Origin of the sequence: Sphingopyxis macrogoltabida (genome assembly GCF_001314325.1) — a bacterium.
GTDB classification, from domain to species: domain Bacteria; phylum Pseudomonadota; class Alphaproteobacteria; order Sphingomonadales; family Sphingomonadaceae; genus Sphingopyxis; species Sphingopyxis macrogoltabida.
Genome location: NZ_CP009431.1, coordinates 57672 through 115139, shown reverse-complemented (window position 1 = coordinate 115139; position 57468 = coordinate 57672). Strand labels below are relative to the sequence as shown.

Sequence of the window (57468 nt, the reverse complement as noted above, 5' to 3'; positions counted from 1 at the left end):
TGCCATGCGCGACAGCGAAGAGCGCGGCGCGCAGGCTAAGATCGAAGGGCCAAAGGGGCGAGCGCAGAATAGCAGGGCAGACGCGCAGGAAAGCGAGCTTTCCAAAGAGAACATGCGCGGCATCGGAAACGAAAGGCAGAGCCGTCAGGACCCTTCCATTGACGATGATCAGGAGCTTGGGCGATGAGCGCGGCAGGACAGACCTGCCATGTGTGCCCCCTATTCTGCGCGCAATGTGCCGGGCCGATGCTCCGGCGCGAACAGGCAAGGGTAGCCTGAGATGCTGTCGGTCGCATCAGTCGCGTCAGCCGGCGGCGCGGCAAACTACTTCGCCAAGGACGACTACTATGTCGGCGATGGCCCTGCTGAGCTCAGCGAATGGGGCGGGAAGGGCGCCGAAGCACTCGGGCTTGCTGGTCCCGTTGCAAAGGACGACTTCGAAAAAGTCCTCGATGGCAAACTGCCCGATGACACCGTCGTAAATGGCAATGCAAACCGCCGCTCGGGAATAGACCTCACATTCTCTATGCCGAAGTCAGCCAGCCTGCTGGCGCAGTTGGGCGGCGACAAGCGGATCCTCGATGCACAGCTGTCCGCCGTCAAGGCGACCATGGCCTATCTCGAGAAACACTATGCGCAGGCCCGCGATCGATCACGCAATGCCAATGGCGAGGGCGTGGTCACAGGCAAGCTCCTCTACGCCCTGTTCCAGCACGACACGAGCCGGGCGCTGGACCCGCAGAACCATACCCATGCTGTCATTGCTGCGATGACCCAAGACAAGGATGGCAACTGGAAGGCGCTGTGGAACGGAGAGATCTGGAAGAACAACACAGTCCTTGGCTCCATCTACAACGCCGCGCTGCGGACGAACCTCGAGAAGCTTGGCTACGAAACGCAGATCACGGGCAAGCACGGCCAGTTCGAAATCAAGGGCGTGGCGCGCGATGTGATCGAAGCCTTCAGCCAGCGTCGCCTGACCATTCTGGCGACGGCCGAGAAACTCGGGAAGAGCGCAAATGACACAGAAGCCTTGCGTGAAATCACCAAGCGCACCCGCGATCCCAAGCTGAATCCGGATGACAAGCTGGCGCTCCGGCAAAAATGGGCCAAGCGCGCTGCCGGGCTGGGGTTCGATGCCAAGGCGCTGGTCGAACAGGCGCGCGAACGCGGCTCCGAGGGGCGCGAGAGCCCATTGGGATCGCCTCAGCGGGTGCAGGAGACACTGAGCGCGCTCCGCGACAGCGTGAAGCTCTACACTCGGCCAGCGGACACGCTGACAACCAATGGCCTGCAACGGATCACCCTGACGCCCACGCAGCTGCGCACTGAGATGGCAACCGCTTCTGCGATCAGGATCATCGGCGAACGTGAAACCTCCTGGACCCGAGGCGACTTGGTCAAGACCGCGCTCGACCTCGGCGTAAAGGGCGTGACCGCTGACGGGGTGGAAGCACGGATCGGCGTCTTGGTGGCCGACGGGAGGGTGCTGGAGGGCAAGAGCGACAGGCTCGATAGCCGGCCCGAGAAATACACCACACCTGAACATGTCGAGATCGAGCGGGCAACGCTGGCCAATGTCGCCGCGGGAAAGGGTGCGGGCCAGGCCATCATCGAAGCCGCCGAGGCCCCCGGGCGCTTGCGGCAAGTCGCGGGCACTCATGACCTTAACGCCGAGCAGATTGCCGCCGGAACACTGGCGATCGCCAGCAAGGACCGCACGGTCGTGATCCAGGGTGTCGCAGGTGCCGGAAAGACGACGATCATCTCGGCAATTGCGAGCGTGGCGCATCAGGAGGGAAGGGAGGTGATCGGCCTCGCCTTTGCCAACAAGATGGTGAGCGATCTTCGGACCGGGACGGAGATCCGCGGGCCAGACGGGGAGATCGTCAGGCGGGAAATCGCAGCAAGAACCGTCTCATCCTTTGTGAATGAGCATCTGCGGCCCGCGCTTGCGGGCTCGGGTCCGAAGTTCGAGGCATCGCGCGAAGCCTTGCGCGGCAAAGTGCTGGTGTTGGACGAGGCGTCGCTAGTTGCGAACAAGCCGATGAATGACCTGCTTACGATTGCCAACCGGCTTGGTGTTGAAAAGCTGGTCATGATTGGAGACCGCGCCCAGTTACAGCCGATCGAGGCGGGCAAGAGCTTTTCGCTGATCCAGTCCGACAACCCCGCAATGGCACGCATCGACACCAGTCTGCGGCAACGCACCGAGCACATGAAGGAAGCAGCGGGCTTGGTGCGCGCCGGCATGTTCAAGGAAAGCTTTGCCTCGCTTGGCGAGCGCGTCGTGGAAGCAGGCGCAGACCACCTCAAGGTCACCGCTCAAAAATGGCTGGAGCTGTCGCCGGACGATCGCGAGCGAACCGCGATTTATTCGTCAGGACGTGCGGCGCGCGGCGAACTCAACCGAATGGTCCAGCAGGGCCTAAAGGCAGAAGGGGCGATCCAGGGGGAAGGGCTGAGGATAACCACTCTCCTCCCGGCCCATGCGACGCGCGAGGAGCTGCGCTACGCCTCGACCTACAGCAAGGGCCAGCTGCTCGAAGTGACGCGCCAGAACGCCCCCGGAGGGCTTGTTCGGGGCCGGTACGATGTCGAAGGCGTCGATGCGAAGGGCCGGGTCATGCTACGCGATGAAAGCGGCAAGCTCATCAAATTCGATCCGGCGGCAATCGACCCTTCGGACAAACGCGATGCCTTGAGGCTCTCCGAAAAGCACAAGGAGACAATCTACGAGGGCGACAAGATCCGCTGGACCGAAAAGGATGATGCCAGGGGGCTGATGAAGTCAGAGGAGGCGAGGATCCTCGGGATCAGGGATGGGATCGTTACGCTCGAGAACAAGGCAGGCGAGACCGTAAAACTCAAGCAGAATGACCGCATGCTCGAGCGAATTGGGTTGGCCTATGCGATCAACATGCATCAGGCACAGGGCGACACCCGCGACATGGCGATCGGTGAGATGCACTCATCAGCCCGGCACTTGTCGAACCAGCGTCTGGCGCTCGTCATGATGACCCGGGTGCGTGATGACATCACAATCGTCACCAACGACCGCGATCGGCTCCTAGCGCAGATCGACCGCAATCCGGGCGACAAGACCAGCGCGCTCGAAACCCTTGGCGAAAAGCAGGTCGAGGCGAAGCGCAGCGCCCGCGAGGCTGGCGAGTTTCGGCCCACCATTCCCGATCATTTGAGGGCACCCGAGGACAGGCAAGCATCTGCCTCGCGGATCGATCCGGCGAGCCTTCGGGCAACGCCGCAATTGGACGTGCCCGAACGCAACATCGAACGCAGCCGATAGGAGGAAGATCGTGACACAGATGGGCCATGCCACAGCGGGCGAACCGCCTTCAGACACTTTCGAGATTCACCTTACGCAGCAGCTGACCCTGACCAATCTGGTGAACGAGGCAGGACTCTCGGAGATTGCGCGTGCCGCTGGCGGGGACAGCTTTGTGGTCTGCGACCTCAATACGCACGGGGTTCAGGGATGCGCTGATCTGCGAGCCGCCCTCGATAACCAGAAAATGGCCGCCGAGTTGGTGGCGATAGGTCTGATGATCCTTGTCGCAGTTCTGGTGGGCACGATCGCGGCCACCTTTGTGAGGCTGCTCGCGAAGCGGGTGGCTCTTCTCAGGGAACAGTGCGCCGATGCCTTTCTCCCGCTGCACAAGGGTCGCGAAACGCCCCTGAAACGGGCCGCCAACATCATCATCAGGAAGGAGAAAAGACATGGCATTTGACTACGAAGACGCAGGGACCTTCGGGAGCGAGCGCGAGGCAAAGGACTGGGCGCAGCGCAACAAGGTCGATCTGCGCGATCTGCACATCCGCAACGTCGGTGGCCAGCGGGTCGAGGTGGGAATCCGGAAGAGCGCCTACGGCCAGCGCGAGGATTACGACAACCGGCACGGCCAAAGGCGCGACGGCTTCTGGCGGTGAAGTTCTCTACGATGTGGCCGGCTGAGGCCCGATGAGCCATCGGATCAATTGTGGAGGGCGTATGAGCCCCGAACAGATCAAAAATCCGATCTTTTGGCTCAATGCGTGATCCATCGGCGCGCAGACTGAGGGTAGGCGGCCTTGCTTGCGGCGAAAATGAGGCGTAAATGATTGTTGTTATGGCGTCGAAATGGCTCATTATTGGGGCAGGAGGACGTTATGAGCACTATCAACCCGGAAAAATTGATCTTTCTTCGTAAGGAAGCTGGACTGACGGCCGAAGCGTTGGCCGATGCGGCTCACGTTGGCCGCGCGACCATCACCCGAATTGAAAACGGGAAAGCAGGCGCCACGCGAACAGAAACAGTCAAGAGGCTGGCGAGCACCCTGAAATGCCAGCCTGCGGACCTTTTCAAACCTCCCGAGCCTGATCAGGCTCGCAGCCTGTTCAACGATCGCGCGCCCCTAGACCTCAGCATCTCAACCGCTGCGCAGAATGCGCTGGAGCTCGTGGCCATGCGCTACAATGAGACCCGCGAAACCATCCTCGAACTGGCACCACTGCTCTTTGATCTCGTTGCGCGCGAAAGCCTTTTCGAGCGCAACGAACGGCTGACTGAACTCAGCGCCCGGCGCGATGCGGTAGCCGGAATGGATCGTCACTTTTCGCACTTGGGCGGCAGGTTTCTGCATGACTGGCAGGCGGAAGAGGTCGAGGTCCTTGAGGAAACCTCGATCAGAAATCGGGATCTTCGCGCCTCCCATGTGCTCGAGAGTGATAGCATCGAGGATGCCTTCGTCCCGCTGGATTACGACGAAGAATGTGACAACCCCTTCGTCGGCCATCTCAAGCGGCGCATTCAAGCGGTGCAGCGCGATGGCGACGAAGCACCCTCAATCGATGTTTGGCCGATTTGGCGAAGCCCCACCTACGACATAGGGGGTCAGGAAGCGTTGGTCGTCGCGCAAGGCGACGAGGAACTGGCCAGAGCGATCCTGACAGGTGCCATTCCTCTCGCGAGGCTTCCGAAAAGCCTGCGGGTCCCAGGTGCAGAAGAGGCGCGACTGGCCTGGATGCGTCAGCAAAAAGCACAGCACGACGAGAAGCTCCAAGAGCTCCTTGGCGATCTCCTTATCGATGTAACCGGGTAGGGGCCGCATCATGAACAAGAACCCATTTGGCGTCGGCACCTTGTCCGGTCGCGGCGCAGCTCAGCCGACCCGGCACGGCCAACGACGACAGGCTGATCGCTGTGTTCCGCAGTTCATCATCGATGCTCTAATCGACTTTGGCGAGGAGCGGTTTCTCGGAGGTGAATGCAGATCATACAGCTTCACCAAAGCCACGTGGAAGAGGTACGCCCACTACATGGGGCCCGCGATCGCGGGGCATGAGCGGTTCCGGAATGTCTATCTCGTCGTTGCGGGCGAGAATTTGATCGTCACGGTGGCTTGGCGGCATTGACGGACAATTGGCGCACCTCAAGCACAATATCGAATTCATCAGATTCCGCGTCTGCAGAAGGACAAGGGCCAATGGTCGCACGAGCATCGAAAGTGAGGGCCTTCTCAGGCCGTGCGGTTGCTAGCCATATGCCAATGATCGCTCTGAGAAAGAGCGCGGTGGAGCCTTGAAAAACATTCTTGGAATTTTTTGTGCCAGCATATTCCGGGGTTACTTGTGATTATCCGGTGTGGCCTCTGCATATGGGCTTAGCCAACAAGGCAAAGTGTGGTGCTAGTAGTCGAGGGGAAGGTGTGCACAATGAGTTTACTGACGCTGGTCGCGAGTGCCGCGTTCATCTGCACGCCGGTTGCGGTCTGGGATGGAGATGGCCCGATCTGGTGCGCGGAAGGGCCGAAGATCCGACTGGGCAGCATTGCTGCGCGCGAATTGGACGGCAGTTGCCGGGCAGGCCACCCTTGCCCGCGGTCTTCAGGGGTCGAGGCTCGTGATGCGCTGGTAGCTCTTCTGGGCGGAGCCAAGGGGAGGCTTTCTACTGGGCACGTAAAGGTTTCTGCACCGCCAATGCGCTGCCGGGCTTCGCATCAAAGTTACGGTCGGGTCGTTGCGTCTTGCAGGTTGAGCGATGGCCGCGATCTCGGCGCTGCAATGTTGCGCACCGGCACAGTTGTGCGCTGGCGCTGAGCCAGCGTCCGTCACGAAGTGGGGGCAAGCTGCTTCGTGCTTTTACCCCCTAGTTCAAATAAAGCCCTGCCAGCTCAGATCCGGTTTCGAAGGCATGGAGATAGGCACGTTGGTCGTTGAGGGATCGCTAGAGCCGCTCAATGAATACCTCATCCATTCAGCGACCATAGCGGTCACCGCCTGCGCTCGAAAATAAAGCTGCGCCATCGATAAGGCTCCCGCCCCAAGGCATCCCCAGCTTCGGCACGGTCGAGGCAGACCAACCCGGCAGTAGCAACGGCCGTAAGAATTTCGTCGTCCGAATGTGCAAAGAAAATGTCGGCGGGCTCACCCGACATTGGCTGGCGGACATTAATCGCGATGCGCCCGCTCGGCGCCAGTAACGCCGCCATGGTCATGAAGCTCTTAGTCAAGTCAGTCGGCGGGACCAACATCAGCACAGCCGAACAGAGGATAAGATCGAAGCGGCCAAAATCGGTGATCCGCGCCAAGTCGGGCAGCCGGTCATCGATCCAGCGAATGCCAGAGGCGCTCGCCACTCCGATCGAACGAAGGCCGACTGATGGCTCTACCGCGGTGACGTCGAGGCCATGGGCCGCCAGCGCGCGCGCGTCTCGGCCGCTGCCCGCGCCAATATCGAGCGCCGCCCCACCCACTGGCAAGTAGCGGGCCAGCAACGGATGGACCGCCTCGAAACTCACACTGTCATAGCGTGCGGCAAAACCTGCTGCGTCGCGATTATAGTAATCAACGGCTTCGCTCCGTTCGGATACAGCCATCATTTTCCCACCTCGGTCGTGAGTGCCTTGGTGAAATATGCGGCGGGATTGCACGCGGCGATGCCAGAGCCGATCGCCGTGAAGAACAGCATCGCGGAAAAAATCCTCACAATGGTGTAATCGCCCTTCGTGCGGCGCTTCCCATCATAGTCCCGAATATCCTCGAGAACCTGCTGCATGACCCATCGCAAACGCACCAACGCCCCTATCATCAGCAAGTTAGCGAGGCACGCGAAAACCAGCAGCATAGATCGCGCTGATGTGCTGAGGGCAAAGCTAGCGACCGCAAACCACAATCCGCCGGTCAGCGACATGATGATAAGCGGTGATTGCCACAGAAATCCATTGAGCGAACGAAAGTCCTGGCAGCGCTGCTCATAAATCACCTTCTGATCGCGCGTCTCAGCGGCTACATCGTCACTCATGAATCGTACACTCCTCTCCCAACTATTTAGCATAGCACGTCGCGCTATGCGCAAGTGTGCGTGAACATGGGGGCGCCAATTTATCTCGATGGCTTTGCCACCTTGCCGCTCTCCCCGGAAGCTCGCAGTGCCATCCTTTCGGTCTGGGACCATCCTGGCAATGCCGGTTCCCCCAACGCGGCCGGTGAACGCGCCGCGGGCATCATCGCCGATGGTCGTGCGGAAGTGGCAGCCCTCATCGGCGCGGCGCCTGGGGAGATCATTTTCACCTCCGGAGCGACCGAAGCCAATAATCTTGCGCTGCTGGGTGTGGCACAAAGTGCTGTGAAGGGTGAATTTGATCGGAAACGGATTGTCGTTTCAGCGGTGGAACATAAGGCCGTGCTGGAGCCGGCGCGCATGCTCGAGAAACAAGGATTTTCGGTCAGCATCGCTCCGGTCGACAGAGAAGGCCGCCTCGATCTCGCAGCTTTCGAAGACTTGCTCGGTGATGATGTGCTGATCGCGTCAGTGATGCTGGTCAACAATGAGACCGGGGTCATCCAACCGGTCGCCGAAGCTGCTGCATTGGTACATGCAGTGGGCGGGTTGATGCACAGTGACGCCGCGCAGGCGGCGGGGAAGATAGCAATCGACGTGCTTGACCTCGATGTCGATTATCTAAGCCTGTCGGCGCACAAATGCTATGGCCCGATGGGCGTCGGTGCGCTCTATGTCGGGGCCCATGCACCTAAGCCCATGCCGTTGGTGCATGGCGGTGGTCAGCAATATGCGGTTCGTCCCGGTACTGAGCCGGTGGCGTTGATCGCGGGCTTCGGGGCCGCCGCTAAGGTTGCGCGTTCACGCCTTGAGGGTGATGATTGCCATGGGCGGCTGCTTATATGCAAGCTGCTTGAGAGGCTCGCATCGCGGCAATTGCGTTTCAGCCGGATAACCGGAGATGCCGCAGTAGTTCCGGGTAGCGCTGCACTCCAGCTTGCCGACGTCGATGCCGATCAATTGTGTGTCACGGTTGCCCGTGATGTTTCGCTTTCCACCGGATCGGCGTGTACATCCGGTCAAATCAAACAGTCGCATGTCCTTGAAGCTATTGGAATTTCCGAAGATGACGCACGCCACGTCATCCGCATTTTCTGCCATCGCTATCAAGATGTCGATGAGGTAGAGGCCGCTGCTGACCGAATTGTAGCCGCTGCTGACCAATCTCGGCTTGCTGCTGGAGAGGTTCGCCAGTAGCGTTCACATATGAGACGAGGAACGGTAACATTTGATTCGAAAGGGCAGTTTGCGGGCCATGAGACTTTCCCGCTCCGCCTTCTTTGGCTGAAAAAGGCATTCGACGCAGTGGGCGATCAGGCCGATGCGAGAACATTCCAAGAACAAGAAGCCATCGCACGCTTCGGCGTCGGCCGCAATATGGCAGCCTCAATGCGATACTGGGCACTGGCAACTGGCTTCTTCAATGAGGTGGATCGGGTTATCACCCCCACCCCGCTCGGCCGCGCCATCCTCGCCGATGATGGCCTCGACCCGTATCTCGAACAAGCCGCAACGATTTGGCTAGCGCATTGGCGTGTAGCCTCAACGCCCGACATGACAACGACGGCTTATTATGCCTTTAATCACCTCAGTGCGATTGAGTTCGATCCCGCCATGCTCGTCGAAGAATTGTTCGCGCTTGTCGAGGACAATGGTTGGCGCGCGACGCGCGGAACCCTTAAACGTGACATCGAAGTTTTCCTGCGTAGCTATGTCCGGCGCGGCGACAGCCTCAATGAAGATGCGGCTGAACCGCTGCTGGCTGAACTCGCGATCATTCGCGAAGCGCGTCTCGGCGGTTGGTATGAGTTTGTGCGTGGCCCTAAACCTAGCCTGCACGACGCAATCTTCGCCTATGCGCTTGGCGATTATTGGGAGCGGTCAGGGGGATCGACCACGCTGACCGCAGAACAGATTTGCTATGCGGCTGGCTCGCCGGGTCGTGTGTTCAAGCTCGACGAAGACAGCGTGGTTACGCGCCTGATGCGCCTCGATGACCTGACCGAGGGCGCATGGAAATGGGTAGACACGGCAGGCCTGCGCCAAATCCAGCGGACGGGCACGTTTGATGCGATGACCACGCTTAGCCTCGCTTATCCCCGTTCAAGCCTGAGGGCGGCAGCATGACCAAGCTCGCTTCGATGGTGACAATCGACCGCCGGTTCGCGCGTTCGGCACGTCTCGATGCTGACCTCAATGGCACGCCCCCGCTGGTTGGCTATGTCCTGCAAGCAAGCATAGCCAAGGCTCTGACAACACTTGCTGAAAGCCAATGCGACAGCCACCAAGGCGCTTACACTTGGACCGGACCATATGGCGGCGGTAAGTCCAGCGCCGCACTGCTTGTCGCCAATCTGGTCGCTGGGACCAAAGGCAATCGCAAGATAGCGCGCGATATTGCCGGCGAAACCCTTACACGCCTCTATGTTGAAGCATTTCCCGAACCCAAAGGGCGCTGGAAGGTGGTCGCGGTTACTGGCAGTCGGGCCCGCTTGCGCGACGCCATTGTCGAAGCTGCGACCCTCGCTCTCGACTGGAGTTCGGCGCAAGCCGCTGACTATGGCGCAAGCGACGACGCCCTGATTGCTGCGCTGATTGCCGGTGGCGAAGCTGCGTCGAGCGGCACGCTGCTGATCCTAGACGAACTCGGCAAGCTGCTCGAGCATGAAGCGCTTGAAGGCGGCGATGTGCATTTGCTGCAAGATCTCGCCGAGCGCGCGACACGCAGTAAAGGCCGACTCGTCGTCATCGGCATTCTGCACCAGTCGTTTGAGCAATATGCCGCGCGCGCGGCGCGCGATGCCCGTCAGGAATGGGCCAAAGTTCAAGGCCGTTTCCAAGACATCGCCTTCCTCTCCGGGGCCGATGAGACAGTGGCGCTTTTGGGTCGGGCAATCACGGCCGAACCTCCAGCCAATGCTGTCGAGCGCGCTGAGCTAGTAGCCGAGGCAGTCGCTAAGCGCAGGCCGACGGAAGTTGGAGTGCTCACCAAGGCGCTAACCGATACGTGGCCGCTCAATCCTGTCAGCGCCTTGTTGCTCGGACCGATCTCTCGTGCGCGCTTTGCGCAGAATGAACGAAGCGTATTCGGGTTTTTGAGCTCGGCGGAACCGTCGGGCTTCCAAGAGTTTCTCGAGCATGCCGAGGAGGTCAGTGGCACCTACGATCCTGCGATGCTATGGGATTATATGGCTGCCAATTTCGGCATGTCGCTTGCTGCCGGAAATGACGGCAGTCGCTTCAGCCTTGCCTATGAGGCGATCGAGCGAGCCAGCGCAAAGGGCCAAGGCCTGCATGTTGCGCTGACCAAGTCGGCGGCTATCATCGAATTCTTTCGTAACGGCTCTGGCCTTGCCCTCGCAGATGATTTTCTTGAAGCAGCTGTGCCGGGCGCAACGCCCAAGGCGATCAAAACGGCAATCAGGGATCTGCTAGATTGGGCGATCCTAATCCGTCAGCCCCGGCTTGGCGGCTATGCGCTGTTTGCTGGCAGCGATTTTGATCTCGATGAAGCGATAGGCCGCGCAGTGGCGCCGGTCGATTCACTCCAGCTCGAGGGCATTCCGCAGCGGGTGGGTTTCGGCTTTGCCGCCGCCAAGCGGCATTATTTCATGACGGGCGCCCTGCGGACCTTCGAGATCGCGCTGCAGGTGGTGACGCCCGAGGACAACGTCGACGGCCTCGTCGAACGCATCCTGGCACGCCCGCAACGAGGAAGCGGTCTAATGCTGTTGTTGCTGAGCGATGGCACGTTGCCGCGCCAGGCGACCGACGCGCTCACCAAAGCGACTGCGAAGGCGCTTAATGGGAGTGGGCGCGTCATTGCGCTCGGCAGTGCCAGCGAGAGCTTCGCGCTGCGCAACGCAGCGGCCGAGCTTATGGCAGTCGAACGGGTCTTTCGCGAACATCCGCAACTCGAAGGCGATCGCATCGCCCGTCGCGAGATCGCCGCGCGGCAGTCGCGTTGCATCGACGAATTGCATCGCAAGCTCGAAGCGGCACTGGAAGGCGCCAAATGGTATCTCTCGCCGTCCCCGGGTAAGTCGCATTGCGAACCGCTTGCAGTCATTGCCAGCATGCTGGCCGATGTTGGCTTTGCCAAAGCGCCGATCCTCAAGAGCGAATTGCTCCAGCGCGACAAACCTTCGTCCAGTGCCATGGCGGCGCTGCGTGACTTGGCTCATGCGATGGTCAGCGGACTTGAACTCAAGCAGCTCGGCATGAAGCAATATCCCGCCGAGCTGGGTCTCTATCTCACTGTACTCAAGCCGTTCGGGCTGCACCGGGAAATCGAGCCGGGCCGCTTCGATTTTTCCAGCCCGGATGACAGCCTAGAAGGCCAGTCACTGCAGCCGGCCTGGGAGGTGCTGGACCAAGCTGGCGACGAACCGCTCGACATAATCTACGCACGTTGGTCCGCGCCTCCATTTGGCATAAAGAGCGGAGTCATGCCGGCGCTTGCGTTGGCATATATGCTCGCCAACCGGGATACGGTGGCAGTCTATATCGACGGGGTCTATCAGACGACGATCGACGATGTTGTTGTCGACCGGCTGCTGCAAAAGCCCGGCAGCTTCCGTTTGCGACGCATTGATCGCTCGATACGCGAAATGGCGTTTCTTAGCGGGCTCGCCAAATTACTGAAGGTCACGGAGAGCAGCGCATCGCTCCCAATCGCTGCTGCCATTTTCCAGCGTTTCGAAGCGCTACCCAATTTCGCCAAGCGCACCTTGCGTATTGATGCAGACGCTAAAAGCATTCGCAGCGTTGTGATGAAGGCCGACGATCCCGAGCGGCTGTTGTTCGATGATCTCCCCGCTGCGCTCGGCGATCGGCTATCGCCGGATGTGATCCACAATGCCATCATTGCGGCCGAGGCAAGCTATCCGGCGCTGCTCGATGAACTGCGCGTGGCGCTTGGGCGCGCACTCGGCATCGATCATCGGGATTTTGGCGGCATCGCCGAACGCACAAAGCTGATCCGCGGCATGACCAACGACTATAATTTTGACGCCTTCGCCGATCGCGCGGCGGCAATCGAACAGGGCACCGGGGATATCGAGAGCTTGGTCAGTGTGCTGCTGCACCGCCCTGCGCGAAACTGGTCGGACCGTGACCGCGAAGAGGCGCTGACCGAAATTGCACGCTATGGCCGACGCTTTCGCGAACTCGAGGCGCTAGCGGTAGTTCGTGACCGGCGCACCCATAGCGAGGCGTTGGCGCTGGTGGTCGGACTCGATCCCCTTGCTCCTCCGCTGATGCGCAGCTTCATTCTCACCGATCAGGAAAAGACGGCGGCTGCGGGCATGGCGGACAAGCTCGTTGCGGCGCTCCGCGCGGACAAAAGAGGCAGTCGCTTGCAGCTGGCTGCGCTGGCACGCGCTGTGGCTACACTTGCCGCCGAAACTGAGGATGAGGCTGAAGCGGCATGACGAACGAACGCCATATTCTCGGGATTTCGGGCGGTCGCGACAGTGCCTCGCTCGCTGTCTACATGCGGCAATACCATCCGCACTTGCCGCTTGAATATTTCTTCACCGACACGGGCAAGGAGCTACCGGAGGTTTATAGTTTTCTGGACAAGCTCGAGGGCTTTCTAGGCAAGCCGATACAGCGGCTTAATCCCGACCGCGATTTCGATTTCTGGCTCGACGAATATGGCAATTTCCTGCCTTCGCCACGCACACGCTGGTGCACCAGGCAGCTCAAATTGCGCCCACTCGAACATTGGCTAAAAAAGGATCTCGAAGCCGGCACCACGATCCATAGCTATGTCGCGATCCGTGCCGACGAGCCGAGCCGAGAAGGCTATCAGGCGACCCACCCCAATATGCGCGTGCATTTTCCATTGCGTGATGCTGGAATAGACCGCGCAGGCGTACTCGAGATCCTTGACCAGTCGGATGTCGGCGAGCCAGAATATTATAAGTGGCGATCGCGGTCGGGTTGCACCTTCTGCTTCTATCAGCAGAAAATCGAATGGGTGCGGCTCGCCGAGAACCACCCCGACCGCTTCGCCGAAGCGATCGATTATGAGAAGACTGCGCTCAAAGACGGCTCGCCCTTTACCTGGAGCCAAGGTGAAAGCCTGACCGAACTGATCGCACCCGACCGCGTCGACCAGATCAAAGCGGATTATGAAAAGCGCCGTGAGCGCCTCCGCCGCAATCGCCGGACCAATCCGCTTTCGGCCAACACCGCCGAGACGATCGACGATGTCTATGGAATTGACGAAGGGTCGAGCAGCTGCGTGATTTGTCACAAGTAATCACGCATCAATTGCAGCTTCGATTGCAGCAGCAAAGGCGACGCCATCGGCCGGCCTTCGAGACTTTTGGTGTTGAAGAGCGCGCTGGATTGGCTCGAACAGCCGGGCGGGTCCTCTCCAGTCATCGACCGTCAGGAGGCCACATGGGTGGCGACCCGTGGCAACGTACCAAAACACCGAGGCCAGCTGGAAAACGTCTGACGCCTGACAGATAGCATCACCCTGCCCCAGTCGTCGATTATGAGCCTCAGGTGACAGCCAGTATTTAGGTCCAATCGCCTGGTCGCTCGGTGTAATATCAAGTTCGGGTCTGTCGGAGAAGCGGCAGAGGCCATAGTCACTCAAAAGCCATCGATCTCCGGATACGAGAATGTTCTCGGGCTTAATATCACGGTGGATCGCTTTCGCATGTAGGTTGGCCAGGCCCCGCGCGAGTCCACGAAACTGGCCGACATATATCTCTGGGGGAATGCGGGACTTCGAGGCGATGTCCGACAAACTGCTGTCTGCAAGCTCCATGATCAGGAACGGGCAACGTAAGCCACGTGTTCCGCCCGAATGGCGGGTCCTGCCAGTCCCGCGATATCGCACGATGTGCTCATGCTGCAGCTCCTTGAGGAGCCTCACCTCGCGATAAAACCGCTTAAGAATCCGGCCACGCGGCTGCATGAGAAACTTGATCGCATATTCAGTACCAGAACTGCGCTCGACGCATCGAAACACCGACCCATTGCCGCCGCGTGCGATCCAGTCTCCGAGCGAATACGAACGGCCATCTTCTGCGACCAGAGTATCGTCAATCTCGAAATAGCGGCCTTTTCCGAGCTCGTCAGGATCAAAATAGATCAGGCTGGTCATCGTCGGCCACGGAAGGTCGTTGGATGATCCGCCAGTCAGCAAGTTCGGCAGCGCAGCTACTATGGATCCAGCAGACGTTGTCGGTCTGAAAGGGGGCGTTTGCGGGAGGGGGCGGAATCCTACGCTAAGGATTTGGGCCAGCGATATTCCCCGGTTAGATTGATGTGTTCCCATCCCAACGGCGAGACGTGGGCGAGTAGATCAGGCGCGATATGGGTACCGCTGGCGGCCCGGGTATTGACGACCTCGCCGAGCTTCATGGTGTTCCAGAATATGATGATGGCGGCGAGCAGGTTCATTCCGGCGATGCGATAGTGCTGGCCTTCGCCGGATCGATCCCGGATTTCACCTCGGCGGTGGAAGCTGATGGCGCGCTTTAGGGCGTGGTGGGCCTCACCCTTGTTGAGGCCGATCTGAGCCTGGCGCTGGAGGCCGGCATCAAGAATCCAGTCGATCATGAACAGGGTTCGCTCGATGCGGCCCACCTCTCGCAATGCGAGGGCCAGCTCATTCTGGCGCGGGTAAGAGGCGAGCTTGCGAAGAATCTGGCTGGGGGCGACGATCCCCGCTGCGATCGTCGCCATGATGCGCAGGATGTCGGGCCAGTTGCGCTCGATGAGCGGTTCATTGATCTTACCTCCGACCAGCGCTCGCACATTGGCCGGCGTCGCGTTGGGCGTGAAGGCATAGAGTCTTTTCTGAGGGAGATCGCGGATACGGGGGGCGAACCTGTAGCCGAGCAAGGCGCAGGCGGCGAACACATGATCGGTGAAGCCGCCCGTGTCGGCAAAATGCTGGCGAACGCGGCGGCCCGCGTCATTCATGAGCAGCCCGTCCAGGATATAGGGAGCCTCGCTGACCGTTGCCGGGATCACCTGGGTTGCGAACGGCGCATATTGATCGGACACATGGCTGTATCCCTTGAGGCCCGGGACGTTGCCATATTTCGCGTTGATCAGATTCATCGCCTCGCCCTGCTCGGTAGCAAGGAAGAACTGCCCGTCGCTGGATGCCGATTGCCCTTGTCCCCAGAAGGCGGCCATGGGCAGGGCGGCGTGGGCCTCCACGATCATGGCGAGCGCCCGATCATAGGCGCTGCCTTCGACATGCCAGCGCGCGATCCGCAGCAATTCCCAGAAGCTGTGCGTGTTGGTCGCCGCCGCCATCTTGCGCAAACCGAGATTGACGCCTTCCGCCAGCAACACGTTCATCAGGCCGATCCGGTCGCTGCAGGGCGCGCCGGTGCGCAGATGCGTGAACGCCTCGGAAAATCCGGTTCGCTCATCGACTTCCAGCAACAGATCGGTGATCCTCGCGGGCGGGAGCTGTTGATAGAGATCGAGCACGAGATCCTCGGCCCCTTCGGGCGTGTCGGCCCTCAGCTTGTCGATGTGCAGCTTGCCGTTCTCGATGATGCCGCCTGGGATCGTGCCGGTTCGCGCCGCGCGGCCAAACTCCTTCAGCCGTGTATCCAGTCGAGCCCTGCGCTCGGCCAGCCATTCGCCGGGTCGCAGCGGCACGGCGAGCCGCGCGGTCTGCTCTATCGCCTGTGGCGGGACCAGAAGCTGCTTGAGGTCGCCATAGCGGCGCGATCCCGCCAACCATATGTCACCGGACCGGAAGGCGTCGCGGATGTGGAACAGCACCGCGATTTCCCAAAGCCGGTGGTCGCCGCTGGGCTCAGCGCGAAGATGACGATGCCATTTCGAGTTGGGACGTAGAAAATCCACCGGCGGATCGACCTTGATCCCGTTACGCAGCATCGCAACGGCCGCCAGAAGAGGCGTGGCGATCGGCGCCGCCTGCATGTCGAGCAGGCGCAGCATCCTGGGCGCGTAGAGGCGGAAACGGTGATAGCCGTCCAGCACACGGCTGAGCGGGTCGGCCGCGAGCACGTTGGTCAGCGCGGAGGCCGTGGCGACAAGGGTTCTGAACCGTTCCCAGCCAGGCCCGGTGGCGATTATCCCGTCCAGGGCCGTGCCATCGTCCTGCGCTCCAAGCAAAGCACCACCGATTTCGGCAAAGGACTTCAGCGTGTCCCGAACGGCCGCCTTTGCGTCGGCGATCCTGGTGTTGCAAAGGCGTTCGGAGGCCCGATAGAGACGGCCTACGATGCGATCGTGGGTCTCCACGATGACATCGGCCAGCGATGACCGCCATTCCAGGGTGCAGACAGCGAGGATCGCAAGCCGCCTGTCTTCGGGCAGATCACGCATGCCGTCGGCGTAATAGCGCTCGCCCTGCCGGCGAAGCCGGGTCACACGATGCGCCGGCACGCCGTCCAGCAAATCCGCCGGAAGATCGAACCTTTGAAGATATTCCAGTCGATCCATCAGCCGGTTAGCGGCTGCTGAATTTGCGCCAACCTCGAACTGTCGCAGCCATACGAAGCGCGTGACGCGACCATCCACCGTATCCTCCAACAGGTGAGCCAAATTCTCGCTCAGGGTTGGCGTGATGCGATGGGCGATAAGATCCTCGATCCGGCGCTCGGCCTCAACCAGCGCATCGGCGCAAAGGCGCTCGATCGTCGAGGAGCCGGGAAGGATCGTGCGGGTGCGGCGACACTCCGCAACGAAGCGACGGGCAAGATCCTCATTCGATGTCGCCGCCTCGGCTTCCCGAGCGATCCATTCGCGCAAATCCCGTGCGCCCCGCCCCGAAAAGGAGCGATAGCCGTAGATTCGGCGAAGGTCCGCCAGATGCTCGTGCCGGGTCTCCTCGCGCGCGGCATAGAGGAGTAGATCGTCGCTGGTCAGGCCGAGCTGGGCCGCGATGAAATCCGATACCTGCGCCGGGATCAACTCGCCAGGAGCGAGCACCCGGCCCGGGTAGCGCAGGACGCACAGTTGCAGCGCGAAGCCAAAACGATTGTGGGCGCGCCGGCGCTGGCGGATATGCCCGAGATCCTCATCGCTGAGGGTATAGTGCCGCAGCAGCTCACCTTGATCGACCGGCAAGTGAAGCAGCGCCTCGCGCTGTCGATCGGTCAGGGTCACGCGACGCGGCATACATGCTCCTTATTCTTTCCGAGCTACGGTTTGAGATAGCTTGATTGAGATGCTGGTTAAGATACACAATAGCCCAATCTTATGTGCTCATGTTCGTCACCGCCTCAAACCTTCGTTTGTGATCCATGCTGATGCCGCACAGCGTGGTCGTGGCGTCGGACGCTCAATTTACTCGACGGTCGAAAGCTGGGCCGCTGCGAGAGGTGCCACAGAGATTCGGTTGGCCGTGCTGGAAGCGAATGAAGCGGCAGAGCGATTTTGGCGTTCTCTCGGCTTCATTGAGTATCGGCGCGTTGGGCCAGACACCTTCAAAATGCGTAGCCATCGCCGGATAGAACTGAGCCGTCGCCTTTCTGGCGCGACCGTAGAAGGCAGCAACAAGTAAGATCTCGCGCCGGCTATCTGGGCGAGCTTGGCGTAGGATTCCGCCCCCTCCCGCAAACGCCCCCTTGATCTCGCAAAGCACATACGCGCTATCGCTGGTGGCTTCACCAGGGCGAAACAGGAAGTCGGCGTCCCAAAGAAGCGGAAGATCGTGGTCGGCGATCGACAATAAACTTTGCATCTCCGGAATCCAGCGATCCTCTATTGCTTTGCGTAGGTCTGCGAAGCGAGTCACTTCCGGTCCGAACATGACGCGGCCCACCGGCTGTGGGGTTGACGACATTTTATCAATGGACGTTGGCGTCATCAGCGCAGTGATTAAGTTGTGCCCAAAGCCCACTACACGGTGCCCGCACACGTAGCAGCGGACCATGCCCTCGGACGACTGCGGCTGATAAGCCTGATCGATCAGCACGCCGCCGTCGTTCAGAAACGGCACCCACCTATTCAGGAACTCAGCCAGGCTGATCCGCTCCGGCTCGCTTCCTTGGCGAGCCTCTTGAACTTCCACCGACGTTTCCAAAGCAGGATCGTCTCCCGCTGCGGCCAGTTGGACACGCCATACATTTCTGCCGCCGTTGCCGTAGTTCGGCTTCAGCACGCGCGGGCCAGCGGCAAGATGTTCGGGAAAACGAGCGTGAAGGCCTTCAGCGTCTACGTATCGATCGACATCGCTGCCCCATTCCATCGACCGCGTTGTGTAGAGCACTTCCTTGACGCCGATTTTGGCGATCACGTCGGGATGCGCGCTAACGACAACGCCGCACGCCGCGACTTCGCGCAGCATCGGATCGAGCAGCGAACGGTCGCCTGAGATATCCAAGGGATTCACCCAGACCAGCACCGCGTCGAACGACAGCAACTCGTCACGAATAGCGCGAACCGCCTCGTCCCTGTACAGTACAGGCCTCGCGGTCGCACCGAGCGAGCGCAACGCTTCAACTATCGGCCACTGTCGAGCTTCATGAAAGCGATGCGTCCACTCGGCTGCTTGCCCGCGCCAAAGAAGAGCGATGTTCGGGCCGGATGTCACTGTTGCATCTCCCATCGGACTTGCCCCCTTTGTGGTCGCCAACTCAGGTGTCGCACAGAAGTGGGTATTAACCCTCGGCGGACGGGTTCAGCCGCCGCCGCGCAAGGCCGCGGCATAGCGCCGGTCGGCCACTTCCCAGTCGATGTTGCGGAAGAAGGCGTCGACGTATTTGGCGGCGGCGGTTCCGTAATCCATGTGGAAACTGTGCTCGTACATATCGAGCGCGAGCAGCGGCACGCCGGCAATCGCGCCGTGCATATGATCCCACGCCCAATGGTTATGCAGCGAGCGGGTGTGGAGATTGTAGACGAGTACGCACCAACCCGATCCGCCGGCAAGGCTCATGCCGGTGCGGCGAAAGTCGGCCTCCCAGCGGTCGAACGAGCCGAACGCCGCGCCCAGCGCGTCGCGGACCGAGCCGGCTGCTTGACCGTTGCCGCCCAGCCCGTCGAAATAGACCTCATGGAGCACGACCGAGCCGGTGCGGTGCAGCTCCTCGCGCTTGAGGCCGCCATAGACCACCGGCGGCAGGTCCGGGTCGGCGAGCGCGGCGGCAAGCCGTGTCTCGATCATGTTCAGAGCCTTGACCGAGCCGGCATAATTGTTCTCGTGGTGCGATGTGATCAGCCTTTCGGAGAGGCCGTCGAGCCGGGCGGGATCGAACCTGAGCGGCTTGACCTGATGGTTGCCGGCAAAGGCGGGGACAGCCGTCCGCACTGCGGTCGGCGTCTGCGCGGAGGCTTCGTTCATAGTCATGGCGGCGGCTCCAATGCCAAGAGTTGCGATTGCACTGCGTCGGGAAATATGGTCGATCGTCACGTGTCACTCCTTCAGATGATCATTACATATGCGGCCCCGAGGACCGAGCAGACGCCGAGCACCGGCAGCATGCCGGCCTTGAACCGGAACATGGCGAGTATCGCACTCACCGCCAGCGCCAGCGCCGGCCAGTCGACGGATGTCCGGACTGGGAGATCGATGGCGCCGGCTGCGAACGGCACTTTGCGGACTTGCTCGAACAGAGTGTGGATACCAAACCAGACTGCCAGATTGAGGATCACGCCGACCACTGCGGCGGTGATCGCCGAAAGCGCGGCCGACAATGCGCGGTTGCCGCGCAGGCGTTCGATGAACGGCGCGCCGGCGAAGATCCACAGGAAGCAGGGCAGGAAAGTGACCCAGGTGGTGAGAATCGCGCCCAACGTCGCGGCGAGGAGCGGCGGCAGCCCGGTCGCCTCGCGGAAGGCTGCCAGAAAGCCGACGAACTGCGTCACCATGATCAGCGGACCCGGCGTAGTCTCGGCCATGCCGAGCCCGTCAAGCATTTCGCCGGGCTGGAGCCAGCCATAGGTCTCAACAGCCTCCTGTGCGACATAGGCGAGCACGGCATAGGCGCCGCCGAAGGTCACCACTGCCATCTGGCTGAAGAAGGTGGCGATGCGGCTGAATACGTCGTCCGCACCGAGTGCGAGCAGCAGCGCCGCGACCGGCGCCAGCCAAAGCACCAGCAGAATGCCGGAGATGCGCAGGGACCAGGACAGGTTCGGCCGCGCATGGTCGGGGAGGCCCTCGCCAAGCGCGGCGTCGCGGTCGTGCACTATTGCGGCACCGGCGGATGGATCACAAGGAGCGACGCCGCCACTGCACCGGCCAGGCCGGCGCCGATGGCGATGCCAACTGCGGCTGGCGAAAATCCGACCTTGGCGAGTTAGATGCCGGTCAGGATCCCGATCATGCTTGTCACCACGGCGCGCAGGAACGCCGTGACATAGAGGATGCGGCGGTCGGTCATAGACGTGCGCCTGAAGTGAGGGATGGATCATGGCGCGGTCGACGCAACGTCCCCGGCCGGGCTGTCCAACAGCTCGCGGACAATCGGCGATTCCAGACTTCTCAGCTCGGAGAGCATTCCCGTCGCGACAAGGCGGCCGTGTTCCATCACGGCGACGCGATCGCCCAGCAAGGCCGCCTCGCGGATGTCGTGCGTGATGTAGAGGACCGAGGCCTGCAGCTCGGCAAACAACCTGCGGAAGAGCTCGATCAGCTCGCGCCGCAGAACGAGATCGAGGTTCGATAGCGGTTCGTCGAGCAGCACGAGCCTGGGCCGAACGACCAGCGCCCGCGCTATCGCCAGCCGCTGGCGTTCGCCGCCGGACAGCTCGGCGGGATAGCAGCGCCGGCGGTCGAGCAGCTCAACCGCGGCCAATGTCCTCTCGATGGCTCCCTCACGCTCGCTCCTGGCGATCCGGCGCGAGGCCAACACGAAGCGGAGATGCGCTTCCACCGAAAGATGAGGCCACAAGCCGAGGTCCTGAAAGACAACCGACAGGCCGCGTTGCTCCGGGGGCACGATGATCCGGCCGTTCGCGCTCGCCTCCCGCTCATCGACGAACACACGGCCGCTGCTCGGCGGCGTCAACCCGAGCGCCAGTCGAACCAGGCTGCTCTTGCCGCAACCCGAAGGACCGAGCAGGCACAGCACTTCGCCCGTCTCGATCGTGAGCGACACGTCGGAGACGGCAGTACGGGTTCCATATTTGAGCGAAGCCTGGTCCAAGCGCAATGCACTGCTCATCGGGCGGCCCTCGCGGCAAGCAGCGGCAGGACAAGCGCCACCGCGATCGCCGACAGCGCCGCCTGGACGCAGGCGAGCGCGGCCACGACCGTCTCGGGTCCGTTCGCTTCGAGGGTGAATATGCGAATCGACAGAGGCTCCTTGCCCGGCGGATAGAAGAGGGTAGCCGTCTCGAGGTCGCGCAGGCAGAAGAGCAGCGTCAGCAGCCAAGCGCCGATGAACGCGCGCGCATGGAGCGGCACGACGATCCGTGCTAGCCGCGTTCCATATCCAGCGCCGAAGACGCGCGCGGCATCCTCGACAGTAGCCGGAAGCTGCGCGCAGGCAGCCGCGAACGCGCGGATGCCGATGGTCGCGTAGCGGCCGACATAGCCAAAGGCGATGATGAGCCAGCTTCCGTAGAGCCATCCGGTTCCGGCGCGGTTCCATAGCGCCACGAGCCCGACGCCGAGAAGCGCCGGCGGCGCAATGAATGCGGCGAATGCGAAGATGTCCATCCCGGCGGCGATACGGTCGCGGCGCGCTAGCCCGTGGCCGAGCGGTATGGCGACAAAAGCGATGACGGTTGCGGCCAGCACCGCGGGCAAGAGGCTGTTGCTCACGCCGTTGCCGATCCAGAGCGGCAACTGGGTGAACCCTTCCCATCCCGCACGCCAGGCAAGCGCGGCGACCGGTGCCAGCGACAACGCCGCCACCAGCCAGCAGAACAGGCTCGCCGGCCCCCGCCATAGACCGAGCGCCATAGGCGGCTCACGAAAGCTGCGCAGACCGAGAGTTGCGAAGGAGCGGCCGCCTGCCGTCCAGCGTTCGGCGACCAGCAGGATCGCGGTCAAGGCGAGCACCGGAAGCGTCAGGAGCAGCGCCTCGGCGGGGGCGAAATCGATGCCGCCGAGCCGCGCGAACACTGCGGCGGCATAGGTGCGTGCGCGAAGGAAGGTCGGAACACCCACCTCCGAAAGGGAGAGCGCGGCAACGACAATTCCGGCGAGCGCGATCGCCGGACGCGCTGAGGGCAGCAATATGCGCATCGCCACCCGGCCCGGCGATGCCGTGACGCGCGCCGCCTCCTCCTGGGATGGGTCAACGTTCCAGAGGGCGAGCGCCGTCAGCGCGGTGACGATCGGTGCCAGCGCGAGGCCGAGCGTCAGCACTACGCCCGCCTCGCTGAACAGGAAGGCGGCCGAGGTCTCATTCCCGATCAGGCCCTGCCGGCCCAGCAGATGGAACCAGCCAAGCGCCGGAAGCAGCGGCGGCAACAAGGCGGGAATGGCATGCAGGATCAGCGCCGGGCCGCGCCGGATCACATCCGTGCGGGCGACCAGGACGGCCATCGGCAGGCCGATCCCAAGCGCCAAAGCGAGCACACCGGCAGTAACGGCAAGGGTGCGAGCCAGCAGGCTCCACAGCGTCGGATCGGCAACCAGGCCGAGGTGAACTCCGCGCCCGCCAGTCGCCAGCCCCACGAGCGGCCACAGCAGCGGGAGAAAACAGGCTGCGAGCAGGATGCCGCTGGCGCTCCCGACCAGGAGGGCCCGCATCGTCACTGACGATCGGCCGCTAGCCCGCCCCACTGCCGAAGCCATGGCTGGATGCGGTTCATCGCGTCCGCGACCTCGCCATAATCAACCTGCATGGCCCTGATATTCTCAACGCGTTCGACATTGGCCGGAGTCGCCACACCTGCATGGAGCGGCATGTGCGCCGCCGCCGTCGCCATCATCTGCTCGGCTTCCGGCGAGACGAGAAAGTCCGCCAGCTGTCGCGCAGCGTCGGGATTGGGACCGCCGCGGATCAGGACCACGCTTGTGGGCATGACCAGCGATCCCATACCCAGCCGATCGGGATAGACGATCGTGACAGGCGCGCCATCCTTCACGGCTTCGTAAGCATCGTCGGTATCGGTAAGCCCGAACGTCACCTCGCCCGCCACGACCAGCCTGCGAACCTCGCCGTTCGAACCGGCGACCCGTACATCGTTCGCTTTCAGCGCCTCGAAGAAGCGGCGAGCCTCCTCCTCCCCGAGCGTGGCGAACAGCGCCGCGGCGTGCATGGTCGTCGTTCCATAGAGCGGATTGGCGATGGCCGCTTCGCCCTTCCACCGGGAATCGGCAAGATCGCGCACCGAGGATGGCATGGGGCGTCCGGCCAGCCGCTCGCGATTGACGAGGAGCACGCGCGCGCGGGCGGCCGTGCCGGTCCAGCGGCCCTGCGCATCCCTGAACGTGGCAGGAATTTCTGCCGCATTCGCGGGCACGTAAGGCGCGACGAGACCGCGGCCGATGAGCAGGAACGGGCGGACCGGGTCTCCCGACCAGAACAGGTCCGCGCGCGGATTGTCCCCTTCGGCGATCAACCGGTTGAGAATCCCGGTGCTCTTCGTCTCTTCGGTATCGAACACGGCGCGGACTCTGATCCCGGTCTTTTCTTCGAACCGGCGGAACACCGGTTCGGAGTAGACCTGGTCGACGGACGTGTAGGCAACCACTTCGCCCGCGGATGGCGTTTCGCCGTCCGAGCAGGCGCTGACGAATATCGCTAGCAGGCAGGCAAAGGCGGCGGCGATTTTCGATCCAGCCATTTTGCACATCCTAACGTGAAGGTTGCGAGGCAGCGTCGAGGTTCGCGATCCGCAGATCGTCGAAGCGGGTGACGCTGTCCGCCTTGGTCCACACGCCCACCCTGCCCGCGCCGGTGAAGGTCCGGTCTTCAACCTCGAACAGCTTGCGCCCGCCGAGATAGACTTCGAACAGCGGCCCTCGGGCCGTGACGCGCAATTCGCCCCAGCCTTGATCGGGCACGTCCGCGTCGACGCCATAGCCGCTGCCCGTGCCTCTGACAGGCAGGTCGCTGCGCTTGCCGTTCTCCATCTTGTAAAGCACGACGTTGTCCTCGAGCGCGTTGGCCCGCACGACATAGTAGTTGTTGGGATCGCGGTAGCGCCAGACGAGCCCGGCTGCCTGGTCGACCCGTCCCGAAACCGGCTGAAAACGCACGCTCAGGTCGACATCGGTCGCCTGGAGATTATCATAGATCAGCACCGGAAAACGCGAATTGGTGCGGTCGGCGTCCGTCTGCACCACGGCATTCGCGCCCGACGGAGCGCCTACGACACGTTCGACCCGCCAAGCGCCGGGCCGTCCCTTGTTGACGGCCGACGTGAAGCCGGAGGGGACCGCCCCGGCCGCCTCCGCCTCGAAGTCGATCATGAGGGCATCGGCCGGCATGGGCTGACCGGGCTCCATCGCGTTCAGAGGCGGCGGTGTTGCGGCTTCCTTGCAACCGAGGAGCGCGAGGGCGAGCAGTGCAGAGTGAATTTTCACATGACCTCTCCTTAACGGGCAAAACATTCGGACTCTTGATCCGGCAAACTACAAACCGCACAATGCGCCGGCGCGAGCGGCCAGTGCCGCCCTATTTCGTCGGCGGCCAATTGTGCGTCTCGCCCTGGCCCGAACGGCACCAGGCGAAGAGCGCATCATACATCGTCATGCCGTGGCGAAGCATCTCGTGGTCGTCGGGAAAAATCGACGACAAGCCCAGCGAGATCGCGAACAGCCCGCCTGATTGCGGGGTGAGGTCGAGCCGCGAGGTGTCGGCACCGCGCACGATCACAGCGAGCTGCTGGAGCGCCTTGTCCTCGCCGAGACCGTATTTGTCGAGAAAGGCATCGAAGCTGCACTTCTCGCCGACATGGCTGAGCTCGACATTGGGGATGTCGTAGGGGATCGCGTCCTGATCCTCTGCGACGGCCAGCACCTGATCGGTCGGCACATAGAGGAACTCGGGCGCGTCATCGATGAACCGGGCGATCAGCCACGGACAGGCGATGCGGTCGATCTTGGGACGCTCGCGGGTGACCCATTTCATAGCGGACCTCCTCTCTTTCGGGAACCCGATCGGCTCAGGTGGCGGCGAGCCGGAGCGCCTGTACGTAGCGCTGCTCGACCGTCTCCCAGTCGATGTTGCGGAAGAAGGCATCCACATATTTCGCGGCGGCGGTGCCGTAATCCATGTGAAAGCTGTGCTCATACATATCGAGCGCGAGCAGCGGCACGCCGGCGATTGCGCCGTGCATATGATCCCACGCCCAATGGTTGTGCAGCGAGCGGGTGTGGAGATTGTAGACGAGTACGCACCAACCCGATCCGCCGGCAAGACTCATGCCGGTGCGGCGGAAGTCGGTCTCCCAGCGGTCGAACGAGCCGAACGCCGCGCCCAGCGCGTCGCGGACCGAGCCGGCTGCTTGACCGTTGCCGCCCAGCCCGTCGAAATAAACCTCATGGAGCACGACCGAGCCGGTGCGGTGCAGCTCCTCGCGCTTGAGGCCGCCATAGACCACCGGCGGCAGGTCCGGGTCGGCGAGCGCGGCGGCAAGCCGTGTCTCGATCATGTTCAGAGCCTTGACCGAGCCGGCATAATTGTTCTCGTGGTGCGATGTGATCAGCCTTTCGGAGAGGCCGTCGAGCCGGGCGGGATCGAACCTGAGCGGCTTGACCTGATGGTTGCCGGCAAAGGCGGGGACAGCCGTCCGCACTGCGGTCGGCGTCTGCGCGGAGGCTTCGTTCATAGTCATGGCGGCGGCTCCTATGCCAAAAGTTGCGATTGCACTGCGCCGGGAGAGGCTATCGATCGTCACATTTCAATCCTTTAGATGATGAGCGCGTAGGCTGCGGACGAGCTGCTGGAGCATCATCGAGTTCATCGCGATAAGTTGCTCCCTGTTCGGTCTGTTAATTGTGAAGCCGTGCAGGGGGGTGAAATCGAGTGAAACGAATTGACGGCCCGTGGCATTGAACCGTTTGACCGCACCGCTGTAATTGTTTTCATAATGGCTGATGTTGAGGCGCTTCGACATGCACTTGATCCGTGCAGCGTCGGAAGCGACCGGTTTCGTGTAGACCATGTATTCCTCTCCTTCGCTCTCTTGGAGGATGGTGCGTCGTGAATCATCGGAACAGGATAAGGCCGGTCGCCGCTGCGGCGAGAACAACCCACAGGATCGTTGTCTTGGCCTTGAACACGTAAAGAGCCGCGAGAGAGACGGCGAAGATCGCGAGCGGGATCACCACGCCGGGCACGTTCACGAGCGTCTTATAGCCGAGTTCCAGCGTCGTGGCGGCGATCAGCCCGACGACCGCTGCGGATATTCCTTCCAGGAAGGTTCTGATCTTTTCGTTATCCACCAACCGTTCAAGTTGGTCGTGGAAGAACAGAGAAAAGCTGAACGCCGGCAGGAAGATGCCGACAGTCATGACGATCGCTCCGAGCGGGCCGCCGCCGAAGTATCCGATGAAGGTCGAGAAGATGATCAGAGGTGCCGGCAGGATTCCGGATAGGGCGAGGCCGTCGAGGAACTGCGCATCCGTCATCCATCCATTGCCGACTGCATCGGCGCGCAGGAACGGAATGACGGTGTAGGCCCCGCCGAAGGTGAGGAGGCCGGCCTTGAGACCCGAGAAGAAGAGCTCAAGTAGCGACGGCTTTTGGCTCGCGACAGATTGAGCCGCGGACGCACTTCCGCCGACGTAACCAGCGAACATGATCCAGGCGAAGTATAGCCCGACTCCGACGAGCACGGCTAGGAGCAGGCTGGCCGGCAACGGTTGATGACGCGCCGCGAACACATAAGCGAGGCCTGCAATCGGAAGGGTGATCCAAAACGGCGTGCCGACGAGAGCGGCTAGACCGGCGACGGCCGCGATGCCCCAGAGCCAGCGGTCGAGCAGGATGTGGCCGCCAATTCGGTGCACGGCGCGCACGATCAGGGCGATGACGGCCGGTTGAACGCCCAGAAACGCCGCAGTTGCGGCTACAGTCTGCATGATACCCGTCGAGAGATACAACCAGGACAGCGCGAACATCAGTACGAAGCCGGGCAGCATGAACCCCAAGCCTGCAAGAAGGCCACCGAGCTTTCCTTTGGGAAGCGTGCCAAAGAATACGCACAGCTCGTGGGCTTCCGGACCGGGAAGCACCTGATACACCGCGAGGATGCGGTTGAACCGGGGGCCAGAGACCCAGCGCTCCTCCTCGACCAACTCGCGGCGGATCATGGCGATTTGGGCGATCGGGCCGCCCCAGGCCAGGAAGCCAAACCGCAAGAACTTGGCGAAGATTTGTGCATAAGAAAGCTGCGGCAAAACGCCTCCATCTTCCGCAGAACTTACGACCTCGCCCGCCACATTTGTATTCATTCGCTACGTTCCTCAGGTTGACCGTTATCTCTCGTCCGATAGCCCAGCGCCTTGCGCTGACTGTCGGTCTAAGGGTTCCGCCGGGTGAAGTGAGCATAGAAACTGTCGAGCGCGGCCGATCCGCGCGCGATCCGCTCCTCGTCGTCGTCGGTGCCGGCACAGATGCCGGCGATCAGTGCGCTCACGCCCGGCGTCTCCGGCCGCTCGAACCGAGCATCGGCAATATCGAGGTCGTGAACAATTTCGCCGAGCGCCCGCAGCGCCGGATCGGTCTCGAGACCGGAACGGACCACCAAGGCCTCGAAAGTGCAGCGGTCGCCTTCGTGGGTGAACTCAGCGTCCGCCATGTCGAACCTCAGTTCGTCAGGCTCCGGCGCATAGCCCTTGCCCTCGACGAACTTCAAGCTCGCCTCGGGGTCGATGAAGCGGCGAATGAGCCAGGCGGAGGCGATGCGATCGACATGGACATGGCGGCGCGTTACCCAAACGCGGCGCTTTAGCTCGGCCGGGGTCAGCTCGGGCGCACCGGGGCCGCTCACATCGGGATGTTGGTGAGAGCGGCGTTCTGCCTCGGCAATGGCGGCCTCAGTCGCCTGCCGGCCGTGCGCACCGAAAAAGTCGATAGCGGCGATCTCGTTCAGGCGCTTGCGCAAGCGGCTCACATCCGCCGCCGCGACATACTCGCTCTCGCACAGAGCGCGCACCTCGCGCGTCAACTCCTCATAATCGGCGTCACGCGCAGCGTCGAACACTCCGCGCAACTCCGCATCGCCCATTCCGCCGGCAAGCCGCGCTTCGAGGATCAGCGCCTCGCCGCCATTCTCGGTGATCTCGCGATGCAACTCTTCGAACAGCGCGCGCGTGTCCTCCCGATTGGGGAGCGCATGAACCGCGTTCTTGAGCGGCGCGGCCCCGATCGCCTGCAAGCGCCGCCACACCTTTACCCGCAAGTAGGCAGGTTTGGCGGGGAGCTGCGGGATCAGCAGCAACCAAGGGATGACTTGTGTGCTTGTCATAGTTGTATCTCGGTCATCCTACGAGTGTAAGGGTTGCATCACAAGTCTAATAAGCATAGGACTGCGTGCTGCGAAGACAGAAAGCGGAGCGTCCTGTCGGGTAGTCCCGGGTCGCGCTCGCGAGACGTTGAGTCGTTCGTGCCGAGTGCGCTGATGAAGGATCAATTATGCTGAAAAAGACCCTCGCCTTGGGATTCACCAGCCTCCTGCTTGCAAGCCCGGCATGGGCAGCGCCGGACTGGTCGGCGGTCGACCGGGCGATAGGACGAGCGGGAGCAGAACAGGCGGGGGGCGTTCACCGTTACAGCTTCCCGCGTTCGGATCTAAGCGTCACGCTGGATGGGGTAACGATCAAGCCCTCCCTCGCGCTCGGCTCCTGGGCGGCGTTTCAGCCGATGGGCGATGAGGCGATGGTGATGGGCGATCTCGTGCTGACGCACGACGAGGTGAACCCGGTGATGAGTCGCTTGCTGGCAAGCGGCTTCACGATCACCGCGCTCCACAATCATCTGCTTCGCTCGTCGCCGGCGACCATGTATATGCACATTGCCGGCCACGGCGATCCGGTGAAGCTCGCGGCCGCGCTCCGGCAAGCCCTGTCGGCCAGTCGGACCCCGCTCGCCGCGCCGCAATCGCCCTCGGCCAGCGCAACCGCATCGCCGCTCGATCTCGACACGGCCGCGCTCAACCGATTGATGGGCGGTGAGGGCAAGACCGCTGGCGGCATCCTCCAATACAGCTTTCCGCGCGCCGAGCGGCTGATGGACGGCGGCATGGAGACTCCGCCGACGATGGGCACGGCGACCGCGATCAACTTTCAGCCGACCGGGAACGGTCGAGCTGCGATCACTGGCGACTTCGTACTAGTCGCAAGCGAGGTCGATCCAGTCCTGCGCGCGCTGCGAGCGAACGGGATCGAGGTCACGGCACTGCATAATCATATGCTGAACGACGAGCCGCGGCTGTTCTTCATGCACTTCTGGGCCAACGACGATGCGGCCAAACTCGCTCGCGGGCTGCGCGCGGCGCTCGAGACGATGAACAATCAGGAGAGTTGAAACCGGACGACGGCTCATTGGGCCGTAACCGCCGCCCGCTCGACCCCACGGCCCTCATCCAGGAAGTGGAATGGAACATGGCTAGCAAACGAACTCTCACTGTTGTCGTGGGCGTAGGCGCGGCCGCGCTGGCGATCGCGGGCGTGGCGATGGCGCAAAACCACGAAGAGAACGAGAACCGGATCATCGGCGAGCACAGCGAAAGAGACATCCCGCTCGGTCAGGTGCCTCAGGCCGCGATGAACGCCGCACGCGCGCAACTCGCGTCAATAAGCAAAGCGGAGCAAGTCACCCGAAAGGCGGACGGAAGCACGCTCTATGAAATCAAGGGTAAGAACAACGACGGCAAGACCGTTGAGCTGTTCGTCACGCCTGAAGGCCAGGTGCTCGGCCGCGAATGATGAAATCTCGGCGGGTCGGCTGTCGGCAGGCCGGCCCGCTTACCTCGCATGCCATGTCACGAGACGGGAGACTGAAAATGAGGCCAAGGCAATTGATGTTGTTCTGCGCTGTCTTGGCCGCTCTGCCAGGTAGCGCGGTCGGCCAAACAGAACCTGCTTCGGCGATGGGCTCGGCGCTGCTCGCGAGCTGCCAAGCGAATGAGCCGGGATGCGGCGCTTACCTTCAAGGCGTGCTCGACATGATGATCGTTGCGCGAAAAGCGGAATGCCGTGCTCCACGCTACGACCGGGCGGCGCTCCGCGCTGCTTACTTGCGCTGGGCAGAGCAGAATAGTTATTTTATGAGCGTTCACATGGTGGCGGGCGCTGAGCGGGCGCTAACCGAGGCATGGTCGTGCGAGGCGGGAGCCGCCCAGCCTAGGCATTAATACAGGGCGGCGATTGTGTGGCTCGCATGGCCAACCGACGATCTGGCGCACCTCGTTTCGGCGATTTTGGACGCAACCAACGAGGCCCGCCGCCGCCGCCATCGCAGAAGCCAAAGGGGCCTTCGATGCATCGCTTGACGCTGGATCATCTCGAGACGCTGATCCAGCGTCAAGCCGTATCACTCGGCTTCACCGAGGGAGGCGGTTCCTCATAGCAAAAGCTGGACAGCAGTCCCCTGCCCTTCCAGCAGTTTTACGGCCTTCTTGTCGAACGACACGAAGGTCTCGCCGCCGAGCCATTGGCCGTCGAAGGCGACAACCCCATCCGCGAAATCGCCGCCGGCATCGAGCACAGCCAGGCCGCTTAAATCGTCGGGCGGTTGGCAACCACGTTGTGCATAACAAAGGCGTGGCGGATCGCGGCGGAAATGTCGGTACGTTGCACGCCGCAGCTTCGACCCAGCACCCAGGCGAACTCACAGAATGCATGGACGCTGATCGCCACCAGCTCGGCCGCCTCAAGCGTCTCGATCGCCGTCTTTTGCTGCGCTTCATCGTCTCCCACAATCAAGCGCAGGAGCACGTTGGTATCGAGGCAATCCCCTCCAAGGTGCACGCCGGTGCGCCTCATGCAGATTGATCACTCAACGCCATCACACGCATGCTCGATCCCCTTCGATGCGGGCGACGGAACCAGAATGTCCAAGTCGTAAGAGCCCCTAGAATGGTGAGCCCGAGCCCGGATATCGTCATGACTAGCTTGTATGGCAGACCTCCTACCGATGCCGCATGCAACGGGTAGACCATGTTGAAGATCTTGGAGCCGGCGGGCAGCGCATCGCTACTCCGCGCTTCCACCAAGCGCCCGTCCGTAGGGTCGAACCACAAGGTGGTGCGACCATTCGGTAGCCACTCCTGCGGCTGCTTCATTCGCATCGAAATCAGATCGCCGTGCTTCTTCGGCAGCATCAAGGTCCGGAACTCCGCGGCAGGGAAGCGGCGTCGTGCTTGTCCGAGCACGGCGCCCCAGTTTACCGAGGGGGAGAGTGGCCCTCCTGAAAGCTTCGGCGCTGCCGTCGCGTCCCGCATCTCGGTCGCCGACGACCAGGGGCTCAGAACGACATAGGCGAAGGGTCGCAAGGTCAACATCGCACCCGTCAGCAGCGAGATGAACAGCAGGGGACCGAGGGCGATGCCGGCGTCTCGGTGATGGCGCACAATTGCAGAACGACTCATCCGCGCGGGCCAAGGACGAAGTTTGAAGGACCGGCGCGATCGGCACCACAAGACTGAGCCGGTGACTACGAAACAGAGGCCGATCAGCGCCAGCCAACCCGTGACAATCGCTCCGGTGTCACCCGCCCACAGATAATGATGGAAATCGAGCAGCCACAGTTCGGGGCGATCCCACTTGCTCTCCCACTGCGCAACGACCCGACCAGTCTGATCGGTATAGGCACCCGCCTCCTTGTCGAAACGGAGATGGTGCAGGCCGAAATCCTCCGATGCGAAGATGATTGATCTCGGAACCTGAGCTGGAGTCATCACGCTATCAAGGGCTGCGGATAGCAGCGCCACATCCTGTACCTGGGGATCACCCATGTGGGGCAATGACATCCAGTTATACTTATGGACCAGGATCGCGCCCGACAGGCCGAGCAGCGCCAGGAGGATGCCGAGGCATCCTCCAGCCCAGCGATGCAGGAGGTCCACCAGCTTCATCAGGATTGATTACCCCCGGTCAGCATGTTCACCGCTTCGGTCAAAAGCTGGCCTGCCAGCGCAGCGTCACCGCCCGACCGCGACCAGCGACGTAGTTGCCGTCGTTCACGTTGTTCGACGTCTGCGAGAAGTAGGTGATGTACTGCTTGTCCAATATGTTGCTGACGGCGACCGTGAAACGGCCCATTCGTTCCGCGTCATAGAACAGCATCGCGTCCACCAGGCTGTAGCCTGTAAAATCGTACTGCGCCGGATTGCCCTCGAAACGGCGATCGAAGAGACGCGACATCTGAACGCGGCCCCGCAGCGCGGATGTCAGCGGCGCCTCCAGAAAGACGTTGAGCCGATCGGGCGCGATGTTGCGGCCGTCCAGATCCTTGTCGACGACATTGTCGCCGTTGCTGTCGTAGCGGCCCTCCAAGGCGGCGAAGTTCGCGCCGATCCGAGTTCCGGCCGGGAAGCTATAGCTTGCCGAAAGTTCGAGGCCCCTGATCTTCGTCTTCTCACGCTGAATCACGCCAGCCCCGCCGATCACCTGGATCCGCGAGCCCAGATTCGACTTGGACCAGAAGTAGCTGGCCGACAGGTCGAACCCGTCGCGGCGGTAAGCGACACCGGTTTCGATGTTGTCGGCGATCACCGGCTGGAGGTCCACCAGCTGATCCACGGTCTGACCGGGGGATCGTACGGCGCGAAGGATCAGGCCGGCGTCGGGCATCGTGAACCCTTGCGCATATGATCCGAAGAGCGAGAGACCGTCGCGCGGCTCGAACACGATGCCGGCGTTCTTCAGGAGCTTCTTGAAGCTCGGCATGCCTCCGCGCACGGCCGTCGAGTTGGCGCTCGCGATGGTGGTGAAGTCAGGAACATCAAGCTTCGCGTGCTCGTAACGCAGCCCGCCCGAAACACGGATGCGCTCGTCGAGCAGCTTCTGCTCGAGCTGAATGAAGGGTGCCCATCCCTTGTAGATCATCTCGGGAACCCAGAGCCGGTCCGTCTGCGCCAGCTCTTGGAACGTCTTGTCGCGCAGGTAATCGACGCCCGTGACAAGCTGAAGCCCGGGCAGGATCACATCCTGCCAGGCATAAGTCAGCTTCGCGCCATATTTCTCTGAGCTTAAGGCGGACTGATCGAAGAGTGTCCCAACGGGTGCAATCGTCGGATCTTGGAAGACGGGGAATGTGTCGCCGCCATACAGTGCGTAGAAGTCGTAGTAGAAGCCCTGGAGCGTCAGCGAACCGCCCAGGAGATCACGGTGCGCGTAGGTGAGCGTGAAATTGCGCGCCTCGTTGCGCGTCGGATCCCCCGGCCCCTCGCCCTTCACCGAGGTGGCGGGGCGCCCCGCAGCAATGCTGCCCGGCACGCCCACATAACTGCCGCGACCTCGCTGATCGAAGAGATTGGCCATCAACTCGAAGCGCTGTGCAGCACCGATATCAAGACCCAGCTTGGTGAACAGGCTCCATCCCTTGGTATCCATGATGTCGCCCTGGGTGGTATCCACGCCCACCGGCTTGCCGTTGCCGTCATAGAACAGATCGGTGAGCTCGTGGGTCGCACCGACGACGAAATCGAACGCACCGAGCTTCCTCGCGGTGAGCGCGGCCAGCTTGTAGTGAAAGCCGTGGTCTTCGAAGTCGTCCGTGCTTCCCTCGAGTGTGACCCGGTTCAGCCAGTCCCCATTTTCGGGCGCGGTTGTCGTCACATAGTTGATGACGCCGCCTGTCGCGCCGACACCCTGGATTGCGTTGGCCCCGTAGATGACTTCGACGCGCTCAACGAACGCGGGGTCTACCGTGAAGCCGCTGCGCTTGCCGTCCCGCAGCGGCGTCGACTGAGGAATGCCGTCTACCATGTAGAGTGGCGTCCGCCCGCGCAGCGACTCTCCGGTGCTTGTCATCTTCTGCCGCCCCGGAGCGAAGCTTGGGATCGAGAAGCTGAGGCTGTCGATCAGGCTCGGACTTACAGCAAGCTGGGCGTCCAGTGTCGCGCGATCGAGCACCTTTACGGTATTGGGAATGGCGGTGATCGGCGTTGGCACGCGTGTGGCCGAAACGATAATTTCGTCGCTCGGCGGCCTGGGCGCGCCAGATGTCTGCACCTGAGCGTGCGCTTGGCCCGCCAAGCTGACGATGAGTATCGCCGATCCACATACCATGTTCGTTCGCATGAGCACCCCTCTGCTTTTGCGGGTGCACTAGCTGGACCGTCCCGCTAATGCAAGTCAGTCGCACTTAGAATTTGGTCATATCCGGATAGCGGGTAAACGCTTCCCACTAACTCGACCTCGCCGACGATCTCTTCCCCTGATCGAATGACCCTTCGGGGCTTTCTCTTCCGCGTTTCCCGCTTCGCGTGAGCACTCGGCGCGGCAATGCGGACACGTCATTTATGGTGATCTAGGGGCCTGTTCCGGCCCCCTGGCGCAAGGGCTAGACCGTATCAGCCGCAAGCGGCCTCCCTTGGCGATCATGGGGGTTTCCCCGCCCTTCCTTCGCTGCGCTTTCGTGCAGGGCGGGAGATCCCCCTCCCCCATGACCGGCCCATCTTTGCGCCATTCCCCGACCCACTTCGCCAGCGGGCAGAAGTCGATGGCGCACCATCGCCTTCGGCTCGATTCTAGGAAGGGAACAGGACATGGCACGCAGCACCGACAAGGCCCGTAAGACCGCCACCACCACGGCGCGGATCGACGTTTATGAGGAAGTCACCAACCAGATTGTTGAGCTGCTAGAGGCAGGCACCCGCCCTTGGTCCCCCCGCTGGGCATCGGGCGCGGCATCGCTTCCGCTTCGCCATGAAGGCACCGCCTATCGCGGAATAAATATCCTGTTGCTTTGGTCCGCCGCCATGTCGCGCGGCTATGCGAACCCCTATTGGATGACCTACCGGCAAGCGCACGAGCTGGGCGGACAGGTCAGGAAGGGCGAGAAGGGCAATCTTGTCGTTCATGCCGGCACCTTCACTCCGAAGGATGACGAAGCCGACCAGCGGCCCGCCGAGGGGGAGGACGGTGAGGACCGCGCCCGCCACTACCTCAAGCGCTATATCGTGTTCAACGTCGAGCAGATCGACGGCTTGGACATGACCAAATATCCAGCGCCGCAGGTCGAGATTAAGAACCGCGACGACCGCGACCCCGAGCTTGATGCAGCCTTTTCGCGCTACCCCGTGCCCTACCGCGAGAGCGGCAACAGCGCCTATTATCACCCGGTTGCAGACAGCATCACCATGCCCGCCTTTGCCGAGTTCGTGAGCGGCAACGCCTTCTATGCGACCCTCGCGCATGAGGCCATCCACAGCACCGGCCATACGTCCCGGCTGAACCGCGAAACGCTCTACGAGTACGGCAAGAGCAAGGAAATCCGGGCCGCCGAAGAACTGATAGCCGAGATCGGCGCAGCCATGCTTTGCGCGCAGATCGGCATGGAGCCGACCGAACGGGAGGACCACGCCGCCTATGTTGCGTCCTGGCTCAGGGCCCTTCGCGACGACAAGCGGGCGATTTTCCGCGCAGCGACCGCCGCACAGGCAGCAAGCGAGCTGATCCTGTCGCACATGGCAGCGCTCGCGATGTCCCGCGCCGCCTGACCAGCGCCGCCCTCTTCCCCTTTCCCGAAGGATCGAGCGATGCTGAAGACACCCCCGAAGATCGAACTTAGCTGGCGCGATGAGAACTACGGCTCCGTCTATGCCGTGACCGCCTTCCGCAACTATGCCGGCACACTGGATTGGAGCGACCGCACCCACCAGCGGTTTCGCGGATACCTGAAACGGGCCGGTTTCGAGTTCCACTATGGCCGTTGCAGCTATATCGCCAAGAGCGGCGAACGCGAAGAACGGCAGCGCGCCCTATCCGGCGCTACAGCCCCGGCGACCCTGCCGGGCACGGCTCTATATCACTCTATCGAGCGCCGACCGAGCCGCCGTTGCGGCGTCTCGGCCCATGCGGGTGACGATCCTCGCGTGAGGTGTGCCACGTGGCACATCGCATAGTCGCGCTCGCGCGAAGTCGATTTGCTGGCGCCCCGGCCCTCCCCCGGAGGCCCGGCATGTCGCGGGGAACACCAAGGGCTGCTGCCCTTTCGTTCCCGAAGGAAAATAGACGGCCCCGTGTGGTCCGCCAAGCGCGGCACCCGACGCCTTATCGGCGTCGGCCGCGCTAGGGCGGCCTGCCCGCACCAGGCCATCGATTTTCCTCCTCCCTCCCCATCCCGCTCCTCGCCGGAGAGGCAGAAGCCGATTGCCGCAGCAAGCGGCTTTCAGCCTCGAAAGGAAAGGAAGGACAATGGCTTACACGCGATACAAGGGCGATCCCTACTGGACCCGCGCCAAGACTAGCGGGACGAGCGCCGACGGCATCCCCTTCGAGAAGGGCGAGCGGGTTTTCTTCTATCCGCGCAGCGGCACCACCTACGCAGGCGACGGCGCATCGCGCGCATCGGCCGAGTTCGACGAACTGGCGGCGTTGGAGGGCTGACCCTCCCCGATCCCCCAGACAACCACGTATATTCAGGAGATTTCCAATGGCTATGATCACCGCAAAACTGTCGCAGCTTCGTCTCTCCCCGCTCAATCAGCGCCGGGTGAAGCCAGCAGCCATCGAATCTATAGCCGACGACATTGCCGCACATGGCCTGTTGCAGAACCTTGTCGCTTACGAGGAGGACGGCCTGTTTTGGGTATTCGCCGGTGGCCGTCGCTATCGCGGCCTAAAGGAACTGGCGAAGCGCAAGACGATCAAGAATAGCGATAGTTTCCCCGTCGAGGTTCGGACCAAGGACGAAGCTATCGAGCTTTCGCTTGCCGAGAACTTCCAGCGCGAGGACATGCACCCCGCCGACAGCATCCGGGCTTTTGCCGCGCTTCGCGATACCGGCATGGACGTGGACGAGATCGCGACGCGCTTCGGGCAGGCGGTCAGCTTCGTCTATAAGATGCTTCGCCTTTCCGCGCTCAATCCTGCCCTGATGGACATTCTCGCCAAGGATCAGTTGACCCTTGAGGCGGCGAAGGCCCTCACCCTCACCGGCGATCAGGAACAGCAGCTAAAGGTGTTCAAGGCGTCGAACGGCCACGCCCACACAATCCGGCGGATGCTGACCACGGAGAAGGTGACAACCGAGAGCGGCGCGTTCCTGTTCGTCGGGCGCGAAGCCTATGAGGCGAAGGACGGCACGATCACCGTTGACCTGTTTTCGCAGGGGGACGAGGGCTTTGCCGATCAGCCCGAAATTGTGCAAGAGTTGGCGGAAGAGAAGCTAGACGCGCTGGCGGACGAGTATCGCGCAGCCGGTTGGTTCGAGGTGAGCGCCACTCTAGATCAGCCTTACGACCTCTACACCAAGGGCTATCTCTACCAGAGCCAGCGCGAGCCGACTAAGGCAGAAGCCGCCCGCATGGCGGAAATCGACACCGAGATTGAGGCGATTGCCGAGGCCGAGGGCGAGGACAGCGAGCGCATCGAGCCGCTTAGCGACGAACGCGACGCGATCACCGAAGCGCTGCGCATCTACACTCCCGAGCAGAAGGCTATCGGCGGCGTGGCGCTGTGGGTTTCGCGCGACGGCTCGCTAGGGCAGCGCGTCTATCGGGCGAAGGCCGAGCCGAGGGCGAAGGGATCGGGCATCGACGGCCCCGCCCCGCTCTATGGCAACAGTCTCTTTGCGGACCTCACCCGCATCAAGACGCAGATCGTGCAGGAGGGCGTCGCCAGCAACCCGGCGCTGGCGCTGGACGTGCTGCTAGACAGCCTTGCGGGGCAGTTGTTGCATGGGGGCCGCAGCTACCAGATGGCGCTTGAGGTTCAGGCGAAGGCCGTCCCCACGGACGTTCCCGACGAGCTTATGGCGACCAGCGATGTTCGGCCCGTTGAGGAAACAATGGCGACCCGCTTCGCATCGCTTCCCATCGAGGGCCGCTTTGACGCGATCCGCAGCATGGACGGCGACGACAAGATGGCGCTGCTAGCCGGTTTGGTGGCGACGATGGTGGACGGCACCGTTTTTGCGGGCGGTTCCCCCGGCGAACGGCATCGCCATTTCGAGCAGATCGCGAAGGCCGCAGAAGTGGACGTTTCCTCGCGCTGGACCGCTCCCATTGCGGTCTTTGACCGGATGAAGCGCCCTGCCCTTATCACTCTTCTCCGCGAACAGGTTGGCGATGCCAGCGCCAGCAATTGCGCGACGATCAAGAAGAAGGCCGATCTAGCCGTCAACGTGTCCGAACGGCTCCCGGCGAAATGGCTTCCGGCACCGATGATCGTCGGCGCGTTTGATCAGGCCGACCTCCCCGAGCTGGACGAGGCCGACGCGGAGGACATCGAGGAAGACGCCGAAATGGCGTGACCAGTGATCGGGGGTCCGGTGATAATCGGACCCCCTTTCGTTCACCGCCGCGCCCAGGTCCGCCCCCGTCGCGGGCGCGACGCCCACGCTACGCATGACCGTCGCGCCCGCGGCCCCTTCGAGCCCGCGCGCACCGCTCGCCCAAGGTCGAGCGGCGCAGAGTCGACTTCAAAGAAGATCCAGCGCGAGAAACCCCGTTCCACCCACCATCCTAGAGTTGGAACAGACGTGTGTCCCAAGGCACCGGGCTGGCCATGTCATGGGTGATCTTGCCGGCGTCGGTGTGACGCAGGTTGATCAGAAAGTTACGCTCGATGCGGCCGCCTGGGATGGACGGCACGATGAGTAGGCAAGAGCGGCACTCTACGTACCATTTGGCGCCGAACGTTTTCGAGATCGAATCATCGATGCCGTCCCAGCCTGGATGCGCAGTTGGCTGGAACTCCTCGTAGCTGACCCCAGGCGGGATGGTGATGCGGATATAGTGCTGATTATCGGGGAGCACACCGTTAAAGTGCGCGAGCTTCTCGAGGAGCGCCGTCGCATAATGCTCAGACGAGTAGAGCATCGGACTGTTGGTTGTGTTCCAGCGCCCCGGGAACAGGCGGGCACCTTCGTCGTCGTAGATCGGGTGCTTTCCTGCGGGATCACCGATCCGGTAGCTGTAGAGAACCCGATCGACGATTCCCGGCCTCACGCGGCTCCGCCGTAGGCAGCGCGGCCTAGGAGATTGATGACAAGGTCGGCGCCGACTCCGGTATCAGTGGCGACGTCGATCGGCCTTTGGTTCTCAAGCATCGGGTGCCGGCGATAGAGGAACTCGCGCGCCTTCTCTTCGTCGCGATAGATATCCATCGCGAACTCCCAGACCTTGGCGACGGCTGCGACGCGGTTGCCCTCGTCGATGGTGAGCTTCGGCTCGCGGGCGCTCTTGCGCCGCGTCAGCGTCGCGCGCGGCACGAAGCGGTAGGGGAAGCTGGCGTCGTCAGGGGCGATAGCTTTCGACAAGCGCTCGAGCGAGGAAAGCGGGAGGCCAGCCTTGATGCTATTGGCCATCGCAAGTGGCGAGCGCTGGGCAACCTTGAGCCCGAGCGAGTCAGCGAAGCTGGATGCAGCCACGTTCATCATTTTTTCCTTCGTCCATATGAGCTTTATGTATGGCTCAAATGGTCAAAAGGCAAGGTGAGTTTCGCGGCGGGCGCATTGTGAAGCTGGGAGCGTAAACTGACCTAGCGGGTTGGGAGTCATCACAGGGCTCCCGCCCCCAATCTTTGCCGCCTGAAACGGTTTGAGCCCGCCACGTTCACAGCGCGACGGGCTCAGGTATGGACGCCATTTCCGCCGAGCTGGACCAGATCGTGCAGGCCCGCACCCGCGACGTGCTGGACGGCCCCGGCCTTGGCGTCAACAAGCGGGGCGAGCTGTTCCACCAACCGCAAATCGTCGAGCTGATCGAGAAGGCGCTTGCCGATCGACAGAACCCCGGCTGATGTCGGCAGGGGCGCGCCCCTGCCCTCTTTTCTGCAGTTACAGATGGAGCGACAGCAGGCGTAGCGAGGCGGCCGCGCCTCGCGTGAGATCCTTTGCCGACCGTCGCACCGCGCGCGCAGCGCGCCGATCGAGGGGAACACCAAGGGCTCCTGCCCTTTCGTTCCCGAACGACAATCGACCGCCCGTGTAATCTGCCAAGGCCGGTAAGCCCGGCGCCCGAGTGCGCCGACCGGTCTAGGCAGCGCGCCCGCGCCAGCGGTAGATTCTCGCCCTCCCTCCCCATCCCGTTCCTCGCCGGAACGGCAGAGCCGCAGGCCGTAGCCACGCGGCCCATGCCACTAGGAGGTAGCCAAAATGACCAACGACACGAACGAGGCCGACCGGGTAGAAGCGATCCGTAAGCTCAACGCGATGGCGCGGAGCAACCCCGGCGCTGCATGTCGCGCCAATATCACCATCGGATTTCAGTCTTTGTCGGATGCCGACAGAATCGGCGCACTTTCGCAGATCATCGCGTTCGCCAACTTCACCGGAGAGAACGACCCTCACGGCGAGCAGGACTTTGGGGCTGTCTATCGCTTGGTGTCGGGGGAATGGACCCAGCATCGCCCGCAGGACGACAAGGAGATTTCCGAAACCGTGTTCTGGAAAATCGACTATTACGACAATGCATTGGAGTTTGGCAGCGAGGCACCGTGGGACGATGCGAAGACCACGCGCGTTATGACCATCATGCTTGCGAGCGAATATTAAAGGCCCTCCGCCCCCCGCCGGTCCGCGTCGTCATAATGCGCGGATCGGGGCAGCACGGTTCAGGATTGAGACAAGCGATTTGTTGTTAATTCGCCATAGGTCCGTTATGGTTGCATCAAAGGGGACGCGAGATGGCAAAGGTCGATATCGAGGCGCTTCGGGCGCAGATCAGGGCGATGGATTTTGTTCGGGGCACCCCCGAGGAAATCGCGCAATGGCGTGAGGACGACCGCGATTCCCGTGCCAATCTGACTATCGAAGGCATGACGCCCGAGTCCAACGAGGACGAGCTTTTCGCGATGATGATGGACGAGGGCGTTCCCCCGACGCTCGCCACCAAGATCATCGTCGACCTGCTCCAGTCGGGAGCCGGCCAGCTAGCCGCCTAAACGGTGGCCGGCACTGATCCTTACGCCTACCCTGGAACCGACGTCCTCCGGAATCGACTAGGGATCACCGATGGCAAGGAACTGGATCGACGCGAGCGGCTGATAATCCGTGCGCGCGGCAACGAAGCCGCGCGCATGGACTTCCCGCTCACCCCCGATGGCTATCGCGTCCTTCACAAGCACCTGTTCCAAGACTTGTACGAATGGGCGGGCCAGGACCGGACCGTCAACATCGGCAAACAGGGCAGTCTATTTGCGCACGCCCCCTATATCGCCAATGGACTCAACGCCATGTTCAAAGAGCTTGGCGAAAAGAACAACTTTCGCGGCTTGAAACGGGAAGAGTTTTTCGATCACTTGGGCCACCATATGAACGAGCTGAATGCCGTTCACCCTTTCCGCGAAGGCAACGGCCGAACCATGCGCTTGCACGCGGCGCAGATCGCTCGCGAGGCCGGCCACCCGATCCGCATCGCCAGCATAGATGAACGCGCATGGATGGACGGATCGCGTCACGGTTTCACAACGGGCGACCATCGCGCGCTTAGCGCCGCGCTTTCGGCGGCGTCGGTCAAGCGAGATCTAGGACCCGAGGCGCGCACCGGCCCGGGCGGACTCGCTTTTCTTCCTTCGCGCGATCCCCCTGCAGGGCAGCGCTACCGAATGACATTGAACAAGGTTCGCGAAGAGCTGGAAAAGCATTTGCCCGTCGCGCGCGCGGAGGCGGCCGACAGGCTAAGCAAGTTGATGAAGGCCGGCGCTTCTACCGAGGGAATCGTCAAGGCCCGGGGCGAGCTGGCCTATGTTCGGCACGCGAAGGGGCCGGTCTATCAGTCGCATTTGCTGAATTATCTCGGATCGCGCGAGGTTGAGGCCGTCATAACGCCGAAGCAGACGCCGCTTGAGCGCGTGCGCGAGATCGGCGCGGCGCTGGCGGTGCAGATCAACATGCAGCAGGGCGCGCAGCTCCAACGGGCTATCAGGGCTCTTGAACGCCCGATCTTCCCGCCTGGTCATTCTCCCATGCACGAGCGACTAGCGGATGCGTTCCTGAAGAACGCGGCCGAGAAGAACGCGGCCGATCCGCGCCTTGCGCCAGCCCAGGCCATCGTTGACGCCGCCGTGCAGGCAGCTCGAGGCCGCGGCGAAAGCGCGCGCGCGATTGAGGCTACGGGGGAGTCGACGCGCAAGGCCGTCGCGGCGGTCATCCGATCCGGCGAACCGCTCAACGCCAATGCGCCGGAGTTACGGGGCCGTGGCGCAGCACAGCAGCAATCGCCCTCCCCGAGTAAGGACAAGGGCCGCAGCCGCTGATGTCGCCCTAGGTGACGCCTAGGTGGAAAGGCAGCGGTGTGTGGACGAAGAAGTGGCGGCGCTGGGCGGCTTCCCTTCCCAGCTCGCTATGGGCGGGATCGATCTAAAGTGTAGCCAGCGCTGACGGGCGCGAGCGGCCCTTACGCCTCCCAAGATTCCTCTGTTTGCCGTTCGGGAAGCCCAGCGCCGCATTCGGCCAAGGGAGGCGGCTTTCAGCCCCATAGTGGTAGCCAGGTGCGACAAGCTCAGGGTGATCGAGCGTGCCAACATGGAACGCCACCTTCCCCGGCTCGACCCCACTGTCATCTTCATAATGAAGGGTCAGCGGCGAGCCGCATTCCCCGCAGAAGGACCGGCGCGCGATCGGTGATGATCGGTAAGTTTTCTGCGTCTCACCATGCCAGCCAACATCGTCCCATCGCACCCATGCGAGGACCGCGAAGGCGCTTCCGGTCGATTGTCGGCACATCGAGCAATGGCAGTAGTGAACGCGTGGCGGAGCCGTGAGAACGTAGCGCATCGAGCCGCAGAGGCATCCGCCCTCAAGGCTCTGCTGCCCGGCGTCCTCGCGCGGCACCTCGTCAGGGTCAGGCATCGGCCATGCCGGGGGGAAGGGCGCGATAGAGCGTTGAATGATGGCACTTGAGCAGCTTGGCGGCTTCGCGCACGGACGTGCCCTCACCAACCAGGCGCTCGCCTAGCGCGATCTGGTCCGGCGTCAGCTTTGGGGGACGACCGAAGCGGACTCCCCGAGCCTGCGCCGCAACGCGCCCGCTGCTAGTGCGTTGGTGGATTAGTTCGCGTTCAAACTCGGCAATGCCGGCGAATACCGTCAGCACCATACGGCCAGCGGGCGAGGTGGTATCCGCCCAGGGCTCCGCCAGAGAGCGCAGGCCAGCGCCGGCGTCGTTCAGCTTCTCGGCTATATCGAGAAGATCCTTTGTCGATCGGGCGAGCCGATCAAGGCGCGTCACCACCACAACGTCGCCGTCACGAAGCTGGTCCATCATACGGGCCAGCTCAGGCCGGTTGGGCTTCGCGCCCGACACCTTCTCTTCATAGGTGCGGCGGCAGCCGGCATCCTTCAAGGCGGCGCGTTGCAGCCGTAAATCCTGATCGTCAGTGGAGACGCGCGCGTAGCCAACAAGCATGTCGCGAATGTGCATCGAAACGTCTGTCTTTAGCAACAGACTTTCGCGACACCGCCAGCGTTGGAAAAACCGTCCCCTGCCCGCGTGTCGCAAAACTTACAACATTTGCGACAATCGCGCAGCAGCTTCGCGCCGGGTGTCGGTTTTCAAAGTCGATGTCAGCTATATGTCAGAGACGATGACAGCCACGACGTTACGGCTCATTCTGCGGCGTTGAGTGCGGGCGTGGTGGGTGCCTCGGTTTTGAGTGCAGCGAGTTCGCGGTAGAGAGTGGATCGGCCAAGCCCAAGCTGCTTCGCCGCCTGCGCCGGACGCACGCCGGCCTCGATCAGCTTGAGCGCCGACGCCAGCTTGTCGGCGTCGAGCGTAGGGCGTCCAGGCACTTTTCCCCGCGCGCGCGCCGCGGCGATGCCGTCGCGGGTGCGCTCGACGATCAGCCGGCGCTCGAAATGCGCGATGGCACCGAACACATGGAACACCAGCTCGCCTGCAGCCGAGGATGTATCGAGCCGTTCCTCCAGCGAACGGAATGCGAGCCCGCGCGCCTTGAACATGTCGACGGTTTCCAGCAGCTCCTTGAGCGATCGGCCGAGGCGATCGAGCCGGACGACGCAGATGATATCGCCGGGTCGGCAGAAGCCAATCAGCTCGTTTAGGCCGGGCCGATCGAAGCTCTTGCCCGAGATCACATCGTCGAACACGCGGATCGCGCCCGCTTCGTCGCGCAACCGGCGACGCTGCACCTCCAGGTCCTGGTCGCTGGTGGAGACGCGGGCATAGCCCAGCACGTCCGGCATCGTGGTGTAACCCCTGTCCCTAATCCGCTCGGTTTGTGGACAAGCGGGCCAGCACTCGCAAAATCGGGCGCCGACCGTCTCTAAATACTGTCCACAAACCCGCCGTGTCCAGAAAATCTGAACCGCATTTTGTGGACGATTTCTGGATCGCAGCGGATTACCCAGCGCGCCGCCACCTTGGTTCGAGCATGGCAACGGGCGTCGGTCATGTTGCGGAGCCGGCGGATCGACTGACCGGTGCCGCTCGACAGGCGTTCCAGCAAGGCTTGGGGCGGATCGTCCGCGCAGCGGTCAAGATCGCCGACATTGCAGCCAAGGCCATATCGACAGAAGGTCGCTACACCCATGCCGTAGGTGTCGGCCAGTCTGCGGACGTAAGTGTCCAGCCTCTCCAACGGACGCGGTTGCGGATGCAGCGGCCAGCGCGGGCGCGGTAGGTCGCCCATCAGCTCGACTTCATCGAACACGGGGGAAGGACGCTTCGAACAGGGCGCGCCGTTCGTCCGGCCCACGAAAGTCGCACCCTTCAAGCATCACGCGGTCGATCCGTTCGCGTCCATGCAGCAGCGCATGAACCGTCGCGGCAGTGAGCAAGGCCGCGACCTCGCCGATCAGGCCGGTCGATCGGCGCAGCACCATACTGCGTATTTCAGGAGCGTCCGCCAACGCCGATCGTTCGCGCAAAGGCAACGCGCGCTCGAAACTGGCGAGGAGGCGCGCGAACACACCGTCGTCCTGCCATGCCGGTAGCGGGATCGGCTCGAAGCGGTTCTCAAGCTGGTCATCGCTGCGCACCGCGATCTGAGCCTGTTTGGTGCCCAGGCCGACGATCGGGATGCGGAGCGTGTTGCCGAGAAAGCGGAGCATGTTCAGGAATTCGGCGCGGCGACGGTGCGTGCCGGCGAGCAGGTTGTGCAGCTCGTCCACGATCAGCACCCGCACCTCGACCGCGCGCAGAAGGTCGAGTGCATAGCGTTCGAGACGTTCGCCGGGGAGGTTGAACGACACTGGCGCGTTGAGCGCCGTCAGGATCGCACCGTAGAAGCGTCGGACGCTTGGTTCGGTCGGCATCTGCATCACCACGACCGGCACGACTTCGCGCTGGCCGCACGAACTTGGTGACGGCGGATGCAGGCGCCGAAACTTCTCGGCGATCATGCTCTTGCCGTTATTAGTCGGCCCCACGATCAGCAGGTTGGGCGGCCGGACGCGGCCTGGCCCAAATCGGAAGGCGTCGTCGAGCCGCGCCAGGGCCGCTTCCGCGTGGGGATGAGCGATCCACCATTGGCCGTGCATATGCGCCAGGCGCTCCGACGATGGCAGGTCGGCGATAGGGCGGGCAGCGGGCGAGAGATGATCCGGCTCGCCCATCATGCTCACCACTCCTCTACATCGAAAGGCTCGGATGATGCCGTGCCATCGACCGCTCGCACAGGCCAAGGCGAAGCAGGTTCGCTCAACCGTGGGGCGGGATCGGTGATGACACGCAGCCCAAGCCGGCGGGCCTGATTGCGCCGGGTCGTGCGCGTCGCGGTTCGCGCTTGGACCTCGATCTCACGCATCTCCTCGATCCCGGCGAACAGTATGCCTTCGTCTATCTCACTTTGCCGTTGGCGACGCAGGCGGGATCGGGCGAGACGGTGTTCCCATAGCGAGACGGGTGGCCGGGAAAGTTCACGGTAGCCGACTTCGAGATAGCCACCGTCGTCGGGGTCGTGGACATAGATGCGGCTGAGGTCGCGGGGATCGCGGCGGATGAGTATGCGCCGGGGTGGTCCGTCCCGTTCAATCCAGGGCTTCAGCGCATCCGAAAAATAGTGGATGTGGTCGATCACTACCCCGTCGCGCCGCAAGGTCCGCCGGACCACAGGCAGAAAGTCGATCAGGAACGCGCGCGGATCACGCGGCGACGGCGGTGCCAGTCCTTCGGTGGCAAGGGCGCGCACGCCTTCCTGATAGCGTTGTAATGGGGCTTCGCCGTCCAACCCGGCATGGGGACGCAGATGGTAGAGCTTGGCGATGGCGACGGCCAACCATCGTTCCAGCTCGGCGAGCGTCAGGCACGCGGCCTTGTCGCTGTCGTAGCGTCCACGCTGCATGACGTTGGAGAAGGTCGTGCCGGGCAGGCCATGCACCAACTCCATCAGCGTGCCGATCACCCGTTCCACGACACCACCGACCTGCGGTCGCCCGAATGGTCGCCAGTCGATCGTGATGTCGTGCTGGGCGCAGCCGCGTTCCAGAGCTTCGGAGTGGAACTCGGCGGCATTGTCCACGCCGATCTGCCGGGGGCGTCCCATCACCGGCCAGTCCGCATCGACCCCGATAGCTGTCAGCCACGACCGCTTGTCCGACGCGACATGCGCCAGGCACAGCCCGACGCTGGTAGCGGACGGTGCTTCCAGCGTCACGAGGAGGCCGGCGATGCAGCGGCTGAACACGTCGATTGCGACCGTCACCCAGGGGCGGCCGATCGGGCGGCGCTCGATCGGATCGACCAGGATGAGGTCCACTGGCGTATGGTCTATCTGCACCACGTCGAGCGGCGCCTGGGCGGTCACGGTCGATCCCAGCACCGCTTCCGGAACAGCCACGTCACCGCGTCTACGCCGCTCTTCCTGCGACAAAGCCGCGATCCTGCGCCGGACGGTACTCGCCGATGGCGGGCGCACATGCTGGTCGCGGGCGCGCCGGCGAACCTCGACCACGATCTTCTCGGCCGACAGCCGCTGCGGCGTCAGGTACAGTTCGGCTACGGCATCGCGGATCAGGGCCTCGCGGCGCTCCTCGATCCGCCTCTTGCCGCGCCCGCCATCCGATCCGCTGCTGACCAGCGTGGTTACCGTACCGCCGCCCTCGCGGCATTTTCGGAGCAAGCGGTAAACCTGACGCTCGGACACGCCCAAGACGACTGCGGCTGCGCGGACCTGCTCGCGGGGACAGGCCGGCAGCGCCGCCAGTGGCCGAAGCACCGCCGCACGTCGCTCTGCCTCCTGCCATGACGGCCCGGGAACGAGGCTCAGGTCCGAAGCTGCTTCCGCCAACTGCCGACCTCCACTTCGAGGGAAGTGCAAGCTGCTGACATCGACTCCGATCACCAGCGACGCCGAGTGTGACAAACGCCGGCCCCGCTTAGCAAGCGTTCATTCGGCTTTCGCTGACATTGGCTTCGAAAACTGACAGCTGCCCGCGCGCGGGGACGCAAGGGTGGCCGCAAGTTCGCCCTCTCCAAGGCCCAGGTGCGGCTCGCTCAGGCTGCTATGGCCCAACGCGACACGTCCGTTTCCGACCTCTGCAAGGAACTCGGGATCGAGCGCGTCACTCTCTACCGCTATGTCGGTCCCAACGGGGAACTCCGGGATTACGGTCAGCGCGTGCTTGCTGCCAAAACGCGATGATGATGACGGGAGCCCCGATCAAACTTACCCAAGCGGACGCCGCAGACGTTGCAGACCTGTACAACCGTTGCAGCGACTATTTCCTGTTGCAGGACGGGGCCGCGCCCACGCTGGACGATGCTCGCGAGCTTTTCTCCGATGTGCCGCCCGAAAAGAGCGCCCACAATCAAGCTGTCCTGGGATGGAAGGGGCCTGGCGGCCTATATGCAATCGCGGCCATCCTCCGCGATTATCCGCGTGATGGCACATGGTATCTCGGCTTCATGATCGTAGATGCCGCACAGCGTGGTCGTGGCGTCGGACGCTCAATTTACTCGACGGTCGAAAGCTGGGCCGCTGCGAGAGGTGCCACAGAGATTCGGTTGGCCGTGCTGGAAGCGAATGAAGCGGCAGAGCGATTTTGGCGTTCTCTCGGCTTCATTGAGTATCGGCGCGTTGGGCCAGACACCTTCAAAATGCGTAGCCATCGCCGGATAGAACTGAGCCGTCGCCTTTCTGGCGCGACCGTAGAAGGCAGCAACAAGTAAGATCTCGCGCCGGCTATCTGGGCGAGCTTGGCGTAGGATTCCGCCCCCTCCCGCAAACGCCCCCTGAAAAACCACTTCGCTTGGACCCCACGCAAGCAGAGCACCATCGTGTACGTCGACGAGCCCGGCGCCGGCAGGGCATTCGTGTTCAGTCGGGGGGCACATGCCCCCGCCGTCAGCCTTCGCGTAGCCGTCCATCAAGCGATAGAATATCGCCCCATCGTCGCCGGTGGGCGGTGCAGCGCGATACGTCCCAGCTAAGAGCGGAATCGCTGCGCGCGCGGCAGGGCTGAGCAGTACGCCGCCATAGACCACGACTTTCGAGGCATGGCCGATCGCCTGCATCACTGCCTTTGTCGCGACCACCTGATGCCGGTTGAGGCGAGTGCGGACGAACAATAGATCAGTCACCGGTCCTGACACGCCCGAGACGAGCGAGAGGCCCGTCGACACGAAGCCGCCGACCAGCGACTGCCAGGGGTTCGACGCTTCGAGGCGGAGCCATCGCTCAGGCAACCATATCAGGATCGGCATGAGGCCGAGACCGAGAAAAACGTAGAGCTTTGCAGGTTCGAAGGTGATCAGCGCAAAGAACGCCATCGCCGCGATTGCGCCCATTCCAAAAGTGATGAGCACGCGCCATGCGACGTACCGGCGGTGCAGGATCACCCGCCACAGGTTCGACGCAAACTGGATCATGCCGTGAAGGGCGAGCGCGGTCGTGATCGGCAGCAACCAGGCGAGCAGGCCCATCAGGATCAAGCCGCCCGCCATGCCGAAGATGCCGGACAGAATCGACGTGAGAAATGCGCAGAGGACAATCAGTGCTGCGATCATCCGGTCGTCGTCAATCTTCTCTGTTTCAAGCGACTACCATAACGCAAATCGCTGCCATTCTGCTGCCGGAAGGCAAAAGAATTTGCCTAGCGCGTACAAACGCGTTGGGCATGGGCGGCCAGGGATGACGAGCAAGGCATCCTGCATCCGATGGCAAGCGATCGACGCGAGTGTCCCGCGGTTGGATGGCGCGCTCGGAAGTGGCGTTGCTGATCAACCAATATTTCGGAGCGCGCCTGAATTGCGTCAGAAGTTTACCAGCATGTTGAGCCGCAAACGGTTGGCCCATTCGCTTGCGCTGAACGCCGGGGTAAATAGCGGCGACTTGGCTTGATAACGATAATAAGTGGCGTTCAGGATGACGTTCGGCACCACGACGTAGTCGACCAGCAGCGTGTGCTGCCGATAGTTGGTCGCCAGATCGGTGTTGTCGTGGCTGAATGCCGCCAGCACGGCATCGACACCCGTTTCCGCATAGCCATAGCCGAACCGCCAATCATGCACCTTGCTCCCGCGTCCGAACAGCAGATCGACGCCGAAGCCGCTATCCTGATCGGTGGTCGCGCCAAAGTTGTGGACATAGTCGGCGACGATCCGCACTGGCCAGCTCTCTCCCAGCCCGTTGAACTGGACCGCGCCGATCAGGTTGAGCAGGTTGAAATCGGACAGATACTGCCCCGCCGCGAAACGGTTGGTGCGGAAATCGCCAGTGTCGCCACCGGCCAGGCTCGACAGCCGATAGTCGTAATAGCTTGCCGCGAGCTCAACCTTCACCGGCGCGGAAGCCGCCGTCTCTAACTGCAGTTGGCCGCCGATCATGCGGCTGTCCTCACCGCCGGTGGCCTCGTCGATGAGGAAATACATGCCGACCGCCTTGGCCGAAGCGCCCCCGCCGAGCGGCAGCCTGTACGCCCCGGACACGCCTTGCGGATTGACGTCGCCGTCCCACACCAGCTCGGTGCGGACAAATGGCTGCGGGATCTTGCCGGCAACCAGCGTCAAATCGCCAAAAGTGCCACGCATATAGGCCTGGTCGAGACTGACGGTCAGGTCGTCCACGAAATTGCCGAGTGTCTGGTCGGTTGAATTGGGGTCGTCGTTGTCGCCGGTCCCGAGCTGCCCGCCGATCGTCAGCCACCGATTAACCGCATATGCCGCGCGCAGACGTGCGCGAAGCACGCCGCGATCGCGGTCGCGGACTCCGGTGCGGCCGAAATTCGACTCGTAACGCACGCGCAAGTCACCGTTCACGGTCAGCTTTGAGGGCACCGAAGCCGGCAATGGGCCCGGGGCGGACCCACCCGCCGGGTTGACGGGCGCAGCGGCACCCGGCGTGTATTGCGCCGTCTGGAAAAGCACTGGTGAACTCGAAGCGCGGGATGCCTGCTGCATCACGGGCGCCGCTGCCGCGGGCGCCGGGGTCTGAGCGTTGCCCGGCTGGGCAGCGGCAAGCTGCGCTTCAAGCTGTGCGATGCGTGCACCGGCGCGCGCTTGCTCCGCCTTCATCTCCGCGATCTGTTGATGCATCTCCGCAAGGCTTTCGGCAGACTGCGCCAGCGCCGGGGTCGCAACGAGGATAGCCACCGGCGCGGCGGCGGCGAGGAAAAAACGATTCATCCTGCATTCCCCAAGTGGCGTGGCGTTTGAGGTGAAGATCGCCTGTATCCGAGCGCTAGACAAGGATTTTCTGCCGCAAGCGGCACCTGCGGTCGCGCAGACTGCTGGATCTGGACGGATCAGACCGCGAAGCCGCTGTTTCCTTGCCCAGGGGCGGCGTTTTTCAGCGCAGCGGACAGATCTGTCCAGCCGCTTTCGTTCAGTTTGAGCGTGGATCGCGATCATGCGCATAGCGGTGGCGCTCGCAATCGGCGGATAGCGGCGAGGATGGCGCGTACCATCGTGCCGGTGACAGCGACCTCGGCCAGCTGGAAGGTGATGGTGCGGGCGTGACGGACCACACGTGCCCCGATCTTGATCAGCTTCAGTTGCAGGCTGGTCAACGACCAGTCGGCCATGGCCTCGGGCAGCTCGATGCAGCGCAAGAAGGTGGCCAGGTTGTACGCCAGGGCGTGCAGTTGCAGCCGCACCTCATTGTCGCGGAACTTCCGGCACGACAGCCGCGTCCAGCGAAAGGCGTATTTGCCCTCTTTGATGTGCTGCTCGGCGGTGCCGCGCTGGTTGTAGAACCGCACCACCCAGTCCGGCTCCATCGGCAGGTTGGTGACGATGAAGCCGACACGCGGGAACAGTTCGCCCGGATGCCATTCGATCTTGGCGATCACCCGGCGTTCCTTGTCCCAGGACGCCGCCTGATACTCGAATTCCTCGAAGAACCGCTTGACCTTGGTCAGTGACGGCCGCCCGACAGGGCGCGTTAGCCGATGCGCGATCTTGTCCTTGAGGACCGCGTTTGCGGGCAGCCGGATGGCGTAGAAGAACCGCGCTTCTTCCAATCGCTCATAGATCGCCGGGATCGCGTAGGCAGCATCGGCCCGGAAGAACCTGCCACCAAGGTCGCGCTCCGCGTAGCGCGCAATGACGGGGTCGAGAACATCACGCCAGCCATCGGCGCTGTGGACGTTGCCATGGCGCAGGGCGCAGCGTTCCAGCATCCCGAACTGGTTGAACAGAAAGTTGGGGTGATAGCAGCTACAGTCGAAATGGCCATTCCAGGCGGACCCTTCCTGGTCGCCATGGGTCGGGCTGACCGAGCTGTCCATGTCCAGAACGATGTACTTCAGCCCGTTACGGTCATGGAACCGGTCGATCCATTGCCCGTTCAGGTCGGCCAGCGCGGCACGGTTCCCGGCCAGAGCCAGCGTCTCGGTCTCGAACCGTCCCATCTGCGATGCCGAGGCCGCTTGTGCATCGACCGCTCTGCCGCCGACAACTTGGCGCATGACCGGATCGCAGGCGAGACGGTTGGCGTCGTTGACATCCTCGTATCCGGCCAGCCGCCCAAAGACTGATTGCCGGAACAGGCCGTCGAGCCGATGGACCGTGTTCTTGCCAGAGCGAGTATCGCGCAGCGCCGCTGACGCCAAATCGGACAACCCGAGCGCGTCATCAAGCTCGCGCATCACCAGAAGGCCGCCGTCGGAACTGAGCTGCGTGCCGCGAAATTCCAGCCGCACGCGAGGGTCGAAATCCACCCGATCTGCCCGTTGCAAGCCCGCACCCTCTGGGTGATCCATGAAACGCGCCCCTCGCAGCCTTCAACACCATGTTTTATATAGGAAATATAATGGTCAGGACAGCGAAATCAGCGCCTTACTTGGGAAATGTGGGCTAAGATAGCTTTCAGAAAATCCGCGCGCCAGCGGCGGCTGGAGGCTGAGTTTGCCTGAGAAACGCATTTGATCGCATATTCGCTGAGAATATCGACCTCTGCTTCGGGCCGGATCCCGTAATCCAGCCCACGAAGGTCCTGAACTAATGCCTCGAGTGGCTTTTCGTCGAGCCGGTGTCCTTCCTGTTGAAGCTCGTCGATAGCGACGAAGAGGCTGTAGAAATCAGCCTTCTGCCGAAAACGTGTGCCCTTGATACCGCCCTGCCATTCGGCAAATATCTTCGCAAGATCGGCGAGTACATTTCCAAAGCGCGCGACGATTGCTTTGCGACTCTCCAGCGCCCAGGTCGTGTGCGCAATGTAGAATTCATCGAGCCGATTCTTCTTGTCTTGAACGCCGTCGATGAGCGCCGCGAGAATTTCGGAGATATATTCGGCATCGGCGTAGCGCCTGCGATCTGTCGCCGTGAATACGCCTGCTTCCTCGAAGAACTCCGAAACCGACAATTCTTCAGCGACGTCTAGAAAATCTCCTGGAAAATCAGCACGGCGGAGCTCCTGTCGCGTGAGAGGAACTGTGTATTTGTTTACGCGCATGTACACGTCCCGGACCTCGCGATCGCTGGGATTGTCCGCCTCGTTGAAATCGATGCGGTAGCGGAGAAAATTATCGGTCTCGGTCTCATTGAAATCCGAGAAGCGCTTTCCGAGGAAGGGGCCGGAATACGGTGGCTCAAGAATGAATTGGTCGCGCAGGAAAGCAAGAATTGCTGAAATTCGCTGCTGACCGTCGATCACGACCCGATGAACGCTTCCACCCTTAATCGTCTTAGCCAGGAAAATCTTTGGCAGCGGAATGTCGCTCAAGATCGAATCGATCAACATGATCTTCGCGCTCTGCGCCCACACTTCTCGACGCTGAAAATCGGGCTGGAGTTCAAGCCGTCCGGCGTCACTCCAGTCACGCACATCAGCAATTGGGTGAGGACTAATGTTCCAGTGAACCATTTCTCAAATGCACCTGCGTTTTCATGCCCCCTTTCGAAGAGGCTAATTGCTACTGTTGTCGCTCGCGATAATTGCGTCCACCGCTGCGTCGATGTCATCGTCCGACAGGAAAGGTGCCTGCGCATACATGATCGCGGGCTCTCCACTAAGCCGCGCCGCAAGATGTCCGAGGCCCAGCAGCTGTTCTGCACCCTTTACACCAAGCGCGATCTCGGATGTGCCGACGCTGGCAACCTTCAGGATCAACCGGTTGCCGAGATTGTCGCGCAACTGCATCGGCATGACGTTGGCGTCGGGCCGCTGTGCAGCAAAGATGAGGTGCATGCCGGCGGCGCGCGCTTTGACACCTAGTCGTGAGACATTGGAGGTCACCGCAGACTTATAGTCCTCGGTCAGCATCCACTCTGCGAACTCGTCATGGACCAGGAACACATAAGGCAGCCGTTCGGACGGCCCGGCCTTGGTGTTGAACGACCGGATGTCGCGCGCGCCATGCGCGCGAAACAGCTCGTAACGCCGCTCCATCTCGGCAACGAGACCTTCCATCACCTCGACGGCTCGGGTCTGATCGACAATGACCCCGCCCTGGATGTGGGGCAGACGTTCGACGGCCGCATAATCGACGCCCATTTTCGGGTCGATCAGATAGATGTGGGCGAGCTGACTTGGGTTGGTTGCGGCGATGTCGAGCAACAGCGCCTGGATCAACACCGACTTGCCCGAACCCGTCGCGCCAGCGACGAGCGTGTGCGGCTCATGCTGCTGCCCGCCGGCAAATGGGCCACCGAGGTTGAGATAGAGGATCTCGCCATCGAGTTCCTTGAGCCCGAGGACGAACGACGTGTTCACCCCGGCCGCGTTGCGGTTGATCTCACGGCAGCCCCAAACATCCCAGAGCGACACCAGCTGGCGTTGTGGGCGGGCGACGCCAACAACGATTTCACCGGGCAGTGGCGAGACAGAGATCAGCCTCAGCCCATGGGTCGTCAGCAAAGCTGACTGGCGCGCTTCGATATCTTCGACACGAAGCCGGTCCGACCCCATGAAGCGGATTAAGGCTGCGTTGGGCGTCAGACGTGTTGCCGTGATCTTGGCCTGCAGGTTGTAGCCAAGGAGCGCCGAGCGCAGCTTCTGCGCGGTCGCCTCAAGCCAGGTTTGGGCCTCTGCTGACTCTTCATGCGCCGCCTTGGCACGTGAATGGATCAGCGCTTCGACCCCTGTGCTGGCGACCAGTATCGCTGGCTGAGACGCCTCGCACGTGGCAATCACTGGTGCTGCCGGCGTCGGCGGGGTCGCGGCAGGTTCCGCAGCGGTTACGAGAACGGTGACCGCCGGACCGGTTGCGAGTGGTTCACTCCCTGCACCGGCTAATTGCTGAGCACCCGTATCCGTCGGCGCATCGCCCGAAACCTCGGCATGCGCCGAGGTTCCATCAGCCGCGCCCCCGCGTCCGGGTTCCTTGGGTGCCTGCTCCTCGCTAGCGATGCCGCCCTCGGGGTCGCCGTCATCATCGTCTTCGTCATAGTCATGGACGATCTGCTTGCTCGCTGGCCCGCTGGCCTCGCTCACCTCGATGGTCTTGGTCCACTCGACCCGCGGCGCGGGGTCCTGGAAGTCGAGTGTGTCCCAACTATGGTTCTGCCCGAGCCCAGCGCGGATTGTGCCGAGCGGCGTGCCGGCTTCATAGGCTTTGAGCAACTGACGGAGGCCCTCGCGGGTGAAAGTCTCCTGCAGGCCTCCTTTGATGCCCGTTAGTAATTCCTGATCTCCGTGCGAGCTACCATCTCCGGCGGGGCCAGAGATGAAGATATGCGAATAGCCGCGCAGATCGATCGGCACCGCACCACGCCGGATGCCATCGCGAACTCGTTCGAGCAGATTGGGTTGGCCAAGCGCCGCCGTCCCGTCGAGCAGCAGGTCGGCTATACGCGACAGCCAAAGATCGCGGTCGAGACGACCAGGATCGCCAAACAAGGCGTCGTCGATCCGCGCCACCGTTTGCCGCAGCTGGCTACGTGACTTTCGACAAGCTTCGGCCGCGCCCGATTGGTCGACATATTTGGCTTCGGTAACGATCGCGCGAAGCTGCGGTTTGCCTGCGGAATCGGTCGAGAGGCTCAGGCCAAGAATATCGGCAATGCCCTCCTCTTTTTGGCCAAGCCATTCAGCATAGTCGTCGAGCAAGAACCATGCGACTGCCGCTGCGCCACCCATTTCTTCGGCGATCAGGGCGCGGCTCAATACGAGACCGATCAGCTCGCCGGCTGATACCCCGCGTTTGGCAGCGCGCAGGACGATGTCGCCGGAAATGGCGTTTGCATCTTCAATCATGCGCTTCGCAAGCACTGCCAGCTTGGCATCGTCGAGTCCGAGCGAAAGCTCTGTCAGACGGCGCAGCACCAAGACATGCAAGATACGCAGTTCAGATGTCGAAGATACGACCATATTCCGGCCATGCGTCCGCTGACGTCGGTAACGGATAACGTTGATGCCTTGTGCGGCGAGCTGACGTTTATCGAGTAAATCGTCGTAGGTCGCGACCCATTCGGCGAGCCCATGCACTTCCTCGAACATCGCCTTGAGGCCGCCGTCTTGGAACGAGATCTGACGTGCGGGCAGATAATGCTCGTTGGGCGCATGGGACTGGCGCCGGACGATATTTGCTACGGCGTCGACATAGGCCCAGCCTGCATCGGGCTGGCGTGGACAAGTGAGATAGCTTGTGGCCTTGAGCTCGTCCTCCGAGGTGACGCGGCGGTAGGACCATCGCGCCGGAACATGCTCGAGCAAACTTGGATTATCGCTAATCGCCGGCACCGGAAACCATTGCTCGCGCGCCTGGCGTGACACGACATCGTGCAAGAAAGCGACATCGATCTCGCGAGTTCCACTGCTGCCTGTCGTTCCCTTGTCCAGCATAACGCCGATGCGCAGCTTTGACATGAAGTTGCGTGAGGTCTCACTCACCACCACCGCATCGGGATCGCCTTCTGAGCGCTCGAGCAGCTCAGTGTAAACGCGTGAGAGACGCGAGCGATCGCGGTGACGCACTAGAACATTGCAATGCATCTCGTCCTGATCCTGGACAGAGCCCAGCGCATTGACGGTGGCGAGAGGCAGTCCTGCCGCATCACAGTTGAACAGCATGATACTGAGGTTCGAGCGCTCGTGTGGCTGCAAATCGAGATATCGTTCCAGCAAGCTGCGGATCTGCCTCGCGGCTTCGGCCGGATCGACATCGGTGGTGGCTTCGGATGGGTCGCGCACTGGACGCTCGACCAAGCTATAGTCGTTCACAGTGCTAGTTTCAGCCAACAAGATCGCTTCGCCAGCGTCATAGCCGACCGCGATCTCAGGGAAGAGCGGATGGGCGAGCTCGTCGCGCAGGTCGGCGAAAAACAAGCGGGGATCGCCGAAGTTCACATCAACATCGGAGAGGAGATAGTCTGCAAGGCCTGCAACCGACCGCATCTTCGACGCACTCGCAGCAAGCCGGAGCGGGTGCCACGGCGCAACAATCGCCGACGGTCCTCCACCTAGTACGCGGACGGTGCCGATGCTTAGAAGCGGCTCCCACAAGTCACGGCGATTGAGGTCGCCAACAGCATGCACGAGTAACGCGCCAAGCAATGCACCATAAGCGTCAGCCTGTGCAATCAACGTGCCCGAGGCATAGCCGGAGCTTTGCAGTGCGGTGAGCGCCTCACCATAGAGTTTCGCAAAATGCGTCCAAGCGGCCTCGATCGCCGTGAAGCCGGCGACATCGATTCGCCCGGCATCCTTTGCCGCCTTCAGCGCTTTGGGGAAAAGCTTTGCGATATCATCGCCGGCGTTAGTGCGCGGGACCAAGGTGCCCGAATCCTGGCCGAAGGCAGGCTG

At 62.3% G+C, this 57468-nt stretch carries 51 protein-coding genes and 5 pseudogenes (2 of these 56 running past the window's edge); 24 read left to right on the top strand and 32 right to left on the bottom strand.

What is annotated here, in order from left to right:
• The 6 genes from LH19_RS27420 to LH19_RS27395 all read left to right on the top strand — a co-directional run.
• On the top strand, window positions 1–187 hold the final stretch of the coding sequence (locus tag LH19_RS27420; protein ID WP_054735681.1) for a type IV secretion system DNA-binding domain-containing protein. 2210 nt of this gene lie to the left of the window's left edge; 187 of the gene's 2397 nt are visible here — the last part of the coding sequence; its start codon lies beyond the left edge, outside the window; it ends in the stop codon at window positions 185–187.
• A gap of 93 nt (window positions 188–280) precedes the next feature.
• Window positions 281–3307, top strand: coding sequence for a MobF family relaxase (mobF, locus tag LH19_RS27415; RefSeq protein ID WP_054735677.1), 3027 nt, complete (start codon window positions 281–283; stop codon window positions 3305–3307).
• Window positions 3308–3317: 10 nt separating this feature from the next.
• Window positions 3318–3749, top strand: coding sequence for a hypothetical protein (locus tag LH19_RS27410; RefSeq protein WP_145923707.1), 432 nt, complete (start codon window positions 3318–3320; stop codon window positions 3747–3749).
• Entirely contained in the window at window positions 3739–3948 is a 210-nt protein-coding gene (locus LH19_RS27405) for a hypothetical protein (RefSeq protein ID WP_054735671.1), read from the top strand. Before LH19_RS27410 ends, LH19_RS27405 begins: the two co-directional genes overlap by 11 nt.
• A gap of 219 nt (window positions 3949–4167) precedes the next feature.
• Complete coding sequence (locus LH19_RS27400; RefSeq protein WP_145923706.1) at window positions 4168–5100, top strand: helix-turn-helix transcriptional regulator; 933 nt, start codon at window positions 4168–4170, stop codon at window positions 5098–5100.
• 10 nt (window positions 5101–5110) lie between these two features.
• Entirely contained in the window at window positions 5111–5413 is a 303-nt protein-coding gene (locus LH19_RS27395) for a hypothetical protein (protein ID WP_054735666.1), read from the top strand.
• 857 nt (window positions 5414–6270) lie between these two features.
• Here the strand turns inward: LH19_RS27395 and LH19_RS27390 are convergent.
• Both LH19_RS27390 and LH19_RS27385 read right to left on the bottom strand, forming a co-directional pair.
• On the bottom strand, window positions 6271–6879 hold the full coding sequence (locus tag LH19_RS27390) for a class I SAM-dependent methyltransferase (RefSeq protein ID WP_054735662.1): 609 nt from the start codon (window positions 6877–6879) through the stop codon (window positions 6271–6273).
• Entirely contained in the window at window positions 6876–7301 is a 426-nt protein-coding gene (locus LH19_RS27385) for a hypothetical protein (RefSeq protein WP_054735660.1), read from the bottom strand. Before LH19_RS27385 ends, LH19_RS27390 begins: the two co-directional genes overlap by 4 nt.
• Window positions 7302–7367: 66 nt before the next feature.
• On the opposite strand from LH19_RS27385, the gene LH19_RS27380 reads away from it, so the two are divergent.
• The 4 genes from LH19_RS27380 to LH19_RS27365 are packed head-to-tail and all read left to right on the top strand — an operon-like array spanning window position 7368 to window position 13608.
• The gene (locus LH19_RS27380; RefSeq protein WP_054735657.1) at window positions 7368–8537 is read left to right on the top strand and encodes a cysteine desulfurase family protein; all 1170 of its coding nucleotides are present in this window, start codon (window positions 7368–7370) and stop codon (window positions 8535–8537) included.
• A 9-nt stretch (window positions 8538–8546) separates the two neighbouring features.
• The gene (locus LH19_RS27375; protein WP_054735654.1) at window positions 8547–9467 is read left to right on the top strand and encodes a DUF4007 family protein; all 921 of its coding nucleotides are present in this window, start codon (window positions 8547–8549) and stop codon (window positions 9465–9467) included.
• On the top strand, window positions 9464–12772 hold the full coding sequence (locus LH19_RS27370; RefSeq protein ID WP_054735643.1) for a hypothetical protein: 3309 nt from the start codon (window positions 9464–9466) through the stop codon (window positions 12770–12772). The genes LH19_RS27375 and LH19_RS27370 overlap by 4 nt, the downstream gene beginning before the upstream one ends.
• Window positions 12769–13608: a phosphoadenosine phosphosulfate reductase family protein gene (locus LH19_RS27365; protein WP_054735640.1), complete on the top strand. Its 840-nt coding sequence runs from the start codon at window positions 12769–12771 to the stop codon at window positions 13606–13608. The genes LH19_RS27370 and LH19_RS27365 overlap by 4 nt, the downstream gene beginning before the upstream one ends.
• On the opposite strand, the gene LH19_RS27360 is transcribed toward LH19_RS27365, so the two are convergent.
• On the bottom strand, window positions 13609–14466 hold the full coding sequence (locus LH19_RS27360; RefSeq protein ID WP_054735638.1) for a serine/threonine-protein kinase: 858 nt from the start codon (window positions 14464–14466) through the stop codon (window positions 13609–13611).
• 119 nt (window positions 14467–14585) lie between these two features.
• Window positions 14586–17477, bottom strand: a complete 2892-nt coding sequence (locus LH19_RS27355) for a Tn3 family transposase (protein WP_054735635.1) — start codon at window positions 17475–17477, stop codon at window positions 14586–14588.
• 49 nt (window positions 17478–17526) lie between these two features.
• On the opposite strand from LH19_RS27355, the pseudogene LH19_RS29595 reads away from it, so the two are divergent.
• Window positions 17527–17694 (top strand): annotated as a pseudogene (locus LH19_RS29595) (hypothetical protein); the annotation flags it as partial.
• On the opposite strand, the gene LH19_RS29590 reads toward LH19_RS29595, so the two are convergent.
• From LH19_RS29590 to LH19_RS27295, 12 genes and pseudogenes are all read right to left on the bottom strand, one after another.
• Entirely contained in the window at window positions 17641–18909 is a 1269-nt protein-coding gene (locus tag LH19_RS29590; RefSeq protein WP_145923705.1) for a Cj0069 family protein, read from the bottom strand. The pseudogene LH19_RS29595 and the gene LH19_RS29590 overlap by 54 nt on opposite strands.
• Before the next feature lie 72 nt (window positions 18910–18981).
• Complete coding sequence (locus LH19_RS27345) at window positions 18982–19650, bottom strand: superoxide dismutase (protein WP_201258497.1); 669 nt, start codon at window positions 19648–19650, stop codon at window positions 18982–18984.
• A gap of 74 nt (window positions 19651–19724) precedes the next feature.
• A pseudogene (locus LH19_RS27340) lies at window positions 19725–20507 on the bottom strand (chromate transporter); the annotation flags it as partial.
• Window positions 20508–20713: 206 nt separating this feature from the next.
• Window positions 20714–21469: an ABC transporter ATP-binding protein gene (locus LH19_RS29135; RefSeq protein ID WP_158514512.1), complete on the bottom strand. Its 756-nt coding sequence runs from the start codon at window positions 21467–21469 to the stop codon at window positions 20714–20716.
• A complete protein-coding gene (locus LH19_RS29130; protein WP_054735625.1) occupies window positions 21466–23007 on the bottom strand; it encodes an ABC transporter permease in 1542 nt (513 codons plus the stop codon). The genes LH19_RS29135 and LH19_RS29130 overlap by 4 nt, the downstream gene beginning before the upstream one ends.
• Window positions 23008–23009: 2 nt before the next feature.
• Window positions 23010–24047, bottom strand: a complete 1038-nt coding sequence (locus tag LH19_RS27325; protein ID WP_082396458.1) for an extracellular solute-binding protein — start codon at window positions 24045–24047, stop codon at window positions 23010–23012.
• A 10-nt stretch (window positions 24048–24057) separates the two neighbouring features.
• Window positions 24058–24789, bottom strand: a complete 732-nt coding sequence (locus LH19_RS27320; protein WP_145923704.1) for a LamG domain-containing protein — start codon at window positions 24787–24789, stop codon at window positions 24058–24060.
• Between the two features lie 91 nt (window positions 24790–24880).
• Window positions 24881–25336 carry a chromate resistance protein ChrB domain-containing protein gene (locus tag LH19_RS27315; RefSeq protein ID WP_054735619.1) on the bottom strand — a complete coding sequence of 152 codons (456 nt, stop codon included), beginning with the start codon at window positions 25334–25336 and terminating at the stop codon, window positions 24881–24883.
• A 34-nt stretch (window positions 25337–25370) separates the two neighbouring features.
• On the bottom strand, window positions 25371–26042 hold the full coding sequence (locus tag LH19_RS27310) for a superoxide dismutase (RefSeq protein ID WP_201258496.1): 672 nt from the start codon (window positions 26040–26042) through the stop codon (window positions 25371–25373).
• A gap of 66 nt (window positions 26043–26108) precedes the next feature.
• Window positions 26109–26372 (bottom strand): hypothetical protein, encoded by a 264-nt coding sequence (locus LH19_RS27305; RefSeq protein WP_054735613.1) that lies wholly within the window; start codon window positions 26370–26372, stop codon window positions 26109–26111.
• A gap of 43 nt (window positions 26373–26415) precedes the next feature.
• Complete coding sequence (chrA, locus tag LH19_RS27300) at window positions 26416–27663, bottom strand: chromate efflux transporter (protein ID WP_082396452.1); 1248 nt, start codon at window positions 27661–27663, stop codon at window positions 26416–26418.
• A gap of 68 nt (window positions 27664–27731) precedes the next feature.
• Window positions 27732–28679: a chromate resistance protein ChrB domain-containing protein gene (locus tag LH19_RS27295; protein ID WP_234716253.1), complete on the bottom strand. Its 948-nt coding sequence runs from the start codon at window positions 28677–28679 to the stop codon at window positions 27732–27734.
• A gap of 167 nt (window positions 28680–28846) precedes the next feature.
• Here LH19_RS27295 and LH19_RS27290 point away from each other — a divergent pair, with 167 nt between their 5' ends.
• Genes LH19_RS27290 through LH19_RS29900 form a run of 3 tightly spaced genes read left to right on the top strand, consistent with a single transcriptional unit; the run spans window position 28847 to window position 30566 of the window.
• Window positions 28847–29737, top strand: coding sequence for a DUF1259 domain-containing protein (locus LH19_RS27290; protein ID WP_054735606.1), 891 nt, complete (start codon window positions 28847–28849; stop codon window positions 29735–29737).
• Window positions 29734–30138, top strand: coding sequence for a PepSY domain-containing protein (locus LH19_RS27285; RefSeq protein ID WP_234716252.1), 405 nt, complete (start codon window positions 29734–29736; stop codon window positions 30136–30138). The genes LH19_RS27290 and LH19_RS27285 overlap by 4 nt, the downstream gene beginning before the upstream one ends.
• Window positions 30135–30566, top strand: coding sequence for a Rap1a/Tai family immunity protein (locus tag LH19_RS29900; RefSeq protein ID WP_407696759.1), 432 nt, complete (start codon window positions 30135–30137; stop codon window positions 30564–30566). The genes LH19_RS27285 and LH19_RS29900 overlap by 4 nt, the downstream gene beginning before the upstream one ends.
• 209 nt (window positions 30567–30775) lie before the next feature.
• Here the strand turns inward: LH19_RS29900 and LH19_RS27275 are convergent.
• The 3 genes and pseudogenes from LH19_RS27275 to LH19_RS27265 form a co-directional block, all read right to left on the bottom strand.
• Window positions 30776–31197, bottom strand: a pseudogene (locus LH19_RS27275) (type II toxin-antitoxin system VapC family toxin).
• The gene (locus tag LH19_RS27270; protein WP_054735599.1) at window positions 31194–32288 is read right to left on the bottom strand and encodes a PepSY-associated TM helix domain-containing protein; all 1095 of its coding nucleotides are present in this window, start codon (window positions 32286–32288) and stop codon (window positions 31194–31196) included. Before LH19_RS27270 ends, LH19_RS27275 begins: the two are co-directional and overlap by 4 nt.
• 40 nt (window positions 32289–32328) lie before the next feature.
• On the bottom strand, window positions 32329–34458 hold the full coding sequence (locus LH19_RS27265) for a TonB-dependent receptor (RefSeq protein WP_082396451.1): 2130 nt from the start codon (window positions 34456–34458) through the stop codon (window positions 32329–32331).
• Between the two features lie 467 nt (window positions 34459–34925).
• Here LH19_RS27265 and LH19_RS27260 point away from each other — a divergent pair, with 467 nt between their 5' ends.
• The 4 genes from LH19_RS27260 (at window position 34926) to LH19_RS27245 (ending at window position 38635) form a co-directional block, all read left to right on the top strand.
• Entirely contained in the window at window positions 34926–35879 is a 954-nt protein-coding gene (locus tag LH19_RS27260; protein ID WP_054735593.1) for an ArdC family protein, read from the top strand.
• A 39-nt stretch (window positions 35880–35918) separates the two neighbouring features.
• Entirely contained in the window at window positions 35919–36284 is a 366-nt protein-coding gene (locus LH19_RS29585) for a hypothetical protein (protein WP_234716251.1), read from the top strand.
• Between the two features lie 292 nt (window positions 36285–36576).
• Window positions 36577–36768, top strand: coding sequence for a hypothetical protein (locus LH19_RS27250; protein ID WP_054735591.1), 192 nt, complete (start codon window positions 36577–36579; stop codon window positions 36766–36768).
• A gap of 46 nt (window positions 36769–36814) precedes the next feature.
• Window positions 36815–38635, top strand: a complete 1821-nt coding sequence (locus LH19_RS27245) for a ParB/RepB/Spo0J family partition protein (RefSeq protein WP_054735588.1) — start codon at window positions 36815–36817, stop codon at window positions 38633–38635.
• Window positions 38636–38846: 211 nt separating this feature from the next.
• Here LH19_RS27245 and LH19_RS27240 read toward each other — a convergent pair whose 3' ends face one another.
• Window positions 38847–39332, bottom strand: a complete 486-nt coding sequence (locus LH19_RS27240; RefSeq protein ID WP_054735585.1) for an RES family NAD+ phosphorylase — start codon at window positions 39330–39332, stop codon at window positions 38847–38849.
• A complete protein-coding gene (locus LH19_RS27235; RefSeq protein WP_234716266.1) occupies window positions 39329–39754 on the bottom strand; it encodes an antitoxin Xre/MbcA/ParS toxin-binding domain-containing protein in 426 nt (141 codons plus the stop codon). The genes LH19_RS27240 and LH19_RS27235 overlap by 4 nt, the downstream gene beginning before the upstream one ends.
• Window positions 39755–39960: 206 nt before the next feature.
• Between LH19_RS27235 and LH19_RS28955 the strand changes: the two genes are divergently transcribed.
• From LH19_RS28955 to LH19_RS27220, 4 genes are all read left to right on the top strand, one after another.
• On the top strand, window positions 39961–40125 hold the full coding sequence (locus LH19_RS28955; RefSeq protein WP_156344075.1) for a hypothetical protein: 165 nt from the start codon (window positions 39961–39963) through the stop codon (window positions 40123–40125).
• 355 nt (window positions 40126–40480) lie between these two features.
• Window positions 40481–40879: a DUF3768 domain-containing protein gene (locus LH19_RS27230; protein ID WP_054735583.1), complete on the top strand. Its 399-nt coding sequence runs from the start codon at window positions 40481–40483 to the stop codon at window positions 40877–40879.
• 131 nt (window positions 40880–41010) lie between these two features.
• Window positions 41011–41268, top strand: a complete 258-nt coding sequence (locus tag LH19_RS27225) for a hypothetical protein (RefSeq protein WP_054735580.1) — start codon at window positions 41011–41013, stop codon at window positions 41266–41268.
• A 3-nt stretch (window positions 41269–41271) separates the two neighbouring features.
• Window positions 41272–42582: a Fic/DOC family protein gene (locus LH19_RS27220; protein ID WP_054735579.1), complete on the top strand. Its 1311-nt coding sequence runs from the start codon at window positions 41272–41274 to the stop codon at window positions 42580–42582.
• A gap of 103 nt (window positions 42583–42685) precedes the next feature.
• On the opposite strand, the gene LH19_RS28290 is transcribed toward LH19_RS27220, so the two are convergent.
• From LH19_RS28290 to LH19_RS27195, 6 genes are all read right to left on the bottom strand, one after another.
• On the bottom strand, window positions 42686–43177 hold the full coding sequence (locus LH19_RS28290; RefSeq protein ID WP_145923703.1) for a GFA family protein: 492 nt from the start codon (window positions 43175–43177) through the stop codon (window positions 42686–42688).
• Window positions 43170–43733, bottom strand: coding sequence for a recombinase family protein (locus LH19_RS27215; RefSeq protein ID WP_054735791.1), 564 nt, complete (start codon window positions 43731–43733; stop codon window positions 43170–43172). The genes LH19_RS28290 and LH19_RS27215 overlap by 8 nt, the downstream gene beginning before the upstream one ends.
• A 200-nt stretch (window positions 43734–43933) precedes the next feature.
• Entirely contained in the window at window positions 43934–44530 is a 597-nt protein-coding gene (locus LH19_RS27210) for a recombinase family protein (RefSeq protein WP_021245550.1), read from the bottom strand.
• 80 nt (window positions 44531–44610) lie between these two features.
• Window positions 44611–44997, bottom strand: a complete 387-nt coding sequence (locus tag LH19_RS28950; protein WP_021245551.1) for a TniQ family protein — start codon at window positions 44995–44997, stop codon at window positions 44611–44613.
• Window positions 44987–45904 carry a TniB family NTP-binding protein gene (locus LH19_RS27200; protein ID WP_021245552.1) on the bottom strand — a complete coding sequence of 306 codons (918 nt, stop codon included), beginning with the start codon at window positions 45902–45904 and terminating at the stop codon, window positions 44987–44989. Before LH19_RS27200 ends, LH19_RS28950 begins: the two co-directional genes overlap by 11 nt.
• A 2-nt stretch (window positions 45905–45906) precedes the next feature.
• Window positions 45907–47574 carry a Mu transposase C-terminal domain-containing protein gene (locus tag LH19_RS27195; protein ID WP_054735573.1) on the bottom strand — a complete coding sequence of 556 codons (1668 nt, stop codon included), beginning with the start codon at window positions 47572–47574 and terminating at the stop codon, window positions 45907–45909.
• Window positions 47575–47706: 132 nt separating this feature from the next.
• Between LH19_RS27195 and LH19_RS28285 the strand changes: the two are divergent.
• Both LH19_RS28285 and LH19_RS29780 read left to right on the top strand, forming a co-directional pair.
• Window positions 47707–47928 (top strand): annotated as a pseudogene (locus LH19_RS28285) (recombinase family protein); the annotation flags it as partial.
• Window positions 47925–48296 (top strand): annotated as a pseudogene (locus LH19_RS29780) (N-acetyltransferase family protein); the annotation flags it as partial. The pseudogenes LH19_RS28285 and LH19_RS29780, both read left to right, overlap by 4 nt.
• On the opposite strand, the gene LH19_RS29775 reads toward LH19_RS29780, so the two are convergent.
• The 5 genes from LH19_RS29775 to LH19_RS27170 form a co-directional block, all read right to left on the bottom strand.
• Window positions 48234–49292: a sulfite exporter TauE/SafE family protein gene (locus tag LH19_RS29775; protein ID WP_054735570.1), complete on the bottom strand. Its 1059-nt coding sequence runs from the start codon at window positions 49290–49292 to the stop codon at window positions 48234–48236. The pseudogene LH19_RS29780 and the gene LH19_RS29775 overlap by 63 nt on opposite strands.
• A 246-nt stretch (window positions 49293–49538) precedes the next feature.
• A complete protein-coding gene (locus tag LH19_RS27185; protein WP_054735488.1) occupies window positions 49539–50909 on the bottom strand; it encodes a putative porin in 1371 nt (456 codons plus the stop codon).
• Between the two features lie 221 nt (window positions 50910–51130).
• The gene (locus tag LH19_RS27180; protein ID WP_006473457.1) at window positions 51131–52486 is read right to left on the bottom strand and encodes an IS1380-like element IS1247 family transposase; all 1356 of its coding nucleotides are present in this window, start codon (window positions 52484–52486) and stop codon (window positions 51131–51133) included.
• Between the two features lie 68 nt (window positions 52487–52554).
• Window positions 52555–53589, bottom strand: coding sequence for a DUF262 domain-containing protein (locus tag LH19_RS27175; protein WP_082396450.1), 1035 nt, complete (start codon window positions 53587–53589; stop codon window positions 52555–52557).
• Window positions 53590–53631: 42 nt separating this feature from the next.
• Window positions 53632–57468 carry the 3' portion of an FtsK/SpoIIIE domain-containing protein gene (locus LH19_RS27170; protein ID WP_054735565.1) on the bottom strand. It continues 1638 nt past the right edge of the window, so only the last 3837 of its 5475 coding nucleotides appear in the window; its start codon lies beyond the right edge, outside the window; the stop codon is at window positions 53632–53634.

Bases quoted from the DNA above. Each gene is read 5' to 3' on its own strand.
- mobF (WP_054735677.1), top strand. From the start codon at position 281: ATGCTGTCGGTCGCATCAGTCGCGTCAGCCGGCGGCGCGGCAAACTAC.
- LH19_RS27405 (WP_054735671.1), top strand. From the start codon at position 3,739: ATGGCATTTGACTACGAAGACGCAGGGACCTTCGGGAGCGAGCGCGAG.
- LH19_RS27400 (WP_145923706.1), top strand. From the start codon at position 4,168: ATGAGCACTATCAACCCGGAAAAATTGATCTTTCTTCGTAAGGAAGCT.
- LH19_RS27395 (WP_054735666.1), top strand. From the start codon at position 5,111: ATGAACAAGAACCCATTTGGCGTCGGCACCTTGTCCGGTCGCGGCGCA.
- LH19_RS27390 (WP_054735662.1), bottom strand. From the start codon at position 6,879: ATGATGGCTGTATCCGAACGGAGCGAAGCCGTTGATTACTATAATCGC.
- LH19_RS27385 (WP_054735660.1), bottom strand. From the start codon at position 7,301: ATGAGTGACGATGTAGCCGCTGAGACGCGCGATCAGAAGGTGATTTAT.
- LH19_RS27380 (WP_054735657.1), top strand. From the start codon at position 7,368: ATGGGGGCGCCAATTTATCTCGATGGCTTTGCCACCTTGCCGCTCTCC.
- LH19_RS27375 (WP_054735654.1), top strand. From the start codon at position 8,547: ATGAGACGAGGAACGGTAACATTTGATTCGAAAGGGCAGTTTGCGGGC.
- LH19_RS27370 (WP_054735643.1), top strand. From the start codon at position 9,464: ATGACCAAGCTCGCTTCGATGGTGACAATCGACCGCCGGTTCGCGCGT.
- LH19_RS27365 (WP_054735640.1), top strand. From the start codon at position 12,769: ATGACGAACGAACGCCATATTCTCGGGATTTCGGGCGGTCGCGACAGT.
- LH19_RS27360 (WP_054735638.1), bottom strand. From the start codon at position 14,466: ATGACCAGCCTGATCTATTTTGATCCTGACGAGCTCGGAAAAGGCCGC.
- LH19_RS27355 (WP_054735635.1), bottom strand. From the start codon at position 17,477: ATGCCGCGTCGCGTGACCCTGACCGATCGACAGCGCGAGGCGCTGCTT.
- LH19_RS29590 (WP_145923705.1), bottom strand. From the start codon at position 18,909: ATGGGAGATGCAACAGTGACATCCGGCCCGAACATCGCTCTTCTTTGG.
- LH19_RS27345 (WP_201258497.1), bottom strand. From the start codon at position 19,650: ATGACTATGAACGAAGCCTCCGCGCAGACGCCGACCGCAGTGCGGACG.
- LH19_RS29135 (WP_158514512.1), bottom strand. From the start codon at position 21,469: ATGAGCAGTGCATTGCGCTTGGACCAGGCTTCGCTCAAATATGGAACC.
- LH19_RS29130 (WP_054735625.1), bottom strand. From the start codon at position 23,007: ATGCGGGCCCTCCTGGTCGGGAGCGCCAGCGGCATCCTGCTCGCAGCC.
- LH19_RS27325 (WP_082396458.1), bottom strand. From the start codon at position 24,047: ATGGCTGGATCGAAAATCGCCGCCGCCTTTGCCTGCCTGCTAGCGATA.
- LH19_RS27315 (WP_054735619.1), bottom strand. From the start codon at position 25,336: ATGAAATGGGTCACCCGCGAGCGTCCCAAGATCGACCGCATCGCCTGT.
- LH19_RS27310 (WP_201258496.1), bottom strand. From the start codon at position 26,042: ATGACTATGAACGAAGCCTCCGCGCAGACGCCGACCGCAGTGCGGACG.
- LH19_RS27305 (WP_054735613.1), bottom strand. From the start codon at position 26,372: ATGGTCTACACGAAACCGGTCGCTTCCGACGCTGCACGGATCAAGTGC.
- chrA (WP_082396452.1), bottom strand. From the start codon at position 27,663: ATGAATACAAATGTGGCGGGCGAGGTCGTAAGTTCTGCGGAAGATGGA.
- LH19_RS27295 (WP_234716253.1), bottom strand. From the start codon at position 28,679: ATGACAAGCACACAAGTCATCCCTTGGTTGCTGCTGATCCCGCAGCTC.
- LH19_RS27290 (WP_054735606.1), top strand. From the start codon at position 28,847: ATGCTGAAAAAGACCCTCGCCTTGGGATTCACCAGCCTCCTGCTTGCA.
- LH19_RS29900 (WP_407696759.1), top strand. From the start codon at position 30,135: ATGATGAAATCTCGGCGGGTCGGCTGTCGGCAGGCCGGCCCGCTTACC.
- LH19_RS27270 (WP_054735599.1), bottom strand. From the start codon at position 32,288: ATGAAGCTGGTGGACCTCCTGCATCGCTGGGCTGGAGGATGCCTCGGC.
- LH19_RS27265 (WP_082396451.1), bottom strand. From the start codon at position 34,458: ATGCGAACGAACATGGTATGTGGATCGGCGATACTCATCGTCAGCTTG.
- LH19_RS27260 (WP_054735593.1), top strand. From the start codon at position 34,926: ATGGCACGCAGCACCGACAAGGCCCGTAAGACCGCCACCACCACGGCG.
- LH19_RS29585 (WP_234716251.1), top strand. From the start codon at position 35,919: ATGCTGAAGACACCCCCGAAGATCGAACTTAGCTGGCGCGATGAGAAC.
- LH19_RS27250 (WP_054735591.1), top strand. From the start codon at position 36,577: ATGGCTTACACGCGATACAAGGGCGATCCCTACTGGACCCGCGCCAAG.
- LH19_RS27245 (WP_054735588.1), top strand. From the start codon at position 36,815: ATGGCTATGATCACCGCAAAACTGTCGCAGCTTCGTCTCTCCCCGCTC.
- LH19_RS28955 (WP_156344075.1), top strand. From the start codon at position 39,961: ATGGACGCCATTTCCGCCGAGCTGGACCAGATCGTGCAGGCCCGCACC.
- LH19_RS27230 (WP_054735583.1), top strand. From the start codon at position 40,481: ATGACCAACGACACGAACGAGGCCGACCGGGTAGAAGCGATCCGTAAG.
- LH19_RS27225 (WP_054735580.1), top strand. From the start codon at position 41,011: ATGGCAAAGGTCGATATCGAGGCGCTTCGGGCGCAGATCAGGGCGATG.
- LH19_RS28290 (WP_145923703.1), bottom strand. From the start codon at position 43,177: ATGCCTGACCCTGACGAGGTGCCGCGCGAGGACGCCGGGCAGCAGAGC.
- LH19_RS27215 (WP_054735791.1), bottom strand. From the start codon at position 43,733: ATGCTTGTTGGCTACGCGCGCGTCTCCACTGACGATCAGGATTTACGG.
- LH19_RS27210 (WP_021245550.1), bottom strand. From the start codon at position 44,530: ATGCCGGACGTGCTGGGCTATGCCCGCGTCTCCACCAGCGACCAGGAC.
- LH19_RS27200 (WP_021245552.1), bottom strand. From the start codon at position 45,904: ATGATGGGCGAGCCGGATCATCTCTCGCCCGCTGCCCGCCCTATCGCC.
- LH19_RS29775 (WP_054735570.1), bottom strand. From the start codon at position 49,292: ATGATCGCAGCACTGATTGTCCTCTGCGCATTTCTCACGTCGATTCTG.
- LH19_RS27185 (WP_054735488.1), bottom strand. From the start codon at position 50,909: ATGAATCGTTTTTTCCTCGCCGCCGCCGCGCCGGTGGCTATCCTCGTT.
- LH19_RS27180 (WP_006473457.1), bottom strand. From the start codon at position 52,486: ATGGATCACCCAGAGGGTGCGGGCTTGCAACGGGCAGATCGGGTGGAT.
- LH19_RS27175 (WP_082396450.1), bottom strand. From the start codon at position 53,589: ATGGTTCACTGGAACATTAGTCCTCACCCAATTGCTGATGTGCGTGAC.